The organism is Umezakia ovalisporum Ak1311 (genome assembly GCF_029891685.1).
In the GTDB taxonomy this organism is placed as follows: Bacteria; Cyanobacteriota; Cyanobacteriia; order Cyanobacteriales; family Nostocaceae; genus Umezakia; species Umezakia ovalisporum.
This window is the reverse complement of the sequence record NZ_JANQDJ010000034.1, coordinates 1-57,671: the sequence shown is the minus strand read 5'-3', so window position 1 is coordinate 57,671 and position 57,671 is coordinate 1. Positions and strand designations below refer to the sequence as shown.

General features: G+C 40.6%; 45 protein-coding genes and 1 pseudogene (1 of these 46 running past the window's edge). 21 read left to right on the top strand and 25 right to left on the bottom strand.

Annotated elements, in window-relative coordinates:
* Positions 1–1,624: the 5' portion of a heavy metal translocating P-type ATPase gene (locus NWP25_RS05075; protein ID WP_280651300.1), read on the bottom strand. Its footprint begins 284 nt before the window's first position; only the first 1,624 of its 1,908 coding nucleotides appear in the window; its start codon is at positions 1,622–1,624; its stop codon lies beyond the left edge, outside the window.
* Positions 1,625–1,676: 52 nt separating this feature from the next.
* On the opposite strand from NWP25_RS05075, the gene NWP25_RS05070 reads away from it, so the two are divergent.
* From NWP25_RS05070 to NWP25_RS05060, 3 genes and pseudogenes are all read left to right on the top strand, one after another.
* Positions 1,677–3,305: a hypothetical protein gene (locus NWP25_RS05070; protein WP_280651299.1), complete on the top strand. Its 1,629-nt coding sequence runs from the start codon at positions 1,677–1,679 to the stop codon at positions 3,303–3,305.
* A gap of 66 nt (positions 3,306–3,371) precedes the next feature.
* Positions 3,372–3,735 (top strand): annotated as a pseudogene (locus NWP25_RS05065) (MerR family transcriptional regulator); the annotation flags it as partial.
* 445 nt (positions 3,736–4,180) lie between these two features.
* The gene (locus NWP25_RS05060) at positions 4,181–7,570 is read left to right on the top strand and encodes a DUF4912 domain-containing protein (RefSeq protein ID WP_280698958.1); all 3,390 of its coding nucleotides are present in this window, start codon (positions 4,181–4,183) and stop codon (positions 7,568–7,570) included.
* Between the two features lie 153 nt (positions 7,571–7,723).
* Here NWP25_RS05060 and msrB read toward each other — a convergent pair whose 3' ends face one another.
* Together msrB and NWP25_RS05050 are read right to left on the bottom strand one after the other, a co-directional pair.
* Positions 7,724–8,218 carry a peptide-methionine (R)-S-oxide reductase MsrB gene (msrB, locus tag NWP25_RS05055; RefSeq protein WP_280651297.1) on the bottom strand — a complete coding sequence of 165 codons (495 nt, stop codon included), beginning with the start codon at positions 8,216–8,218 and terminating at the stop codon, positions 7,724–7,726.
* A gap of 104 nt (positions 8,219–8,322) precedes the next feature.
* Positions 8,323–13,473 carry an nSTAND1 domain-containing NTPase gene (locus NWP25_RS05050; RefSeq protein WP_280698957.1) on the bottom strand — a complete coding sequence of 1,717 codons (5,151 nt, stop codon included), beginning with the start codon at positions 13,471–13,473 and terminating at the stop codon, positions 8,323–8,325.
* Between the two features lie 434 nt (positions 13,474–13,907).
* Here NWP25_RS05050 and NWP25_RS05045 point away from each other — a divergent pair, with 434 nt between their 5' ends.
* A complete protein-coding gene (locus tag NWP25_RS05045; protein WP_280651295.1) occupies positions 13,908–14,159 on the top strand; it encodes a HigA family addiction module antitoxin in 252 nt (83 codons plus the stop codon).
* Positions 14,160–14,535: 376 nt separating this feature from the next.
* On the opposite strand, the gene NWP25_RS05040 is transcribed toward NWP25_RS05045, so the two are convergent.
* The 3 genes from NWP25_RS05040 to psaK (NWP25_RS05030) form a co-directional block, all read right to left on the bottom strand.
* The gene (locus tag NWP25_RS05040; RefSeq protein ID WP_280651294.1) at positions 14,536–15,732 is read right to left on the bottom strand and encodes a site-2 protease family protein; all 1,197 of its coding nucleotides are present in this window, start codon (positions 15,730–15,732) and stop codon (positions 14,536–14,538) included.
* Between the two features lie 302 nt (positions 15,733–16,034).
* Positions 16,035–16,313, bottom strand: a complete 279-nt coding sequence (psaK, locus tag NWP25_RS05035) for a photosystem I reaction center subunit PsaK (protein ID WP_280651293.1) — start codon at positions 16,311–16,313, stop codon at positions 16,035–16,037.
* A 285-nt stretch (positions 16,314–16,598) separates the two neighbouring features.
* Entirely contained in the window at positions 16,599–16,847 is a 249-nt protein-coding gene (gene psaK, locus NWP25_RS05030) for a photosystem I reaction center subunit PsaK (protein ID WP_280651292.1), read from the bottom strand.
* Between the two features lie 123 nt (positions 16,848–16,970).
* Between psaK (NWP25_RS05030) and NWP25_RS05025 the strand changes: the two genes are divergently transcribed.
* Positions 16,971–17,654 carry a phosphoribosylanthranilate isomerase gene (locus NWP25_RS05025; protein WP_280651291.1) on the top strand — a complete coding sequence of 228 codons (684 nt, stop codon included), beginning with the start codon at positions 16,971–16,973 and terminating at the stop codon, positions 17,652–17,654.
* On the opposite strand, the gene folE is transcribed toward NWP25_RS05025, so the two are convergent.
* From folE to NWP25_RS05000, 5 genes are all read right to left on the bottom strand, one after another.
* Entirely contained in the window at positions 17,651–18,358 is a 708-nt protein-coding gene (folE, locus tag NWP25_RS05020; RefSeq protein WP_280651290.1) for a GTP cyclohydrolase I FolE, read from the bottom strand. The two genes, NWP25_RS05025 and folE, sit on opposite strands and share 4 nt — an antisense overlap.
* 101 nt (positions 18,359–18,459) lie before the next feature.
* The gene (locus tag NWP25_RS05015; RefSeq protein WP_280651289.1) at positions 18,460–19,182 is read right to left on the bottom strand and encodes an SDR family oxidoreductase; all 723 of its coding nucleotides are present in this window, start codon (positions 19,180–19,182) and stop codon (positions 18,460–18,462) included.
* A gap of 384 nt (positions 19,183–19,566) precedes the next feature.
* Complete coding sequence (locus tag NWP25_RS05010; protein WP_280657094.1) at positions 19,567–20,547, bottom strand: acetyl-CoA carboxylase carboxyltransferase subunit alpha; 981 nt, start codon at positions 20,545–20,547, stop codon at positions 19,567–19,569.
* 86 nt (positions 20,548–20,633) lie between these two features.
* On the bottom strand, positions 20,634–21,671 hold the full coding sequence (locus NWP25_RS05005) for a long-chain acyl-[acyl-carrier-protein] reductase (RefSeq protein ID WP_280651287.1): 1,038 nt from the start codon (positions 21,669–21,671) through the stop codon (positions 20,634–20,636).
* A 287-nt stretch (positions 21,672–21,958) separates the two neighbouring features.
* Positions 21,959–22,654 (bottom strand): aldehyde oxygenase (deformylating), encoded by a 696-nt coding sequence (locus NWP25_RS05000; protein ID WP_280651286.1) that lies wholly within the window; start codon positions 22,652–22,654, stop codon positions 21,959–21,961.
* A 176-nt stretch (positions 22,655–22,830) separates the two neighbouring features.
* Between NWP25_RS05000 and NWP25_RS04995 the strand changes: the two genes are divergently transcribed.
* The gene (locus tag NWP25_RS04995) at positions 22,831–23,658 is read left to right on the top strand and encodes a carbohydrate ABC transporter permease (protein WP_280651285.1); all 828 of its coding nucleotides are present in this window, start codon (positions 22,831–22,833) and stop codon (positions 23,656–23,658) included.
* A 35-nt stretch (positions 23,659–23,693) separates the two neighbouring features.
* Here the strand turns inward: NWP25_RS04995 and NWP25_RS04990 are convergent, their stop codons facing one another.
* The 4 genes from NWP25_RS04990 to NWP25_RS04975 all read right to left on the bottom strand — a co-directional run bounded on the left by NWP25_RS04990 (position 23,694) and on the right by NWP25_RS04975 (position 27,492).
* On the bottom strand, positions 23,694–24,725 hold the full coding sequence (locus NWP25_RS04990) for a hypothetical protein (RefSeq protein WP_280651284.1): 1,032 nt from the start codon (positions 24,723–24,725) through the stop codon (positions 23,694–23,696).
* Between the two features lie 276 nt (positions 24,726–25,001).
* A complete protein-coding gene (locus tag NWP25_RS04985) occupies positions 25,002–25,478 on the bottom strand; it encodes a tetratricopeptide repeat protein (RefSeq protein ID WP_280687686.1) in 477 nt (158 codons plus the stop codon).
* 108 nt (positions 25,479–25,586) lie between these two features.
* Positions 25,587–26,525, bottom strand: a complete 939-nt coding sequence (locus NWP25_RS04980; RefSeq protein WP_280651282.1) for a homogentisate phytyltransferase — start codon at positions 26,523–26,525, stop codon at positions 25,587–25,589.
* 124 nt (positions 26,526–26,649) lie between these two features.
* Positions 26,650–27,492, bottom strand: coding sequence for a methyltransferase domain-containing protein (locus tag NWP25_RS04975; RefSeq protein WP_280651281.1), 843 nt, complete (start codon positions 27,490–27,492; stop codon positions 26,650–26,652).
* Positions 27,493–27,641: 149 nt separating this feature from the next.
* Here NWP25_RS04975 and NWP25_RS04970 point away from each other — a divergent pair, with 149 nt between their 5' ends.
* From NWP25_RS04970 to NWP25_RS04960, 3 genes are all read left to right on the top strand, one after another.
* Positions 27,642–28,976: a TrkH family potassium uptake protein gene (locus NWP25_RS04970; RefSeq protein ID WP_280651280.1), complete on the top strand. Its 1,335-nt coding sequence runs from the start codon at positions 27,642–27,644 to the stop codon at positions 28,974–28,976.
* A gap of 173 nt (positions 28,977–29,149) precedes the next feature.
* Positions 29,150–29,845, top strand: a complete 696-nt coding sequence (locus tag NWP25_RS04965) for a potassium channel family protein (protein WP_280651279.1) — start codon at positions 29,150–29,152, stop codon at positions 29,843–29,845.
* 81 nt (positions 29,846–29,926) lie between these two features.
* Positions 29,927–30,310, top strand: coding sequence for a DUF4346 domain-containing protein (locus tag NWP25_RS04960; RefSeq protein WP_280651278.1), 384 nt, complete (start codon positions 29,927–29,929; stop codon positions 30,308–30,310).
* Between the two features lie 20 nt (positions 30,311–30,330).
* Here the strand turns inward: NWP25_RS04960 and psb32 are convergent, their stop codons facing one another.
* Together psb32 and NWP25_RS04950 are read right to left on the bottom strand one after the other, a co-directional pair.
* Positions 30,331–31,068: a photosystem II repair protein Psb32 gene (psb32, locus tag NWP25_RS04955; RefSeq protein WP_280651277.1), complete on the bottom strand. Its 738-nt coding sequence runs from the start codon at positions 31,066–31,068 to the stop codon at positions 30,331–30,333.
* A gap of 124 nt (positions 31,069–31,192) precedes the next feature.
* The gene (locus NWP25_RS04950) at positions 31,193–32,026 is read right to left on the bottom strand and encodes an SDR family oxidoreductase (RefSeq protein ID WP_280651276.1); all 834 of its coding nucleotides are present in this window, start codon (positions 32,024–32,026) and stop codon (positions 31,193–31,195) included.
* Between the two features lie 440 nt (positions 32,027–32,466).
* Between NWP25_RS04950 and gatA the strand changes: the two genes are divergently transcribed.
* The 3 genes from gatA to NWP25_RS04935 all read left to right on the top strand — a co-directional run bounded on the left by gatA (position 32,467) and on the right by NWP25_RS04935 (position 36,560).
* Complete coding sequence (gatA, locus tag NWP25_RS04945) at positions 32,467–33,924, top strand: Asp-tRNA(Asn)/Glu-tRNA(Gln) amidotransferase subunit GatA (protein WP_280651275.1); 1,458 nt, start codon at positions 32,467–32,469, stop codon at positions 33,922–33,924.
* Positions 33,925–34,398: 474 nt separating this feature from the next.
* On the top strand, positions 34,399–35,277 hold the full coding sequence (locus NWP25_RS04940) for an alpha/beta hydrolase (protein WP_280651274.1): 879 nt from the start codon (positions 34,399–34,401) through the stop codon (positions 35,275–35,277).
* 251 nt (positions 35,278–35,528) lie between these two features.
* A complete protein-coding gene (locus NWP25_RS04935) occupies positions 35,529–36,560 on the top strand; it encodes a helix-turn-helix domain-containing protein (RefSeq protein WP_280698956.1) in 1,032 nt (343 codons plus the stop codon).
* Positions 36,561–36,570: 10 nt separating this feature from the next.
* On the opposite strand, the gene NWP25_RS04930 is transcribed toward NWP25_RS04935, so the two are convergent.
* The 4 genes from NWP25_RS04930 to crtO form a co-directional block, all read right to left on the bottom strand.
* The gene (locus NWP25_RS04930) at positions 36,571–37,248 is read right to left on the bottom strand and encodes an HAD family hydrolase (RefSeq protein WP_280698955.1); all 678 of its coding nucleotides are present in this window, start codon (positions 37,246–37,248) and stop codon (positions 36,571–36,573) included.
* Between the two features lie 261 nt (positions 37,249–37,509).
* On the bottom strand, positions 37,510–38,280 hold the full coding sequence (locus NWP25_RS04925) for a glucosamine-6-phosphate deaminase (RefSeq protein ID WP_280651340.1): 771 nt from the start codon (positions 38,278–38,280) through the stop codon (positions 37,510–37,512).
* A gap of 269 nt (positions 38,281–38,549) precedes the next feature.
* Positions 38,550–38,711 carry a hypothetical protein gene (locus tag NWP25_RS04920; RefSeq protein WP_280651271.1) on the bottom strand — a complete coding sequence of 54 codons (162 nt, stop codon included), beginning with the start codon at positions 38,709–38,711 and terminating at the stop codon, positions 38,550–38,552.
* Positions 38,712–39,021: 310 nt separating this feature from the next.
* The gene (gene crtO / locus NWP25_RS04915; RefSeq protein WP_280651270.1) at positions 39,022–40,716 is read right to left on the bottom strand and encodes a beta-carotene ketolase CrtO; all 1,695 of its coding nucleotides are present in this window, start codon (positions 40,714–40,716) and stop codon (positions 39,022–39,024) included.
* A 1,148-nt stretch (positions 40,717–41,864) separates the two neighbouring features.
* Here crtO and NWP25_RS04910 point away from each other — a divergent pair.
* Together NWP25_RS04910 and NWP25_RS04905 are read left to right on the top strand one after the other, a co-directional pair.
* Positions 41,865–44,069, top strand: coding sequence for a phosphoketolase family protein (locus NWP25_RS04910; protein ID WP_280651269.1), 2,205 nt, complete (start codon positions 41,865–41,867; stop codon positions 44,067–44,069).
* 424 nt (positions 44,070–44,493) lie between these two features.
* Positions 44,494–44,709, top strand: coding sequence for a hypothetical protein (locus NWP25_RS04905; protein ID WP_280651268.1), 216 nt, complete (start codon positions 44,494–44,496; stop codon positions 44,707–44,709).
* Positions 44,710–44,751: 42 nt separating this feature from the next.
* Here NWP25_RS04905 and NWP25_RS04900 read toward each other — a convergent pair whose 3' ends face one another.
* A complete protein-coding gene (locus tag NWP25_RS04900; protein WP_280657086.1) occupies positions 44,752–46,398 on the bottom strand; it encodes a fasciclin domain-containing protein in 1,647 nt (548 codons plus the stop codon).
* 606 nt (positions 46,399–47,004) lie between these two features.
* Here NWP25_RS04900 and NWP25_RS04895 point away from each other — a divergent pair.
* The 4 genes from NWP25_RS04895 (at position 47,005) to NWP25_RS04880 (ending at position 51,051) form a co-directional block, all read left to right on the top strand.
* Entirely contained in the window at positions 47,005–47,802 is a 798-nt protein-coding gene (locus NWP25_RS04895; RefSeq protein WP_374913281.1) for an MlaE family ABC transporter permease, read from the top strand.
* A 414-nt stretch (positions 47,803–48,216) separates the two neighbouring features.
* Positions 48,217–48,948, top strand: coding sequence for a hypothetical protein (locus NWP25_RS04890; RefSeq protein WP_280651266.1), 732 nt, complete (start codon positions 48,217–48,219; stop codon positions 48,946–48,948).
* A 93-nt stretch (positions 48,949–49,041) separates the two neighbouring features.
* Complete coding sequence (locus tag NWP25_RS04885; protein ID WP_280698954.1) at positions 49,042–49,809, top strand: DUF1350 family protein; 768 nt, start codon at positions 49,042–49,044, stop codon at positions 49,807–49,809.
* Positions 49,810–49,914: 105 nt separating this feature from the next.
* Positions 49,915–51,051: a PP2C family protein-serine/threonine phosphatase gene (locus tag NWP25_RS04880; RefSeq protein ID WP_280657085.1), complete on the top strand. Its 1,137-nt coding sequence runs from the start codon at positions 49,915–49,917 to the stop codon at positions 51,049–51,051.
* On the opposite strand, the gene NWP25_RS04875 is transcribed toward NWP25_RS04880, so the two are convergent.
* On the bottom strand, positions 51,052–51,378 hold the full coding sequence (locus tag NWP25_RS04875) for an STAS domain-containing protein (protein ID WP_280651263.1): 327 nt from the start codon (positions 51,376–51,378) through the stop codon (positions 51,052–51,054).
* 549 nt (positions 51,379–51,927) lie between these two features.
* Here NWP25_RS04875 and NWP25_RS04870 point away from each other — a divergent pair.
* On the top strand, positions 51,928–52,200 hold the full coding sequence (locus NWP25_RS04870; RefSeq protein ID WP_280651262.1) for a GlsB/YeaQ/YmgE family stress response membrane protein: 273 nt from the start codon (positions 51,928–51,930) through the stop codon (positions 52,198–52,200).
* A gap of 94 nt (positions 52,201–52,294) precedes the next feature.
* Here the strand turns inward: NWP25_RS04870 and NWP25_RS04865 are convergent, their stop codons facing one another.
* Both NWP25_RS04865 and NWP25_RS04860 read right to left on the bottom strand, forming a co-directional pair.
* On the bottom strand, positions 52,295–53,062 hold the full coding sequence (locus NWP25_RS04865; protein ID WP_280651261.1) for a ChaB family protein: 768 nt from the start codon (positions 53,060–53,062) through the stop codon (positions 52,295–52,297).
* 118 nt (positions 53,063–53,180) lie between these two features.
* Positions 53,181–53,720 carry a Dps family protein gene (locus NWP25_RS04860; RefSeq protein WP_280651260.1) on the bottom strand — a complete coding sequence of 180 codons (540 nt, stop codon included), beginning with the start codon at positions 53,718–53,720 and terminating at the stop codon, positions 53,181–53,183.
* A 335-nt stretch (positions 53,721–54,055) separates the two neighbouring features.
* On the opposite strand from NWP25_RS04860, the gene NWP25_RS18640 reads away from it, so the two are divergent.
* Both NWP25_RS18640 and NWP25_RS04850 read left to right on the top strand, forming a co-directional pair.
* Complete coding sequence (locus NWP25_RS18640; protein ID WP_374913277.1) at positions 54,056–54,148, top strand: hypothetical protein; 93 nt, start codon at positions 54,056–54,058, stop codon at positions 54,146–54,148.
* A 406-nt stretch (positions 54,149–54,554) separates the two neighbouring features.
* Positions 54,555–57,671, top strand: a 3,117-nt coding sequence (locus NWP25_RS04850) for an ExeM/NucH family extracellular endonuclease (RefSeq protein WP_280698953.1), incomplete at its 3' end; no start/stop codon positions are given.

Sequence of the window (57,671 nt, the reverse complement as noted above, 5' to 3'; positions counted from 1 at the left end):
CCTGAGCTAAAGCGGGAGCATCGTTAATACCATCCCCTACCATGGCGACGGTTTTATATTGTTGCTGAAGTTGACGAATCACATCCAATTTATCTTCGGGGAGTAGTTCTGCATAGACTAGATCAATACCTACAGCCTTGGCGATACTCTCAGCTGTGGGTTGATTGTCTCCGGTAATCATGACAATTTGCTCAATTCCTAATTTTCGCAATTGGGTAATCATGGCTGCTGCTTCTGTTCTGACTATATCAGCAATAGCAATCGCGCCCATGACCTGTTTGTTTTGTGCTACCCAAACTATGGTTTTACCTTCATTTGCTGGAATTTGTGCCGATTTCTGTAATTCCTCGGGAAAAAAGTTTACATACTGCTGTATGAAGGCTGCATTTCCTACAAACACTTTTTCATAGTTAACAAAGCCCATAATTCCCTGTCCGGGTATGGCTTGGACATCAACGCCACGCACCCAATCTGCAGCAGCCGCCTCAACAATAGCCTTACCAATGGGATGTTCCGAACAAGATTCTAAAGCAGCCGCGGCTTTTAATACATCAGTTTCGGAATGTTCACTACTGACAATCACCTGAGATACTTGTAGGTTTCCTCTGGTCAAAGTACCAGTTTTATCAAAAGCGATCGCTCTAACTTTACCAATTTTTTCCAACTGCGCTCCATTCTTGAATAAAATACCTTGTCTTGCACCGTTAGCAATTCCCGACAACAAAGTAGGCATAATTGCTGCCATTAGCGCACAGGGAGAAGCCACCACCAAAAAAGTCAAGGCGCGATAAATTGTAATTTCCCAACTCCAATTCCAAAGCAACGGCGGTAAAAATACCAAGAGTGTTCCAACTACCACAATTACCCGCGCATATATCCGTTCAAATCTCTCAATAAACTGTTGAGAAGGAGGTGCTTCCGTCTGTGCTTGTTCAACCAAACGAATCACGCGCTGAATCAAACTGCTAGATGCGGGTTTGTGTACCTGGAGCTTCAAAGCACCATAACCGTTCAATGTTCCTGCAAAAACTTCAGCCCCTACTGACTTCTCAACAGGTAAAGACTCACCTGTAATGGCTGCTTGATTCAAAGTACTATAACCAGAAATAATAATGCCATCAGTAGGAATTAACTCCCCTGGTTTAACAATAATTTCATCACCCACCTTCAGATGAGTAATAGAAAGCATTTTTTCCTGTCCATCAACTAAAACTCTAGCTGTATCCAAAGTTAAACTCATCAAAGCACGGATGCTGCGTTCAGTGCGCCCCATAGCGTAACCTTCCAAAGCACCACTAATCGCAAAGATAAGAATCAAAATAGCCCCATCAATAATCAGATAATATTCCCTGCGCCATAAACCCAGACTAGCAGCACCGAGAGCCGCTACAATCATCAGTAAATCTACATCCAGCTCCTTTTCACGAATTAGAGTAGTTAAACCTTTACATGCACTGTCATAACCACCAATCACATAAGCAGCAGGTAACAACAGCAGCGCCCAACCCAACCAGCCAATATGCAAAGCACACCAGCCTAAAAACAACAGTAAGCCACAAAACAACGCCGCCAAAGTATCCGAATGTTCTTGAGTAAAGCGCCTCAAAGCCTGAGAGTAAAGCATGAGAATTTCATCAGTCAGAACTCTCTTACTCTAAACCTTAACATCACCGTCAATGTCAACCCTCAAATATTTACAAAAAAGCCAGGGTTTGTGCTGGATAATTGACTTATTCCCATACTCTCCCATAAAAATGTTAATAAAAAAAGCAATCAATCAGATTTCCAAGTTCTCTTTTCCATCACCTTGGCTGATTATAATTATTTTTTCCAGTCTCGGTTTAATAGGTATTCTTAATCATGCCATGTGGCGAGACGAAGTAAATCCCTGGCTAATTGTCAGAGATAGTAAGTCTTTTGCAGATTTAATTGTCAACATTAATTATGAAGGACACCCTGTATTGTGGTATTTTTGTCTAGCATTACTCAGAATAATTACTGATAATCCCGTGATTATGCAAATTTTTCATTTAGCTATTACTATTGCTGCTGTTGCTCTTTTTTGCTTATATAGTCCCTTTAATTATAAACAGAAATTTCTATTTTCTTTTGGTTTTTTTCCTTTTTATGAATATCTTATCATATCTCGAAATTATGCTTTTAGTATGCTATTTATTTTTGCTTTTTGTACATTTTTTCCGCATAGAAAAAAAACTTATCTTTACTTAGCAATTTTATTAAGTCTCTTGGCCAACAGTAGTGCTTATGCCTTATTTATTTCATTGGCTTTGCTGTTAACTTTGCTAGTAGAACTTTGTTTTGATATTGAACATCGTCACCATTATTTTAGTCAAAGTAACAAGTATGATTTATTTTTAAGTTTGGTAATTATTATATTTGCTTTGCTTTTATCTGTCTATATTATTACTCCTCCAGCAGATAGTTATCTTCATGGTGGATTAAATGACGGTTGGGTAAAAGAATTTGATTTGCGTCATTTATTGAGAAGTTTAGGTAGGTTATTTGGTGGCTATTTTTTAATAATTCCCACCCACAAAAGATGGTTGGATTTAACTGTCTGTGGTTTAATTATTTTATTTATTGTAGCTTTATCTATAATAAATTTATCTAAAAAGCCATTAGCCTTATTTTTCTACATCACAGCTAACTCAGTTATCCTGGCATTTACATATTTGAGATTTGCAGGTGCACCTCGACATTTTGGACATTTTTATTTAATTATGATAGCAGGATTATGGCTGGGTAATCACTATCAGAAATCTCCGCTTTTAATCAATAAGTTTAAGTATGCTTTGAAATTAAAAACAATGCAATTAATTAAAAAATGGCATAATATAGCCTTTATGCTGATTTTGTACGTGCAGTTCATCGCGGGAATTGGAAGTTTTGCTAAAGACTTAATCATACCATATTCAGCTAGTCGTGAAACTGCTGATTATCTGCAAAAATCTCATTTAAATAATGAATTTATTGTTGCCAGTCGAGATGCCAATATGGCTGCATTATCGGGTTACCTCAACCAAAAGTTTTACTATCCTGAACGGCAAGAAATGGGAAGTTTTACCCTCTTTAAAGCAGGTCGTAAATCTGTGGAAGAAGCTCAAATATTAGAACAAATTAACACTCTTTTAACCAAGGAACCAGACAAAAGTAAAATTTTGCTGATTTTAAATAAAAAACTGAATGTAAATCACCAAGATTTAAACATTATTGGCATCAAAAATTTCGAGAATGCTTGGGTAGATGATGAAAAATATTATCTTTATTGGGTAAGTAAAGCTTAAAGTGAAAAAGCAATGAATACTGATTTGTTCACTATCAAAGAGTTGACATAGGCTGTAGGCGTCGGGATTACTCCACCTATGGTAGGACACCACCATCGATTAGGACTAGTACTACAACCCAAGGGATTGCCTCCGGCACTGCCCTCGGCGCAATCGCCCAGAAATTACCCCTTTGTACACGGAAAAAGATATCGTCCGATTGGAGCGCATCGTCGCTGTAAAAAACCAAGGCTTTCAACTGAACCACATTCGTCACATTCCAGAAATAGAACCACAGGCAGATACCACAGTCAACCTCGTGGCACAACTCGAGCAGCAATATAGGGCTGTGATGCAGCAAATATCCCAACTGCGACAAACAGCATCAGCATTAGAGAACTTACTACGGCGGGATTGCCATTGTCAAATTGTGCAAGCTGAGGTATTGTCCCTATATAACCATAGAAGAACCCTTAGGCGAAGGCTTACTAGAAGCCACAGCCTTTAACGCCCTAGTAGAATCATTAATCAACAAAGGCGACTGCTGCTATTGCCATGTGAGACCTGTTTGTAACGGAGTCTTCAGGATACATCACCCTCGCAAATTCGCTATTTCCATCGCATCATTGTGATCATAAGACGGCAGAGATGGTGTTATTGCGTGGTATAAACGTAGTACCCGTGGACAGTCGGGGAATGGAAATTACCTGTGCAGGGGAACTAACGGTGACTCCAACGTAAGCGTGAAGTGCCTAAAGCCTGTCAGGCTTCCGCCCTGAGCCTTAATCGAACAGGAACAAGCAGGAAAACCAAGAAGTGATTCTTGGAATCCCCATTCTTCCAGGCGGGGAAAATGTCAAGACTGTCCAGCTTTCTGTACCTAGATAAAGAGCATTATGTGGCAACAAGAAAAAAAAGAGAGTGCGATTGTGCGGAGCGCAGTGCCAGAGGCAATCGTCAGCCTTGCCTTATTCCTGTCCCTGGCTACAACCCCTATGGCAGCATTTTTATTCGTGTCGACACCTGTGCTGGCACGGTCTGCCACTGAAAATGAAACCTTGTCAGATGAGCCTAACTATCTCGATTCCCGTTCTTTGGTTCATACTTACAGACAAAACCCTAACCTAAAAGCAAATTTTCTTGGCTTTGCCCTTGCATCACAGCAAGCTATCAAAGTGGCTAGAGGCACGGCCATAGCTCAGGGAGAAGCACCATCAAATACCGAAGCAACATCGGAATCAAATCAACAGCAGCCTTTAGAAACTATCCCAAATACCGAAGCAACATCGGAATCAAATCAACAGCAGCCTTTAGAAACTATCTTTAATCTTGAAGAACTACCTCGGTGGTGGTTTTTGTTACCTACGGCTGCTATATTTGGATTACTAATGTGGGTTTTCCAGTCACGCCTATGGGTCATTGAGGCTAAAAATTCCACCCCAGATCCAAACGCCAATGCTTCTTCTGAGAATGAAGTGGCAATAAATGACACAAATCTTACTTCCAGTGCTGATGAACCTCTAGCAGGAACGGCTGACCACGATGCTGATTTGGCACCAGAAGCCAAAGCCGCTATTAGCTCCGTTGTCAGGGACAATATCAATAATCAGAAATCCCTTGAAACCAATAATTTAAGTAATGTTACAAGCTTAGAATCGTTTGATGATCAATCACCCTGGGATATGGAAGCACCCGCAGATGTGGTCAATATTCCATACCCTCAATTACCAGATTTATCTCAACCAATATCTGAAGAGTCCAAAGCTGCAGAAGTGTTATTGGATTCTGAAGCGGAAAATTACAAGAGCAAAGACTTCAGCGAGGAAACCGCAGAACAACCCCAGATAGAATTAAATCAAAATACGAACTTAGCTGGTGATATTGATAATACAAGCCAGCTAAATAATGATAACGAAACCATATTAACCTTATCGATTGAAGAAGTTATTAGTTCAGATCCCACACTCTCAGATATTACCGAAGACATATTGAATGTAGTAGCGGATGCAGCTGAACCCACGAACTGTGAGACAGATATTTTTGCAGATGGTGCAACTTTTGTAGAAACCGATATGGGATCATCTGTTGGGAATCAAAGTCATCTTGAGTGTGAAGGAGAAATGCTGAGTGATACCATAGAAGGTGCAGTATTTAATTTCGACGGAGAACGAAGTATTGCCCTCAAGCCCCGTAATTCCCAATGGGCTTATGTGAGTTGGTACCTTGATAAAAGGTGTCAGCAAGCATTAGAAACTAACGGCATCTCTCAATTAGCCTTGCGGTTGTATGATGTCACGGATTTGGACTTGAGTTATCAAACACCGGAGTTAGTACATCAATATGAACTAGAGTCAGGAGAAGTAGAGAAATATATTCCCATTCCCCGCAGTAGTAGCGACTATATCAGCGAAATAGGTTATTTAACTCAAGACGATTGCTGGGTAAGAATTGCTCGTTCCGAAAGGGTGCGCGTTTTTTATACACCCCTGCAAGATACCACAGAAGAGCCATTATTTAGTCTTGATGGAGAACGAAGTATTACCCTCAAGCCCCGTAGTTTCCAATGGGCTTATGTGAGTTGGTATATTGATAGAACATGTCAGGAAGCATTAGAAACTAACGGCATCCTTCAATTAGCCTTGCGGTTGTATGATGTCACGGATTTAGACTTGAGTTATCAAAGGCCGGAGTTAGTACAGCAGTATGAACTAGAGTCAAAAGAAGTAGAGAAATATATCCCCATTCCCCAAAGTAATAGCGATTATATCGCCGAAATAGGCTATGTAACTCAAGGCCATTGCTCGGGACGCAGTGCAGGAGGCAATGCCTGGGTAACAATTGCCCGTTCTCCAAGAGTGCGCGTCTTTGATACAGTCCTGCAAGATACCATAGAAGAGCCATTATTTAATCTTGATGGGGAACGAGGTATTACCATCAAGCCCCGTAATTCCCAATGGGCTTATGTGAGTTGGTATATTGACAGAACATGTCAGGAAGCATTAGAAACTAACGGTATCTCTCAATTAGCCTTGCGGTTGTATGATGTCACGGATTTAGACTTGAGTTATCAAAGGCCTGAGTTAGTACAGCAGTATGAACTAGAGTCAAAAGAAGTAGAGAAATATATCCCCATTCCCCAAAGTAATAGCGATTATATCGCCGAAATAGGCTATGTAACTCAAGGCCATTGCCCGGGGCGCAGTGCGGGAGGCAATTCCTGGGTAACAATTGCCCGTTCTGCAAGAGTGCGCGCTTTTTATACACTCCTGCAAGATACCATAGAAGAGCCATTATTTAATCTTGATGGGGAACAAAGTATTACCCTCAAGTCTCGTAATTCCCAATGGGCTTATGCGAGTTGGTACATTGACCAAACTGGTCAGGAAGCATTAGAAACTAACGGTATCTCTCAATTGGCCTTGCGGTTGTATGATGTCACAGATCTAGACTTGAGTTATCAAAGGCCTGAGTTAGTACAGCAGTATGAACTAGAATTAGCCAGAAAAGAAAAATATATTGCTATTCCCCAAAGCGATCGCGATTATATCGCCGAAATAGGTTATGTGATTCGGGGGGATATTTGGGTAAGTATCAGCCGTTCCGAAAGAATTCGCGTCTTTGGTATACCCTTGACAGATACCAGAGATGAAAATATACCCACAACAGAGATAACATCCGTGGATTTGCCCAGTACAAATAATGAAAGTAAAATTCTGCTCAAACCCCGAACTCCCAAGTGGGCTTATGCAATTTGGTACATTTCCACAAATGATCAGCAAACACTGGAAAATAAAAACATCTCCCAATTATATCTGCGGTTGTATGATGTCACGGATTTAGATTTGAGTTATCAGACACCGAAGTTGGTACGGCAATACGAATGCGATGAGATCACAAGTGATCGCTACGTGGGAATTCCTGCAGTTGATCATGACTACATTGCTGAAATAGGTTATGTGACAAAAGGCGATTGCGCCGAGCCCACTTCCGAAGGCAATCACTGGGAGATGATTGTCCGTTCAGAAAGGATTCGCGTGTTCGGTCGTCCCCAACCAGATTTTTGGTTTATTACAGATACTGAATTAATTATCCACGGTTCCACAGAACCAAGTGCAACAGTAAATATTTCTGGTAAACCCATCAAAATTAGATCAGATGGTACTTTCCACCTGCGTCTTCCTTGCTCAAAAAACTTAATTGACTATATGATGACAGCAATTGCAGCTAATGGGGAACAAAGTACAACTATCCGTAAGAAATTTTCTCAGGAAGATTTAGAAAGTTAAAATTTGTAATTCGTAATTCGTAAGATTGACATCGACCGAATTCAAATATGCGGTTTTTGAACTGTTGTAGAGATGTTCCGCCGGAACGTCTCTACCAGTAATAAAAAAAAAGTGTATGAAGAAGGCGGGATTGATTAATTCCCACCCTCATCTTTAAGCAGGTTCAAATCTCAGCGCGACACCGTTCATGCAGTAACGCAAACCAGTAGGTACAGGGCCATCATTAAACACATGGCCTAGATGTCCACCACAATTGCTGCAATGCACTTCTGTTCTAGTCATAAAAAATGACCGATCTACACTGGTAGCGATGGCTCCTTCAATTGGTTGATAAAAGCTTGGCCAGCCAGTGCCACTGTTAAACTTAGTGTCTGATATGAATAATGGTTGTCCACAGCCAGCACACACAAAAGTACCCTTGTCATATTGCTTGTCGAGTGGGCTGCTGAAAGCGGGTTCAGTACCATGTTTTCTTAACACCCGAAACTGTTCTGGCGTTAAAATTGAGCGCCACTCTTGTTCAGATTTGGTAATTGCAAATTGGCTTTTAGAAGTAGTCATGTTCTCCGAACCCCAATTGATATTGCGTGATAAAATTGCTGTGCCAATAAATACGGCACTGGCCTCTAAAAAATAACGTTTGTCCATGATTCCTATTTTACCTTAAGCAATTTGGGCAACAGAACCATTTAAAATTCACTAGCCATCTCTGACAAAGATCCACAAGACATATTTAATTTCTGAGATGACTTTTAATCACCAAAACACAGTTCATACTCTTCTGTAGTAACATCAGGGTGTGTTTTCAGATAATCACCCAAGCGATCACAAGCATAGTTCAACAGCTGGTCTAGCTTTAATGTTTGCAGTTCTATTTCCTCTAGGTTCCACAGTTTAACTGTGGTATCCTCACTCGCAGAAGCTAGCATTTTACCGTCAGGACTGAAATGAACACTTTTTACCCCGTCATTATGCCCGGAGAAGGTTTTCAGCAAAATACCACTGCTAACATTCCAGAGTTTAACAGTTTTATCATCACTACCTGAAGCGATCATTTTGCCATCGGGTGAGAAACTAACATGATTCACCAAATCAGTATGTCCTTGGAAAGTGTGGAGCAGTGAACCGTCTAAGTTCCAGAGTTTAACAGTTTTATCATCACTACCTGAAGCGATACTTTTGCCATCGGGAGCAAAGTTAATGCTCCATATACTAGCGCTATGACCAGGGAAAGTTCTCAGCAAGCGACCGTCTCGGTTCCAGAGTTTGATAGTTTTGTCTGCACTGGCTGAAGCGATAATTTTGCCATCGGGGCTGAATTGGATATTAGTTACCCAACCATGATGACCTGAAAGAGTTCTCAACAGCTTACCGTCTCGGTTCCAAAGTTTGATAGTTTTGTCTGCACTACCAGAAGCCAGAATTTGATCGTCAGGGCTAAAAATCATATTTGTGATCGAGTGTTTGTGTCCCTTCAAGGTATGCAACAAAGTAGCATCTCGTTGGCGAATCTCAATAGTCTGATCTTCAGTTGCTAGCGCCACAGTATTGCCATCACTGGTAAAGGTGATGGTGGTAATATCTTCAATGGGAGAAGCCAGTATTTTTAGTAATCGACCATTCAAACTCCATACTTTCATGGTTTTGTCAGCACTAAAGGAGGTAATAGTACTGCCATCGGCTGTGAAGCTGACATTGTTTACACTGCTCTTGTGCCCGTAAAAAGTTTTTGGCAATGTTTTTTCTAGTTTCCATAATCGAACAGTATTGTCGTCACTAGCCGAGGCGAGTCTATCACTATCTGGGCTAAAACTCAAACTATTAACTTCATGGGTGTGACCTGGTAAAGTATCTAGCAAGTTACCCGCACGAGTCCAAAGCTTTATAGTTTTATCAGCGCTGGCGGAAGCGATCATTTTACCATCAGCAGAAAACCGCACTTTCCAGACACCACCATTGTGGCCTTCTATGATTCTCAGTAAATTACCATCACGACTCCAGAGTTTGATTGAATGGTCAGCACTGGCTGAAGCAATTGTTTGACCGTCCGGGCTAAAACTCACATCTAAAACTTCTCTGGTACTTCCTGGCAAAGTTGATAACAAACGACCGTCTAAACTCCAAAGTTTAACTGTGCCATCATCACTGGCTGAGGCAATAGTATCACCGTCCGGTGAGAAACTAACTTCATTTATACTGCGGTTATGCCCAATGAAATTTGCTAGTAACTTGCCATCGCTATTCCAAAGTTTAGCCGTGTTGTCATGGCTACCACTGACTAAAAATTGACCATCTGGTGAGAAACTGACAGTATTCACACCATGAAGATGTCCTGTGATAGTTTTGAGTAACTTACCGTCACGACTCCAGATTTTGATGGTGTTATCAGCACTGGCAGAAGCTATTGTTTTACCATCCGGCGAAAAACTCACGCTATTGACACTATCTTGATGCTCTGTCAGAGTTGCTAATAAACTGCCATTGCTACCCCAAATTAGGATGCTGTTATCGGCATAACCAGCAGCCAATATTTTACCATCCGGTGCAAAAGTGACGCTGGTTACCCAAGAATTATGAGTCAAACGGTTAAGTTCTTGAGTGCCATACACTGCCTGTTGTAGGATAAACGCAGTTTTAGATTGGATATTTTGGGGAATTAAAGGAGTATTTTTTTGTACTTCCTTTCCTGCCTTGAGTCCAGTGAGTAATGCTTCTAACTGCTTATTGGAGACGAGAAAGTTTTCTGACAAGGAATTTAAAGCCTGTATCTCTCCTAACTGAGCTTTTTGAGTTTGTTGGTAAGCTAAAACAGCTAAACCGAAAGCAGTCAGTCCCAGAATACTAATGATCCCCACAGTTCTTTGAGCTTTTCTGAGTCTATTTTTTTCTTTTTGCTGTTGACGTTTTCTTTCTAGTAAACAGGCTTGAATAAAGCGCTGAACATCAACAGACACTTCATCAATGTAATTCATATAAATTTCTTCAGCTTCCGCCAGGCGAACACCTTGTAAGAGAAAATCTGGTTGTTCATTGTTATTGATCCACAAAGCTGCTGCTTGGGCAATTTGACGTTGCGATCGCAACCTCGCGCGATTTTCCTCCAACCACCAACGCAACGTTGACCAGTAGCGAATCAGAACTTCGTGGGCTACTTCTACAGTTGCGGGTGAAGATGTAGGAAATGGGAGAGAAGTTTTTTCTATTTCTCCCACTCCTCGTACTTCTGTAAACACACCTGTATCTTCTTCTAAATTCACAACTACCAGCTTTGCAGCAATTAACACTTGTAATGTTCTTTCTACCAAAGCCACCGGATATTTTTTAACAATTAACTCAGATTTGAGTACCCGTCGTCTAGTATCTTCTGTACCCTCACCCAACTGTGTCAACGACAGAAAAATCCACCGCGCGCATTCTTGAGCTTCTGGATCTAAAGTTTTGTAAACCTTTTGGGCTTTATTTTCCAGTGCTCCTTTAATTCCGCGCAAATGCTGCTGATAAGCTTGTAAGGTAATTGTCCCATTTTCGCGGTATTCCCACAGTTGTTCTAAAACAAATTCTAAAAGTGGTAAATCGCCAGCAGAGTGCTGTAACTCTTGCATCAACACTTCCACCAATTCCGCCTCTACTGTTAAACCAACTTGTTCAGCTGGGTTAATAATCATGCGGCGATACTCTTGTTCAGTTAAACAGGGAGGTAACAGCACACTCGAGTGCTGCAACAACTTCACCAATGTTGGTACTTCTAAACAAGGAGCGATAAAGTCTGCCCGCAAAGTGATGATTAATTTAAACTTTTCCGGTATTTTTTCTAGCGCTCCCAAAACAATTGCTAAAAAACGCTGTGCATCTTCACTCTGTGCAATGGTAAACAGTTCTTCAAACTGATCTACTACCAAAACTACCATTGCTTCTGGGCGATGACGTATCCAGTGAGTAAAACCTTCCACCCCTTGGTATAACATTCCTTCTATTTGCAGTTGCTGGTAAGTTTTTTCTCTTTCAGTCCCGTTATCTACTAAACGGCGTGATAAAGCTTGCAGAGGATTTGCACCAGGACGTAAGCTTCTCATCCACCAGCCTTCGCTACCTGGTAATAATTTTCCTCGTCGCAGTTGAGCGATTAATCCCGCTTGTACTACAGAAGATTTACCACTACCAGAGGCTCCCACCACCGCAATAAATGACTTTTGTTCTAAGTCATTAATTAGTTGCTGAACAACAATTTCTCTACCGTAAAAATATTGAGCATCTTCTTCCTCAAAAGCTCGCAATCCGCGGTAAGGACAAAGCCCTAAATCAATAGTTGCTGTTGAGTGAATGCTTCTATTACCAGAACTGGTGGGTATAACTTCAATTACGCCTTGTGTTCCTGATAGCCAGATATTTAACGGCAATTGCTGGTTACAGAATAGTTGCAATTCAGTAATCCAAGCCGCAGATGAGAGGCTACGTTGTGGGGGGACTGCTGCTAAAGTAGAATGTAAGGCTTGGGCAAATTGTTCAGGATTATTTTTCGGTGAAGCCGCAGCAATGATACATTGTCCTTGCTCAAATCCCAGTTGTAAATCTTCTACCCAATCTTGTAGATGTGCATAGTCATTTGTTGCTGCCGGACAATCTAAAATGATAATTTGTTGGGCATAATTTGAACGCCTGAGTTGTTGTCTTAACCAGGAACGACTGAGGCGGATATTTTCTCCTAAAATTAGGGCAGGTTCATGAGCTTCAGTTTCTTCAATTCGTCCACGTAGATATAGAAGTACTGTGGCAAAAATTCTTGGGTGGTTTTGCGGTGGGGATTCTGTAATTTGTAAACAAGTTTGAATTATTGAGTGTAAATCTTTAGTGGTAGCCTCTGAGGATCTGTGCCAATACTCTAATTCAAAACCACCTACACCCCGGAGTAATTTACTCACACCCAAGGTAGTCTGATTAGTCCCCAGTCCCTCTAATATTAACGCTTTTCGGAAACAAGAGGATTCTGCCAAGACTGATGTTAATCCCAGAATAACTTCCCCTACTCCTTCTACTATTCGTTTGGGGGTTTGTTGCGGATATTCAGAATATAGATTGGTATCGCCTCTACTTTTATTTTGCTGATTAATCAGTCGTAATTGCTGATTAGTTTGCTCAATGTATTGGCGCGTTTGATGATAAACATATCTGTAGAGTCCATCGGCATCAATCAAACCCTGGGGGTCAGCAGCTTCACCACGCAACCCACGCATGAGGTAATAAGTAAATACGCCATGTCCCAATTCGGGAAATTCCCAAGATTGTTGATTAGTATCACAGGACAGTAAAGCGTAGAATCCTTTACTTTGTTTTGCCCGTTGGCGTAACAATTCCACCATCTGAGATGTAGGGTTAGCAAAAGATGGTTGGGTTATATCACTTCTAGCACCTAGGAATGTCAAGCTACCACTATGACAAGCATCTAGCCACACTAACTGAGTCTGGGCATGACTATTTCCCAAGACCTGCAAAATTTCTTGTAAACTTAAACCTGTGTTGAGTAAATCATCTGTTTGAGTATCTGTTAGACACAAAAATGCTTGTTGGGTATTTGAGTCTAGAATTCCATGTCCAGAGAAATAAAATAAAATCGTGTCTTGTGGTTGAGCAGCTGCAGTAATTTCGTTCAAGCTAGCGTAAACTGTGGAGCGGGTAGGTAGCCCGGAACTCAAATCATGGTGAACCCTTGTTTCGGTTTGAGGAAATTCCTGGGTTGCATCCTCTAAAGCTGCTGCTAAACCCTGACAATCAACAGTTGAGTAGCGTAGTGACGGTAATGCCTTGTCCTGGTATTTATTGACTCCTACCAACAACAGCCAAAGTTTTGCTTCTCCCATTTCTAGGATATGCGTTGAGTGACTGGTAGCGATACCGAGTGGAGACATTTTTAATTTTCTGGGTAATTACTAAGGACTAGGAGATGGTATAAATTGGTGTTTGTGTTACTGCGATTCAAAGGGAGCTAATTACAGTTCCATTGTTCCGCCTAAATGGAGGAGATTACATCAGTAGAGTTTGCTATGGGTATGTTGTACCATGCACTTATACTCATTTTACCAATCAAAAGTTAGTCCTCAAATGTTCACTGAATACTTATTGCCTAATTATACGTCGAAGCCAATGGCTTAATTCACCTCTACCTTCTCACAACTGCCGCAGGTCTAGCCATCACCAACATACCCGGCGAGGTTCAAGAAATCAAAGTGACCCAAGGTTCTAGCCTCTATGTCCAACATGGACAACAATTGCCCTCTCCCCTGCCTAAAGGCGAGGAGATTCTAAGAAGAAAACTAATGATGCACTGAAAATCATTGAAAGAATGATGAAGGAAGATCCAGAATTACAAGAGATGGATCAACTGATTAATAAAATGCGACCCGTGCATTCCGGTGAAATTTTCCGGGAGGATTTTATCACCCCCATGGGGATGGGTGGAGAAGCCCTTGCTGTAGCGTTGCACCTTCCCCCATGGCAAATTCAAGAGATTTTGGATGAACAACGATCAATCACTGCGGATACCGCTTTTTGGCTCGTCCTCATTCTTGTTGATATTACTTGTATCATGTCATGAATAAAAAAACGCCAATTTGGCGAGATTTATGAAATTATCTTTGTTAAAGTATTGATTGTAAAAGACTTGTGGGCTTAATAGTCCAAGGTTTACTACACCTCAAGAGCATTGACTGTAGAACTAATCGAATTAGTACTGCTAATTCTGCTCTATGAATTGAAGATTGCTACTAGATTTATTGTAGTGATCTCCAGAATCCCTTCTTCTCGCAAAAGGGACAAGTAGAATCATAAGTCCTTGTTGATTTACTCCTATCCATACCTCGTTCAACCATGATATGAACGGGGTATTTTTCATGGTTAAAGTGCGCTGATTAATTATATATTTTGCTCTTGTTTTGGCGAGAGGACTTTAGTCCTCACTACCAAGTTGTTAATTAATTTGTAGCTGATTTGGCAATAGCCCCCAATTGCAACCCTGGCGGATAGCTATCTTTTTGTTTAATAAGCTTAATTTCCTCATGGGTAATGCGTAATTTCAACTTGTCTGCTAATTCTCGCACAATATCTCCGCGATCAATGACACCCGCTACTGTACCAGCAGGTGACAGCACGGTGATTCGAGGTAATTGTTGATTTTCTAATTTGTTAATTACCTCAGCCATGGAGGTTGATTCAGCTACGGTGGGAATTTCTGTCAAAGGATGGAGAATGCTTTGCAGAGTTCGGTTTTCCCACTCACTTCTTTCTACTAAGCGTAAGTCATCAATAGCTACCATACCCCGGTAACGCCCATCAGACACGGCAAAGTAGATGTTTGGGGCACTGCTGTCCAATAGATAGGAATCAGCAAAAGCACGCAAAGTTTGATCAGCATCGACTACGCGAAAATCCCTGGTCATAGCATCGCTGGCTATTATCTTTAGTAAGGTTTCTTGTAATGTGGTAAGACGGTGGTAGCTGTTAGCATTACGAACAGCAAACCAACCTAGCAAAGCAATCCACAAACCAGTTACTAATTCCGTGGTCAAGAAATCTACGGCTAATCCTAGAGCGATGGCACTGTAACCTAAAATTTGCCCCGCCCGTGCTGCCCAGTGTACTGCTTCAAAGCGGTTACCTGTGATTTGCCAAAGTGCGGCTTTTAAAACTTGTCCCCCATCTAAAGGTAAGCCGGGAATCAGGTTAAATAGTGCCACGACTAAATTAATTCTCGCCAAATCTGTAACCATTGCCCTGAAGGGGCTAGTTTCAGGTGTGATATTAGTAGCCAGACTCAAAAGCAAAAATAGAGCTATACTTACTAGAGGACCTGCGATCGCTACTTGAAAAGCTTTTCCTGGAGTTTTTGATTCTTCTTCAATAGCAGCAATGCCACCAAACATAAATAGAGTAATTGAGTTAACTCTAATCCCCTGCCATCGCGCTGCCAAACTATGACCTAATTCATGTAACAACACCGAAGCAAACAGTAAAAGTGCCATCACAATCCCAGCACTCCAAGCTGTAGCAGTACCCCATTCCTGGTAGGCTATGCCAAAGTTAAGCGTGGCCAGGGCTAAGATTATAAACCACAGCGGGTCTAACAACAGAGGAATACCAAATAAAGACCCGATTCTCCAACTTGTTTGCATTTTATTGTCCTCAAACTAGATATTTGTTCAGGCTAGATATTTTCAAAACTTCATGCTACAAAATAAAGTATAATTCTATACAATGATTTTAGAAAAATTACATTTATTATATAAAAGTGAGCTATGTGTAAGTGAGAAACCCCCTACCGCAACAAATTACGAATTAGGAATCCCCTAAGATCTACATTGACACATTACCCACCCTCGGAACGAGTAGCTGAGGGTGGGGATTTCCGCCTGTCATCTCAGATTTATAGAGATTTTGGGTATGTTCAGATGATGTGGAAAGAGACAAAACAGGGCTAAATAATGCCGAGATTCGTCAATCCCAAAACCGTACCAATACCAATTAGATGCCCAGCACTCATCGCGGCCAGAAAGGAACCAACGCTGGGATTGTTGAATAGCCCTGGAAAAGGTAAAGGCATTTTATTGCCAACGTGAGGGTAACTAATTGTTCGAGGAATAATCAAAAGACATAATACGCAACTGCCAATAATAATCGGAGTGCCAACCCAATTCCATGTAGTGCCAGTGTTGGGAACAGTCACTTGAACTGCTAATAACATTGATGAGATCATGGTTCTTCCTCCTGCATGGACAGACTGATTTCGTTGTCAGTTCTCAGCTATGTAAATACTCTACTTGATGAAGTTATCGAATCCTCCCTCAAAGGTTAGGTTATGATGTGTCTCTACTTTTGGAGTGATTACAAGAAAAGCTGATCATGCTAAAGTCAATAGTCCCATTGCCAGGGAGTGGGAAATGGGGATGAGGGACAGAAATTATGGTAAAGTCCGAAGGTTTTTTCTCTTGTACCCTGAAACAGCAGCCCTGAGCTCTGCCCACTCCCTAGCTTCTTAAACCTACAGACGACCGATATTAGTCAGACCTAACACAATGCCAATGCCGATAACATGACCAAAAGCCATTGCACCAATAAATGCGGGAATACTGATTGGCAGGATAGGAAACTTCGGGCCTACTTGAGGGTACTGAATTTTCAAAGTTAGCAACAGAACTACCAAGCTGCTGGCACTGATAATAATGGCTACTGTGGGACTCCATTCGGGCGTCACGGGAACAGATGCGGCGGCTAGTAATGATGAAATCAAACTGGTATCTCCTAAATCAGAAAATTAATCTAGTCCTCCAAAATTATAAAGTTCCATAGAACAACCCAAAATAATAATTAGTAAATTTTCGACTTTTTTCAGTTACCAACATCTAAAATTCATATGCGGGTGAAAATTTGCGGCATTACTCAGCCACAACAATCTGTAGCGATCGCCAATCTTGGTGCAACGGCACTAGGATTCATTTGTGTATCCACCTCGCCTCGCTATGTTACTACACAGCAAATTCGGGCAGCAGTGGCACAATTACCGCCAAATATTGACAGAATCGGAGTATTTGCCAATAGGACTATTGCTGAAATTAGGCAGATAGTTATGGATTCTGGATTGACTGGTGTGCAGTTACACGGAGAGGAACCCCCAGAATTTTGCTCACTGTTACGTCAAAATCTAGCAAATGTAGAAATTATTAAGGCTTTTCGAGTTCGTAGTCTTGAGCATCTTGCTCAAGCCTCTAATTACACCGAACATATAGACACATTACTACTGGATGCTTATCATCCCCAACAGTTGGGAGGTACAGGTCACACTCTCGACTGGCAAATGCTACAACAGTTCCAACCCAGTTGTCCTTGGTTATTAGCTGGGGGACTAAGTCCAGATAATGTACTAGCAGCCTTGAATCAAGTTAAACCCGACGGGATAGATTTATCCAGTGGTGTAGAACTGAAGCCAGGAGACAAAGATTTGGATCAGGTAGCTCTGCTGTTTGAGAAATTAGCAACTCGAAACCAGGGAGGAAGATTGTCACTTCCCAATCCTCACTCCCCAATTTCCAGTCCCTAAAAGAATGCCGGTTGATGACGAATCAAGTTAAAGAATTCTTCACGGGTTTTTTGTTCTTCTTCAAATGCACCAACCATTGCACTGGTAACAGTCCAAGAACCTGGTTTTTGAACACCCCGCATGACCATGCACATATGCGTAGCTTCCATCACTACTGCTACACCTTGAGGTTCGAGAATAGTTTGAATGGCTTCAGCTATTTGACGAGTTAATCTTTCTTGGACTTGCAAGCGGCGGGAATACATTTCCACAATGCGGGCAAGTTTACTTAAACCTACAACTTTTTGGTTGGGGATATAAGCAACGTGTGCTCTACCCATAAAAGGCAGCATATGGTGTTCACAGAGGCTGAAGAAGTTAATATCCCGAACTAATACCATCTCGTTATGTCCTTCATCAAAGATGGCATCGTTAATCAGTTCTTCTAAGGATTGGTTGTAGCCACTGGTAAGAAACCGCATGGCTTCTGCTACCCGCTTGGGTGTTTTCAGCAGTCCTTCTCGTTCGGGGTCTTCTCCCACACCCACTATGAGCGCTCTAACGCCATCCATCATTAACTCCACTTCTTCTTCTGACGGTGGGTGTAGATTCGGCTGTCGTCCATTATGGGTGTTGCGGTCTGGTTTAGGGCTGATAGCTTCCACTAAGTCGGGGATGAGAGGAGATTTTGAGCCGTTGGCACCGTTGGAACTAGCAATAGTCATGATTTGATTACTTCGTTATGGTTTGAATTATTTGTCTTGCTGATTTCAACTTGGAATTTTGCTCACCCACAGGTGTACAGAGTCAAATCATACTCAGCAATTTAAAGAGCGCCAGCACTAGGCATGAGGATCAATTCGTCGATGACGGCTTGTTGTGGTAGTAACGCGGTGTGGAGAATTGATTGGGCAACAATTTCTGGCGTTAACATTTTTCCACGTTCAAAATCCCCATGGACTGTTTCTGTGTCCCACAGTTCTGTGTTAACAGCACCAGGACAAATGGCAGTTACACGAATGCCGTGGGGGCGTTCTTCTTGTGCCAAAGTTTGCGAAAGTGCCATGACACCAGCTTTGCTGACACTGTATGCTCCCCAACCAGGAAAAGGTTGCTTGGCGGCAATAGAGGCTACATTGAGAATTGTGCCTGTGCGGCGATCCCGCATTCCCGGCAAAATTCCCATCATGCACTGGAACAAGCTGGTGAGGTTGAGGTTGATGACTTGCTGCCAATCTTCTAAGGGGGTTTCACTTAAGTTGGCTGTGTATCCTATGCCCGCATTGTTTACTAAGATATCTATCCCCCCAAAATCAAGGGCGATGGCTTGGATTTTTGTTTTTACTTGAGATACATTAGCAAGATCTACAGCGTAGGCTTTGGCTGATACTCCTGTATGCCTGGCTGCTTCTGCTATTGTTTCTAACTTATCTAAAGAACGGCTCACTAGGGCGACATCAATTCCCGCCTTGGCGAATGCTAAAGCCGTTGCTTTGCCAATTCCACTGCTAGCCCCGGTAATGAGGGCACGTCGTTTCTCAAGACTCATGCTCTTTCCCAATTTTTTGGCAGTTCTGAAAGCTTTTTTCCACCAGCCAATTATCCAAATCTTGCGGATTGGTTAAATTAGTTAAATTTAACTAACCTGAATTTCCGATGATTCCTCGTTGATAACTAACTGCTAATTTTTTCCGTCAGCATGGGTATTTTTTCCCGTCAGGTATTTTCCCAGTGAGGATAGCAAACGTTTAACTGGGAAATTATGTCATATTTTCCAACGTGATGACTAAATAACACGGAAATTACTGATCAAATCAAGTTGATTTGCTTAAAACAGAAGAACCTACGGCTATTTAAAGATTGTTAACAATCTTTAAATAGCCACAGGCATTATAGCATTGCTGATGAGCAGGGAAGTTATTTTCTCCCAGTATCAGTGTAGAGATTCAGTAAAAACACCAATCTTACGGAATTTTTCATAGCGCAGTTGTCGGCGTTGTTGAGATGTTAAGCGATTGAGTTCGTCCAAGTTGTCTAATAAGCTCTGCTTGAGAGTTGTAGCGGCTTTGAGCGGGTCTGTATGAGCGCCACCAGTGGGTTCAGATAATATCTCATCGATGATGCCTAAGTTTTTCAGGTCGTGGGAAACGATTTTCAGGGCTACGGCTGCTTGTGGAGACTTGCTGGCATCTTTCCATAGAATAGCGGCACAGGCTTCGGGAGTGGCAACAGTATAAACGGCGTGTTCAAACATCATCAGATGATCGCCTACGCCGATACCTAAAGCGCCGCCAGAACCACCTTCGCCAATAACTGTGCAGATAATTGGTACATCAAAGGAAAACATTTCCCGTAAATTGTAGGCGATGGCTTCCCCTTGACCTTGATGTTCGGCTTCGATACCTGCCCAAGCGCCTGGGGTGTCGATAAAAGTTAAAATCGGCATCCCAAACTTGTTAGCGTGTTCCATTAAGCGTAGGGCTTTTCGGTAACCCCCAGGAGAAGCCATCCCAAAATTACGGGCTACATTATCTTTGGTGTCGCGGCCTTTTTGATGACCCAACATTACCACTGGCTGCCCGCCCAAACGACCTACACCACCAACTAAAGCTGGATCGTCACCACCGCAGCGATCGCCATGCAACTCCATCCATTCATCACTAATGGATTGAATGTAATCAAGAGTACTCGGTCGACGGGGATGACGAGCTACTTGTAGGCGCTGAGACGGTGATAAATTACTAAAAATTTCCTCCCGTAGCTGCATAGCCCGTGTTTCTAATTTGCGAATTTCACCGGAAACATCAACGCCATTTTCTTCTGCAAGTTGCCGAATCTGATCAATTCGGTTTGCCAGTTCTGCTAGTGGCTTTTCAAAATCTAACAGTAGTGGTTTGCGCTCGGTAGTTGCCATCGTACAAGTTAAGAGTGTTGAGTGTGGAGTTATGAAAGGTGGGGATGTAGGGTATGGACAAGGGGCTGTGATTGACTTAGCAGTAATTAGTTCATGACTAACGACTCAACTAACAGTGGTCTAAATCCGTGTTTGATTGATGCTTGACCAATCTGCTCCATTTTGTCTACGGTAATCTGATTACGTCCCCAAGAAAAGTTCGTGTATAACTTCTCAAATTCCAGCAGCATTGATTCGGCAAAACAAGCAAACAACTGGCGTGCCGGCACATCCATATTGACTATTTTCATAATTTTCCAGTCAATATCCAGAGAATGTTCAACAATCCCACCACTGAGAACATACACGCCAGGATGCTGAATTTTAGTAGCTAAGTTTTTAGGATAGCCACCATCAATTAGCAAACAAGGCCGCTTTAAAACTGTAAAATCAATTTCTACGCCTTTAGGCATGCTAGCAACCCAAACTATAATATCGGCTTGGGGTAGCGCTTCATCCAATGCCATAATTTTTCCACGCCCCAGTTCGCTTTGTAAATCTGTGAGACGTTCATAGTTCCGGGCGATGAGCAAAAGTTCTTTAACATCTGTTTTCAGATTGAGCCAGCGTGTAACCGCACTGCCAATATCTCCAGTTGCGCCACATATAGCAACAGTGGCTTTCGACAAATCAATTCCTATTTGTTTCGACGCTTTTTCCACCTGTTGACAAATAATGTAGGCAGTGTGAGTATTCCCCGTGGTGAAGCGTTCAAACTCGAGTTTGATGTTGCGGACTTGCCTAAACTGCTCTAATTGAAAATTTTCAAAAATAATTGAGGAAAATCCACCCAGAGCAGTGATATTGATGCCATGCTTTTGAGCATGAGCCATAGCGTTGAGAATTTTGCGTGTTGCGGCCTTGATGCGGCGATTAGCTAGCATTTCCGGCAAAAAACAAGATTCTACATACCGTCCTTCTATTGTCTGTCCCGTGACACTGGTCACTGAGATTTCGTCAACAATTTGCGGCGGGGCGCTGCACCAAAAATCTAGCCCTTGGTCGGCATATTCTGGGTAACCAAGTTCTTTGGCTACCGCTTGTGCGTGTTCTAAACTAGTCAAATGTCCAATTAGACCAAACATGTATTGATTTATTAGGCGTGTGCTTTGTCGAAAGCGTTGAATAAGTGGGCAAGAACTAAATGCTAATTCGTAACTCGCAATTACGAAGTTTTGACTTTATCCTAGTTTTCCTTTTGCTACCTCTCGGATTTTTATTGTAAATTGATACAATTTTGATCCAGAAGCAACAAAGGGTAAAATGTATTGAAGAAAACACAGTCAATTGCAGTCTCATCTTTTGAGTACTGAGAATTTTCTTGCCAGTGGTTTTAACTCAGCTACTCAGCACTCAGTAACGAGGCCTTCAATTAAGCGGCTGTGAGTCCATAGGCTGACATGCGCATAATATCTTTGGTAGTAAAACCAATGTTACTTAAAGCTTCACCATACTGAATCATGAAGTCTTCTACTAAAGCTTCTTTTTCCATTGCTAAGATGTGGGCATCGTCTTCTACTTGATTTAGCATTCTCCAAACAATGGGTAGGTTTTGGCGATTGGCTGCTTCTAATTCAGCTTTGGATTCAGCAAAGTGTTCTTTCAACCAAGCTTCTCCGAAGTTGAGGTGACTATACTCATCTTTTACTACTCCTTCAGTTATTTTACGGGCAAAATCATCTGCAACGGGAATGTAGATGTTATATGCTGCGATGGCAAAGCATTCAATAATCAAAGACTGAATCAGCAAGCAAGTAACTACTTTACCTTCAGCTGCCGCTGTTTGGAAATTTCCGTGTAGTCCAGCAAAAAACTGTCGAGCAAACTGCATATCTGGTGTTACTGCTAGATTACGCCCACAAGCTTCAAAACCCTTTTTGTGGCGATTTTCCATTTTAGACAAACGAATTAGTTCATCTTTACAATCTGGGAGCATTTCTCCTAGTGAGATGTAATTTTCAGAAGCTTCTTGTTCTCCTTCAATGACAATGGCATTAATCCGACTGTAAGCATCTTTGTATTTTTCGCTGTGGAAATCAATTTCTAACTCGGTTGCAAGTTGTTGCATGGTGTGTTTACTCCTGTAAACTTGAATCATTTGCTACAAAAATTTGATTTTCCCTGTTTATTGAGGGTAATGATCACTATGGTTTAATTTAACTTAACAAGTCACTATGTTATAGATTAGCCTTTACTGGGGGCGATGCTCTAGTAAGAGAACACAAATGCTTTAACGCTCAACTCATGCCCAAAAACAACTGCAATCTAAAATCTACCAATTTTTTCAGGTTAGGAGTATTGCTATTAGGGGCATTTATTGTCCTATTACCCTTGCTCGTAGTCTTTCTTACCTCTTTTGTACCTCCAGGCGATACCTTAGAAGTTTTAACCAAAAGTAACTGGTCTTTAGTTAATTACCACGATGCATGGCAACGGGGAAGGTTTTTACTAGCGTTTGCTAATTCTACCTTAGTCGCGATCGCTGTGACGGGTTTTCAGATGGTCACTTCTGCATTGGCGGGTTATGCTCTGGCCAGATTGAAGTTTCGCGGTCAACAAGTTCTTTTACTGGTTGTCTTGGCTACTTTAGTAATTCCCTTTCAATTATTGGTGATTCCCATCTTCTTAGTTTTAAAGTGGGGACACCTGATAAATACTTATGGGGCGCTGATTTTACCGACTGCGGTCAATGGCTTTGGAATTTTCTTGTTACGTCAGTATTTCCAAACAATTCCCGTAGAGTTGGAAGAAGCAGCAACCATAGATGGAGCGAACCGATTGGAAATTTTGTGGCGAGTCATGTTGCCTTTAGCCCGTCCAGCTCTGGTGACACTGTTTCTGTTTACCTTCATTGCTGAATGGAACGATTTGTTTAAGCCGTTGGTATTTACCACCAGACCAGAATTGAGAACGGTACAGATGGCTTTAGCAGAGTTTCAAGAGCAATTTACCAATAATTGGCCCCTGATGATGGCTGCAGTGACCATAGCAACTGTTCCTATCATGGTGCTATTCCTTATCGGTCAGCGTCAATTTATTCGCGGTATAGCTGCCACAGGAATTAAGAATTAAGGTGAAAAAAGTATTCTTTTACCAATGACCGATGACTAACTCGTTTCCTGGATTTGTAAACGGATTGCGTGTTCAGTACTGCCACTCAGTCGTAGTTCCATGACTTCACCACCGAGAGGTTCGATGCTACTGAGGAGCTCTCGCAGGTGGGGTGTACTAGCACCAGTATCTACATATAGGCGATCTGCTAAATTCCCAATGCGTTTCCAAGTCATGTACAACTTGGCAATTGTTTGTTCTATCTGTGATGCTTGATTGACCAAATCGGCGGCTATACTCAAACAGCCAATTCTTTGCGCTTCTTCTAGTGCTGTTTCAATGTCGATATCTGCCTGTGTCAGTGCTTGGACTTGGGCGGCAGATTTGAGATATTTAGCTAGGTGACGGGCTTCTGAAGTTATCTGTTTGATGGTATCAATATCAGGACTAATAGTAATTTCTTTTTGAATAAACTTTTGGTGTGGTTCTGGCAGTTTTTCCATTTCCTTTACCAAAGGAGCAATGTAGCGCGAGGGAAGGGAGTTTTCTGCTGCTTTTACCTTCACTGATTCAGGTAATAACTCCGAGGACATGGCTGTCCATTCGTCGGTGAGTTGGCGGACTTCTCGCCTCGTGATTTGGTCGCCTTTTTGTGCCGCTTCACTGACCATCTGTTGAACTTCAGGGACTGCTTTTGAGGTTTCGACAAATGCCCTTTTGCTAAAGTTATTAACCGAGCTTGGGTCAAGTTTTCCTTCTTCTAGGAGAGTATCAGCGCTATTAGCTAATTGAATCCAAGCGTAGGCTTGACTTTTACTAATTTCCCGTTCTTTCAGCCATCTGAGAAATCCTGTGCCACGTCCGTCACCACCTTTTTTCTCTCGATCGCGGATGGCCCGTAAAATTCGTCCCCGCCAGATTTCGGTTTGCAGGTCGAAGCGGTCGCATACCTGCCAAGCTACATTCAACTGTTGTTGAAAGTCTGAGTCTAAAATCTCTTCATCTTCTGGATCGGGCAGTTCAAAGCTGAGGTCGGCTGGTTGTTGCAAAGCCGCAGCAAGGTCGTTAATAGATTCGGTATCTTGCACAATTGATAGCTAACTAGTGTATGCAATCGGCTTATTATTACATACTTTTGTGACTCATTCCCACTACTGGATATCTACGAAAAAAAATGTAGGAAAAATTCATGAATTATTTCTATGATGGTTATGGAAAACGCAGATTTGATTTATTGATATCTCTATTAGACTGGGTACGGATAAAGAGCGTTTCTTTTTTCATACCGCTGATCAAGTCTTACTCTAAACCTCTCGTTAATCAGGAGAGGGAGCAATAAAGGATTTTTTTGCTGCTAGATAAATCTAGACTTGATTCTCAGATTTAGTGTTAATTTTCTCTAACAAATGACTGATTTTTTCTGCCCGTTGGGGCTGGCGCTGTTTTTGCAATAAATCTTGAGCTTGTTGTAGATTAGCTTTTGCTTTTACTGGCTGATTTTCCTGTATTAAAACATTAGCTAGACGCAAGTAGGCATCAGGATTTTTAGGACTGCTGCGAATCACTTCTTGGTATAATTCTGTTGCCTCTTTGACCTTGCCTTGCTCTTTTAAAATATCTCCCAATAGCAACCTTACCACGTCATTAGTAGAGTTGATAGCAATCACCTGCCGAAAAGCTACTTCTGCGCCTTCATAGTCTTTTTGTTGATAAAGATTTACCCCTTTTTGGAAAAAGTTAGAGGTAATCAAAGTTTTCCAAGAAAAATAAGCGAGAATCGCCAAAGCAATAATAACTGAGGTTATGGCAAAAATATCAGTGGGTTTAAAATTTTCTAACATATAGAACTCCTATTTGATTTTTCAACACAACTGGGTATATTTTTACTCATTTTACCTGCTCCCTCTCTGTACAAGTAATTTCAGCAATCAAAGGGGATTACTATAGTTTTAAGCTAAAAGACAAGCGATAGGGAACATAATATATTCCAGGTAAAAGAGTTTCCAAATAAATTGGTAGAATTGGGCAATCGCAGTTTTATCTTCCAAGTCCACTGCTAAACTTCGCATCCACATCCCAGCCATCACTACCAGATGACTCATCACCACAAATTCTGGGTTCATGGCGGGAAAACGCAGCACACCCACTATAATTATTGCCAAATAGGAAAGAGTTAGCACCCAAAGCGCCAAATTAAATACTGCTTGTGGGCCCAGCTGGATAGTTAAAGTAGTGATATTGTAAAGGCGATCGCCTTCTATATCAGGTATATCTTTGAAGATGGCGATGGCAAAGGTAAACACCAAGATAAATATTGTCAGTACCCAAACTGCGGGCGGAATTGTGGGAGCTTGTCCCAATAGCCAATTGAAATGCAAAAATAGCCCCAAATTCACAATAGTTCCCCGCACTGAAAAAATACATAGTGCTGCCCAAAAGGGAAATTGCTTCAAGCGAATGGGTGGTAAAGAATAAGCAGTACCAATTGCCAAACTCACAATCACCATACCTAACAAAAAAGGCCCAGTTAGCCAGGCCACAACTAGGGAGAGAATTCCCATAGTAATGACAATTAATTGCCCTTGCTTCTCAGAAAATTCCCCTGACGCCAGGGGTAAGTGAGGTTTATTAATTTTGTCAATCTCAACATCTTCTAGTTGATTCAACCCGACAATATAAATATTCCCACACAAACAGGCCACCCAAGCGCCCAGAAGTGAAATTAATTGCCCAAGAGAAAAAGCAGTTGCAGTGATAGCAATGGCAATTAAATACAAGCCCCACACACTTAAACTCGTGCCAATAATTGTGTGTGGACGGGAGAATTTCCAGAAAGCATAAAGCCAAGTATTTTTGAAATTAGAAGAACCACCAGAAATTTGACTCATAAAAACTTTCAATCAATGACTGTGGACTGGGGAATGGTCATTCACAAGCAGGTCAGCAGGAATAAACCCAACTATGTTTGTTGTGAAAAGTGAACGCCCCTTAAACCCTGATTAATCACGACCCTTATTTATTTCCACACAACAACCCAAAGCGAATTAACCCACGTTGATAACCGTCACGCATTAATCCCAGTGATAATGCGCCTTGAATAGTTGTCCAACCGGAAGTAAGTAACCCGAAAATCCCTTGGGGGGTTAAAGCGGAATCAATGACAATATTCCAAAATGGCGCAACAGCGGTTGACCAATCAGCAGTGCGGAGATGGTTTAATGGAAGTTGACGAGCAATGGCTTCATATTCTGCTAAGGAAATGACGTAGGGTAGACAATACACCCGATAAATATTTTGCAAATGCTTTTGTTCATCTGTTGTCAATGGTGAGTCATTAGTCGTACGATGACACCAAGTTACCAAAATCAGCCTTCCACCAGGTTTCAACACTCGATAGCACTCTTGCAAAAATTTAGTTTTATCTGGCATATGTTCACCACTTTCTAGTGACCACACCAAGTCAAAGGAATCGTCAGCAAAAGGCATTGCTTGGGCGTTTGCGACTTGAAACTGAGTCCTACCACTCAAACCAGCATCCATAGCGCGTTCTTTCGCCCTACGGGCTTGTACTGGACTTAAAGTAATCCCTGTTGCTTTAGCATTAAACTTACCTGCTAAATAGAGAGAACTGCCGCCAATACCACAACCCACATCCAGAATGTTTTCTGCTGTTTCCACCCCTGCCCACTTGAGTAATTCTTCGATTAAATCAATTTGAGCCTGTCGGCGGTCTTTTTTTTGGTTACCATCCGCCCCGTAGTAGCCGTGGTGCATGTGCTCACCCCAAATCTGTTCCCACAGACCGGAGGAAGCATCGTAAAATTGCTGTATTTGCTGGTAAAGTGATCTGCTCATAGACAAGGCCATGTTTAAACAATGGCAAATTTAAATAAACATACTGGTAGGCTACCATGTGTGTTTTTAATTGAATAATAATGTTTTTGCTTCCAGGGCTGTTAACTGATGTATATTCCCTAGAAGGATTTGTAAGTGTCTATTTTGTTATGACTGTTTCTCGCACAGTTTGCTTGGGATTTTTAGCTGTCATCACAGTGGGAACCATCTTGCTAATGATGCCTTTCTCTACTACCACTGGTACTTGGAATGACCCAATTGTGGCACTATTTACAGCAACTTCCGCTGTTTGTGTCACTGGGTTAGCTGTGGTTGATACTGGGACTGATTTTTCTTTTTGGGGTCAGTTGTGCATTCTGCTTTTAGCTCAAATTGGCGGATTAGGGTATATGACAACCACTACTTTTCTAATTCTGCTGGTTGGACGTAAGTTTAACCTTCGACAAAAAATCGCTATTCAACAAGCTTTAGACCGACCGGGAATGCATGGTAGCACCCAAGTTATCCAGTCAATTATTGCCACAACTATGGTTTTTGAACTTACAGGTATCTTTTTACTTATACCTGCATTTGTTCCTGATTATGGCTGGAATCAAGGAATTTGGCTGGCTATTTTTCATAGTATTTCCGCTTGGAATAATGCTGGCTTTAGCTTATTCTCAGATAGCTTAGTGGCATATCAGTCATCTTTGTTAGTAGTATTCACTATTACAATGTTGATAATTTTTGGTGGCATTGGCTATCAGGTAATATTAGAAATGTATCTTTGGTTGCGCGATCGCCTGCTGAAAAAAAACACTAACTTATTATTTTCTTTGGATTTTAAGGTGGCATGTAGCACCACCTTAATACTTTTATTCATGGGAGCAATCGCATTTTTTGTCATCGATATCAAAAACCAGGAAACATTTGGTTCAATGAACTTAAATACCCAGTTACTTGCAGCTTGGTTTCAATCAGTTACTACTAGAACTGCTGGTTTTAATAGCATTGATATTAGTAAAATGACACCTGCTGGGCTATTTATTACTATTGCATTAATGTTTGTTGGTGCCAGTCCGGGTGGCACAGGAGGAGGTATAAAAACCACAACACTAAGAGTTCTTACCAGTTGCACGAAAGCAATTCTCCAAGGTAAAGAAGAAGTTTTATTATATGAACGGAAAATAGCAATATCTTTAATTTTAAAAGCTGTTGCTGTTTTAGTTGGTTCCGTAGCTATGGTGCTGTTGTCTACAATTTTAATTTCTCTCACAGATCCAACACTAAATTTTATTCAACTTCTGTTTGAAGTTGTATCAGCATTTGCTACAGTAGGACTTTCTACAGGTATCACTAGTAGCATCTCAGTGGCAGCAAAGCTGATTTTAATTGTCACCATGTATGCGGGAAGAGTGGGTGTTTTACTGCTGATGGCTGCTGTGCTGGGAGACCCCCGCCCCAGTAGAATCCACTATCCTGAGGAAAATTTACTTGTGGGATAGATGATCATGTAAATAGGGTTATCTAATGTTCATTAATGACTAATTCATCAATCAACGTTAGTAACATCAACTGATAAAATATGAATGAGTAGGCAAAAAACTAAAACTTTTAACCAATTTTAGTGTAATTCTCTTTACCCTGGCTCCAAGTAGCGAAAATAAGGATAACAAATGTGAATCTGTCATCAATAGGCTTTTTTCGCAGTTTGCGTAGAGATAACCATCAGTTTGCTGTAATTGGGTTAGGTCGTTTTGGTAGGTCAGTGTGTTTAACATTACACAAACTGGGTTACCAAGTACTGGCAACAGATGTTGATGAAAGGCTAGTATCGGAAGTATTAAATGAAGAGATAGTTGGTCATGCTTTGCAGCTAGACTCAACTGAACCAGCTGCCCTTAAAGAAGCAGGAATATTTGAGTTTGATACGGTAATCATAGCTATTGGTAACTACATTCAAGAAAGTATTATCACTACTTTGAATGTTAAAGAGGGTGGTGTACCTCATGTAGTGGCCAAAGCTTCCAGTGAAGTTCACCGTAAGCTATTAAAACGAGTGGGTGCAGACCATGTAGTGTTCCCTGAATATGAAGCAGGTTGTGCCCTGGCACGCTCACTGACTAAACCATCTATATTAGACCGATTTGATCTCGATCCAGAAAATAGTATTGTAGAAATGATTGTGCCTGAAGAATTCCACGGTAGAACCATCTCCGAGCTGCAACTGCGTAACCGCTATGGCTTGAATTTACTGGCTGTGAGTCAGGATGGCAAATTTAAAATCAATCCAGAACCCACCAAGCGCTTGGAACGCGGTACAGCAATGGTAGTAATTGGCCACAACAAAGATATTAATCGCTTGCCGATTTAAATCAGATAAATGGAAGATAGGAATTACACTTGATATGGGTGTAAAGAACCTATAGAAAAAATTTTGCTTTTTTGAATGTTTATGGATTTAATACTTGAAGATTTGGCGGCAATTGATGCTAAACTTTCTCAACGTCATATTGATCTTGACCCTGGTGGATATTTCATTGTCTATTTAGATCGAGCAGCTGGGTTAATTTATGCCAAGCATTTCACAAATGTGATTAATGATCAAGGTTTGGCAGTGGATCCAAAAACTGGGAGGGTAATTCCTGCTAGAGGCAAAGTGGAACGAACTCACACAAATGTTTTTGCTGGGAGGACGGCGAAGGAACTTTGTGTCAAGATTTTTGAAGAAACTCAGCCCTGTCCAGTCACTCAGTTAGACCACGCGTCTTATTTAGGTCGCGAATTTGTTCGTGCTGAGGTGGCTTTAGTCACAGGGCAAGAGTATGTTCAAGATTGAACTGAGGAATAACTTTCCTATTAGCCATCAGATGATGGTTGTCTCACCTGGTACACAAAGTAAGTGGCCATCGGGATGATGGTGGCGGCAATTAAAAGTCCTACTACCCAAGCAGTAGCGTTACCTTTATCAGTATCTTCCGCTTTTGTAAAAGTACCCTCCACCTGTACAGTTTCAGTAACTTCCGGTGGGCCCGGATCTGGTTCCCCAGAGAGGACGGCAACTAAGCGATCACTTGCATCGACAAATGCCTGGTTGTATTTATTACCTTCTCGTAACGGTACACCCAAAGTTTCTGAAACTACACTCTCGGCAATAGCATCAGTCAATAATGACTTAACTTGTTCACCAGTGATAATAGCAGTACCGTTAGTCACGGTATCTAACACCAACAATGTTTGATTAGCTTGTTCTGCTGGTGTCGGAAACCACTTTTTAAACAGTGCTTGACTAAAACTTTCAGGGGTTTCTCCGTAATCCAGGCGACGAATAGTCACAAATCTAACTTCATTACCTGTTTTCTTAGCCAAATTATCAAAGGCGCTGCTCATTTTACCTTCACTAGCGCGACTAATAATTTCACCTTGATCTACAATCCAGTTGCTTCCGTTAGCGGTGAGATTTGGTATTTGATATACACCCGTAGCTAATGCTGGTGTAGTCAACACTGAATTACCGAAAATCACCATCACTAAAGGTACAATTAGCCGAAGTAGGTATCTTTTAACACTAAATATTCTGTTAAGTATCTGTTTCATCGGATGAGCTCTGTAAGACAGCCTTGCACCAAAAATACTACATTTTTGCCTGTAATCAGCAGATAAATCTTTCCCGGTATAAACAGTCAAATAGACAATAGAATCCACAAAATCTAACTGTTGTTCAGAAAATTTTTTTACTGAGTGGAGAAAAGATTGTTTCCCAATCAATTATCGGTGGTCTTGTTCCTTTGTTGACTAAATTAAAAGCTTGATTTTCTGTCGATGGGTGAAAAATAGATTCTACACAAGCACCAGCTACGTCAATGCGGCTCGCATCACCTAAAAGTTGGTCGCCATTCTCCACTATTACACCTAGCTTTCCTCTTGTCTTTGCCTGTAGCAAGGTGTTGAGGTCGTATGAAGTGTAAGGGCCGTCAATCAAGCGTCCGGGACGGATAATGGTGTAGGGCAATCCAGAGTTGACAATGGCTTGTTCTCCCTTTTGTTTTGCATCAAGGACACCAAAGGTATTGAGAATATTAAAAGGTGGTTGATTTTTGCGCTCAACTCCGACAGAAGAAATGAAAACGAATCGCTTCAAATCAGATGGTGCTGCTGAGACTAAGTTGCTGACACCTTCAGCATCTACTTTTTGTGGGTTATTTTTGGCTTTGCTGTTGCGATATTCCGAGTCAATCAAAATTCTTCCCCATTCCAGCAAGTTAGGTTGTGAGTCAAATTCCCATTTCTCCGAGGGAAATGCGGTAGTCCCAGTACAACAGATAATGTAATTGACATCTCGCATGGCTGGGGCGAGGGTAGTAATATCACGGATGTCACCCACAGCAATTTCGACTTTTTCGTTAAACATTTTTGTCGCTTTTGCACCGTTGCGTGCCAGGGCACGAACTTTCATAGCCTTGGACAGCAGGTTGGCGGTGACAAGTTGACCTACGCCAGCAGTGGCACCAGCAACTAACACTAAATCTTCAATTGAGGGTGTTACAGAAGTCATAAACTGACCTTGAGATAGTTTATGTTAATTTAGCTAATACTTTGAGTGTAATGTTTCTCCCTAGAGAAAGCGATCGCATAGAAAAACCCGGTCATGATAACCGGGTTTTTCTATCAAGAAGTGGGGATATGTTCCCCTAAAAGTTATAGAATTTCTGTATAAATCGTCCTACTAACAAGTAATACCACAACAGCAAAGACAATTCCGGAGAATTCAAAAAGTTTTTTACCATAAGTGTAATTGCTCACTTGCCAGGTAAAACATCTTCTAGCGGTGGGACTGTCAAAATGTAGGGTGTTTACCTATATAGTCGGGGCAATGGTCAGGATCCGAGGCAAGGTAGACTGTGGCACTCAATTACTTTCAACACCTCATACCAAATATTAAGTACCCTGAAAAATGTACTAAGATGAGAGACTTGAGTCAAAAAGAGAGCAATCATGGCATCCATCCGCGATCTGCATGAACAGCTGATTAAAAAAGAATGTTCTGCTGTTGAAATTACCCAAAACGCTTTAGAGCGTATTCAAGCATTAGAACCGAAATTACACAGTTTCTTACACGTAACGACAGAAAAGGCGTTAGAACAGGCTCGTGCTGTGGATGCCAAAATAGCTGCTGGCGAAGAAATTGGGCTGCTGGCGGGGATTCCTATTGGCATTAAAGATAATTTGTGTACTAGGGGAATTCCTACTACTTGCGCTTCTCGAATTTTAGAAAATTTTGTGCCGCCGTATGAATCAACAGTGACACAAAAATTGATTGATGCCGGAGCAGTGATCATCGGCAAAACGAATTTAGATGAATTTGGTATGGGTAGTTCTACGGAAAATTCCGCCTATCAAACTACGGCTAATCCTTGGGATGTATCAAGGGTTCCAGGTGGTTCTTCCGGGGGTTCGGCGGCGGCGGTGGCGGCTGAAGAATGTGTCGTTTCCCTTGGTACTGATACTGGGGGTTCTATTCGTCAACCTGCGGCTTTTTGTGGTGTTGTGGGTATAAAACCAACTTACGGTTTGGTTTCTCGCTATGGTTTGATAGCTTACGCTTCATCTTTGGATCAAGTGGGGCCTCTTGGACGCACAGTAGAAGATACTGCAATACTATTGAATGCGATCGCAGGTTACGATGCCAAGGATTCTACCAGCCTGAAAGTTGAAATCCCCAACTACGTTGCCAGCTTAAGACCCGAGTTCAGGGACAGAGGAAAGCTGCGAATTGGGGTGATTAAAGAAACTTTTGGTAATGGGTTAGATTCTGTTGTCAAAGAAGTTGTGACTAAAGCCATAGCACAATTGCAAAGCTTGGGAGCCGAGGTTCACGAGGTTTCCTGTCGCAATTTTCCCTATGGCGTACCCAGTTACTACATCATTGCACCATCAGAAGCATCAGCCAATCTGGCTCGTTACGATGGTGTGAAATACGGTTTCCGTGCTGATGATGCAGATAATCTGCTGTCTATGTACACTCGTACCCGTTCCACTGGTTTTGGTACAGAAGTTAAACGCCGGATTATGATTGGGACTTACGCTCTTTCGGCTGGTTATTATGACGCATATTATCTGAAAGCGCAAAAAGTTCGGACTTTGATTAAACAAGACTTTGAAACTGCTTTTAAGAAGGTTGATATATTAGTTTGTCCTACTACTCCCAGCACAGCATTTAAAACAGGAGAAAAAGTTAGTGATCCCCTGAGTATGTATTTAAACGATTTGATGACTATTCCCGTAAATCTTGCAGGTTTACCGGGATTAAGTATACCTTGTGGTTTTGATGACAAGGGATTACCCATTGGATTGCAGCTGATTGGTCAGGTGCTTCGAGAAGACCAACTATTTGAGGTGGCTTATGCTTATGAGCAATCAACTAGTTGGCTTGTGAATCAGCCAGAATTGTAATTACCGTTGGCGGATGGAGCGTTAGCTAGTGCGTAATTGTAACTAGTGGATTCCCTCATCCCCAGTCCCAAGTTCTTTATTGTGAACTACCCCTCGGATTTATCCGAGGGGTTGCAACTGACTAGGTAAGTTTCCTTTACCCCCACAGGTTGCGACTTCTGACGAGCTATTGGATCACTGCACATCCACTCTATCCTATTGGTGGTAACAATAGGGGACTTTGAACTAGTTGCACTGCTTGCAGATTGTGGCGACCGATGGTGACAACTGTCTGGCAAGGACTGTTCCATACCTAGCTAGCTATGTCTAGCCAACTTGATTAACAGAATTTCTGTTTTTGGATCGACTTATGGTTTAGTTTGATTTTAATGGAAACTAACCAACTTGGTTTTGTTAATAAATATTTATGCCATTTATAAATATCTGATAAAGTATAAATCCTAGTAGTTAAATTTAAACAAAGCGCAATTTTCAATGCAATTGAGTTTCCATTTGCTACTGATGGTAGAAATAATTATTCTCATTGCCTACCTTGGCATCTGTATACTTTTGTTTGTCAAGCAGCCTCGGTTCATTTTCTTTCCCTCTAGTGTGGTTGAAAGAACACCAGAATTTTTTCATCTTCCATACGAGGATGTATGGCTACCTGTAAGTGTTAGCAATGGTCAGCCAAAACTTATTCACGGTTGGTGGATTCAATCCGTCCAAGCAGATGCGGATGTGTTGCTGTATCTGCATGGTAACGGCTTCAATATCAGTGCTAACGTTGGCCATGCTTATCGGTTTCATGAACTAGGATTTTCCGTGCTTTTGATTGATTATCGCGGGTATGGTCGCAGTGAAGGTTACTTTCCTAACGAAAAGCGGGTCTATCAAGATGCAACCGTAGCTTGGAATTACCTCCTACAAGAGAAACAAATTCCGCCGGAGCAAATTTTTATTTATGGGCATTCTATGGGGGGGGCGATCGCCATTGACTTAGCAGTTAAACACCCACAAGCAGCCGGATTGATTGTAGAAAGTTCCTTTACTTCTATCCGGGATATGGTGGTTTATAGAAACGTCTTTCGGACTTTTCCGGTGAATTTAATTTTGACCCAGCGGTTTGAATCGATTAAAAAAGTACCGCAGTTAAAAGTACCAGTACTATTCATTCATGGTACTGCTGATACAACTGTACCATCTTTCATGAGCCAAGAACTTTATCATGCCGCTCCCGAACCAAAAAAACTACTCTTAGTGCCAACAGCAGAGCATAATAATACAGCTATTGTTGCTGGTGACGAATATGTGCAATCAGTCAGCTCTTTTGTACAAGAAGTGAAAAGCTACGGAGTTATAAGTAACAATTAAGATATTAATTTTTGAAGATATTCTTTATAGGTGTTAAGCATATATTTCAAAATTGCATCAAGGGGATGGCTCAACTACTGGCAAAAGCAGGGTTTGAGAGAACTAATCAATTCAACTCTAATACAGTATTTTTACTGATTTTTCGTTAAAGATTGATATTTGATACAAAAGATTCCGGATGGTCAAGGAAAAAAAACGATAAATATACAGACATAACCACTTTTGCCTCAATATCAGGAGCAACTCTGATCATGACCATGACACCTGTATATTTGTTCACAATTCCTGGAAATCCTAGTGTCAAAATCTCTCAAGATGAATTACGTTCGCTCTTGGGTGAAATTGAAGCTGAACTTCACAGCAGTAAAGTTTATCTTCGTGCTGTGGCTAAATTAAAAAAATTGCTGGGACCTACAGGAGAACAAGTCAAGATTTTGTTAAAAGCTGTGGGTAGAGAGGCTATTAGTTTGGCATTCCAGCAATTCGCACAACCAGAAAAATTGAGAGAGTCTATTCAAGTTTCACCAACTGTTAAACCAGAAACAGTCAGTGATTCTTCAACTAGTAAACCAGAACTCCAAACCACTAATACAGATAGTAGGAAAAGTAATCTATTAGCGGAATCGACCATTAAGTTAAAAAAATGTTCGGAAACAAACTCTTCAGGTTCAACACTAAACAACGGGTTAAATTTGTATAAAAAATCAAACCCGACTCAACTAACCAAGCAAGCAGCAGCAGAGCAACGTCAAGAAATCATGTGCAGAATCGGTCAACAACTCAAACAAGCTCGTGAGTTTCAAGGGCTTTCTCTGCAACAAATGAATATTTACACTCATGTGCCAATTCACTATATGGAAGCAATAGAAAATAGCAAGTTCGATGTGTTACCAGAAGATACTTTGGTACGCGGATTTATTGGAGCTATGGGGAATGCTTTAGGACTAAATGGCAAAAACTTAGCTGCTTCCTTGCCACCAGGGGATGTCATGCAGTCAATTTTACCTTCTTGGTATAATTCCATAAAATCCCCTGGGGGATTGGTAATGGATATTCGTCCTATACACCTGTATGTAGGCTATACAGCCCTTGTTTCTGGGGCTGTGGGAGGATTATCTTTGATTTCTCAGCAAGCAAAGACTGACAGGGATGTGAATCCAAATATACTAACTTCTCCATCTTTGTCTGTTTTCAAATCCTCTCAGATGTCGGAAGTAAATGTTAAACCAGGGCTAAACTCTGGTAGTGTTGGTTCAGACATTGCCCCGCCAGAAATTTTTTAAGAGTTAGCGATCATTTGACGAGGCTTAAATCTTGCTCTATCAAAGAGTTAAGAAATTTCCACAACTGCAAATCAGTAAAGTCTACAATTGCCATTAATGTGCCAACCTGTTGCAAGACTTGCGGAGCATGGGTGGAAGCTATGCCAACGGTACGAATACCAGCACCGACGGCGGCACGAATACCAGAGGGAGAGTCTTCTAATGCGACCGCTTGTTCTGAGGGAATTCCCAACTTGTGCAATGCAACTTTATAGGGCTCAGGATCAGGTTTACCTGCTCTGCAATCATCAGCTAAAACAATTGTGTGGAAAGCATCTTTGATGCCCAAAACTTCCAGCATAAATTGTGCATTTAATCTAGGGGCATTGGTTACCAAAGCACGTTTTAGCTGATGTCTTTCTGTCCATCCTATTAATTCAGCAAATCCACTCAATGGTTTGAGATGCGGGGCGAGTTGCCGGAAAAGCGCCTCTTTTTCCTCTGCCAATTTTTGACCCTCCGCTGCTGATAATTGTGGCAGAATATCTCTGAGTATTTCTGGGTTTAACCGCCCACTAATGCGAGATTTATAGAGTTTTTCGTCAATTTTAACACCATAACTCAGCAGCATTTTTTGCCAAGCTTGGTAGTGTATGGGATCAGTATTGACGATGGTGCCGTCTAAGTCAAAGAGAATTGCAGCCAGCATGATTTTGGGGTAAGTGTCAATAATTGTTAATTTAATTTACATAGTGTACATGGTTTTTGTCCTCCAATGTATCAGGAATGGTTAAAAACTGTAGATTATCTGGGGTGATTGGTTTGCAGGGATGGGGCGGGGGAGATGGCCACCCCACAATGGTTTTATCGACAACCAACAAGCCAAGTATTTTCATGCTGTGGTTTTGGGGGTATGTCAAAAACAAAGTTTTTAGTTCCCTCTATTAAAAATCAAAACTTGTCTGTGTGTTTACAGTAAACTGGCGGAATTCGCATCCAAAAATAATGTCGCCTGGGATTGTTGACGCAAAATTGAAGCAGGGGAATTGATGTTAATTGACCCTGTGAGTATCTGTTTAACTATCTGTGCTTTACGTTTTTCTGGCGCTAAACAAAGAATTTTTTTGGCTGAACAAATCAAAGGTAGAGTCACAGTAAAAGCGTACTGAGGAACACTATCAATATTGGGAAAATAACCTGTGTTAACTTGTTGCTGACGATTGACTGTATCTAGTTTGACCAGTTTAACACTGTAAGGATCTTGAAAATTCGCTACAGATGGATCGTTAAAAGCTAAGTGTCCGTTTTCACCAATACCAAGACAACATAAATCAATTGGCTGTGCTTGTAATAGTTTTGTATAGCGATCGCACTCTGCTAGAGGTTGCAAGGCATCACCTTCTATATAATGAAATTGCTGGGGACAAACCCGCTTCTCTACATGTTCTTGCATATAGCGGCGGAAACTTGCGGAGTGATCAGCTGTAATTCCCAAATATTCATCTAAATGAAATAAGGTAATGCGAGACCAATCTACATCCCCGAAAGTGATCAAAGCGTCGAGAAATTTGAGTTGGGAGTTTCCCGTTGCTAAGAGGACAGCTGCTGTTTCCTGTTGGCATAGAACTTGCTTTAAATAGTTTTGGGCTATTTCTGCAACTTTTTCTGCCATTTCTACTTCAGAGTTGTAAATCTGCACCAATAAATCATCAACGCGAAAAAAGTTTGTGGTGGCTGGCATTTGCTTAGATGGTTTATAACGCGGTTTGAAGTTAGATAAACAACCTTCTAAATAGCTACAGTCTTCACACTTTAGTTCCTTGCCAGGATTTTCGCACCCACAAGGAGGATTGACAAAACAATCAGCAGGGCTTTTGGGTATGGAATACTTTTTTAATATATAGTAAAGAGTGGCTTCTTGTAAACAAAAAAGAATATCTTGCACCATAAAGACGAGAAGCTGAAATCTATTTCCTTGATAATTCACAGTGTATATAAATGTGCAGCATATCAGCGATTCCATGCCGGCATTTTATCTTCCACCACCAACTCATGGTTTTGAGAGTTACCAGTCTCAGGTACTATAACTTTTAAAGTTATAATTTGTATATTATTAATTAATTGGTATACGTGACCAATAACTTGCCCTAGATGTCCTGTTTGTTTATTCATAACATAATCACCTACCTACATTAAACATAAACATAATAAGATGGAACTATGAAAATTTATAAATCATCCTTAGTATATTCTTATTATCTATACGCTAGTCCAGAAAAACCTCATGCTTTGATAGTGTTTTATCTGAATCTTAAGTAATAGTTTGTATCACCAAATTTACTTCTTTGGATATAGGAATAACAGATAAATTACCTGTATCCCAGAAATTAGTTGTACAGATTGGAGTGCTGAGGAATGCTAAGTAATTTAGCCGAGATGATATAACTATGATTTCTCAAAAGCGGGATAATTTAAATTATCCTTAACTGATTCCAAATATTGAACCTACAGTTGATTTCAATGACTCCGTAGCATCTCTCAAAGTTTTAGCCAAAGGATGTTTTGCTTGCAAAAATACCCGCGCACAATTACGCCCTGGCATTCCGGAAATTGACCCTCCTGGATGAGTCCCCGCACCAGTCAAAAATAAATTATCAATGGGTGTTTTGTAGTTAGCTATTTCTGGCAAAGGACGGAAAAACACCATCTGATCTAATGTCATATCAATATGGTAATAATTACCTTTGTAAGCACCTAACCTTTCACCTAATTCGGCTGGACTTTCCACCCGGCGGGCAATAGTTGCTTTTTTGACATTTGGTGCATAGTTAGCCAACTTATCAATTACTTTGTCTGCAACTTGGTTTTTCAGTTCATCTGTCCAACCAGTACCTTTTAAACCAGTACCTTCTGCACCTGCTATCTGATAAGGAGCAAAAAACTCAATCCACAAAGTATGCTTACCTGGTGGTGCTAATGTCGGGTCAAGGGCGCTAGGCATTACCGCATACATTGAAGGGTTGCTATCAGGAATTTCTCCTAAAGTACATTTACTATGAGCCTGTTCTACATGAGCCATTGAATCGGCAATTAAGATAGATCCAATCAGATAACTATCTTTGTGATCGTGGTAAGGAAAATACAAAGGTTCGTCTAGAGCCAAGTCTATTTTCAGGATTGTTTCATTGTTATTAATGATGCGCCGTTTTAGTCTTTCTCGTAAATTAGGATCAGCATGATCAACTTCACTGGCATCTATTAGTTGTAAAAATAGACGTTTGGCATCAATGTTAGAAACAATGCCATATTTAGTGCGATATTCTTGGCCACCTGCAACCCTGACACCAACAGCCTTACCATTATCAATTAATACTTTCTCAACCTGTTGGTCAGTCAAAATTACGCCTCCTTTACTGGTCACTAATTTAACTAATGCTTGAACTAGTGCCCCTGTTCCGCCACGAGGTCTTGTCATGCCGGGGTTATGACGCATAGCCATCATCATGACACCAATGGCCAAGTTTTTTTGTGAAGGCGGGGCACCAAGTTCCGAAGCCAGTCTAGAAAGTGGTGCTTTTAAGAATTCCTCATCAAACCATTCCTCTAAAATATCCTCAGCACTGTTCAACATAGTGCGAACAAAGTCCAAACTTTTAGATGGTGAACCGACTACTGAAAATAAATCTTTAAATTTTTTAATATTGTAGTTACTAAAAATATCTATAAATGATTTTGGAGGCGCGTTAAACATGGGAACCATCGCACTGATTGCCCTTTGCCAGTAGTCTGTAAACTCTGCGTATTTCTTAGCATCGCGTTCACTATAACGAGCAATTTCTGCACAAGTTTTTTCTACTGATTTGTGAGCTAAAAAATACTTGCCATCAGGATGCGGACAAAAAACTGCTGGATCGCAATCTAAATATTCTAAACCATATTTTTCTAATTCTAATTCTTCAACAACTGGTCCCAAGTGAATAAATTCGTGATCAATTGCACACAAGTTAAATTTAAATCCAGGAGCATGTTTCGGTAAGGATTCTTCTGTTGTGGCTGCACCACCTGGAACTGGGCGTTTTTCTAGTATCAGGACGCTATAACCAGCTTTGAGCAAATAAGCAGCACACACTAGCCCATTATGTCCTGCGCCAATAATAACAACATCATACTCTTGCATATTTTTAGTTGAGGAACACACTAATAGATTATTATTATAAATTCTCAGGAAAAAACATTTTTGATAATTATCAGAACTTAATTATTGATTGTAACTACGATGGCAAAAAAATCAAAGTTTGTTGTGATGAGTTCATTAATTATTGAAGGTATAGTTGCCAGCAGATGTGCTCAAACTAACCGTGGATCACATTCTAACGTAATTCCTTGATAAAAAGCAAGTGGATCAGCCATTGCTTTGACTAGAGTTTATCGATTAGTGGAACTATTTAACACGGTGTTACAACAAACGAAGGACAAATGCAAACTAACAAACAAAATTAGCAACTAAATTGTTTTTTTCAGAGGATTGCTACTGATAATACATCTATTTCTGCTGGACTAAATCTCGACTTTACTAGGATTTTCCCAGATTTCATCTAAGTAAGTACAAGGGCGGGCATGATGCCGAGCCCACAATGGTTTTACAATTCATCTCCGTATTTTATCTAGGTATAAACTGCTGTGCAAGCATACCCTCTTTTATGGCATAAAATTAAGACAATTTAATCAAACCATTTGGGTTTATCCCTAATTTTTCTTGCTTTTTCTTTACCTAATAAAACTCCCGCTATGCGGAAAAAATAACTAGCGGTTGCTTGATGATCGCCTAAAGAACCTACAGGAATGATGAATACCTCAAAGCCCCGGCTGGGTAATTATTCTCGAATTATGCGATTGCGTTGTTGCCTGTGTGCATCAACGTGTAATTCCTCAGTGTTTATGTCTAAATAAATACAAATAACTTTGCAATTTTCTGTTGGGTCTATATAGAAAAAGTCAGGAGTATTTATTCCCAAGAGCCTGTTTAAATGAATGGGATGTTAGGCAATGGGTTGGGTAAATCCTGCACTTAACAGCGGTATTTGTTAACTGTTAACTGTTAAGTGTTATCTTAACCTGGAAGATTGTGAGTATAAAGTATTTCAGGAGCATCGCAGTAAGATTATTTAGAGAAATTAAATAAATTCAGGTGGGTAAAATAACTATTTAAATTACTTATCCTTATCCTGTGAAAAAGAAATAAACTCTGACAACCTCAAAGATGTAAAATTCTTGTTAAATTCTTCAGGCATTTACAGTTTGCCATTTTTTTATAAGGTACTCAGTATGACATTAAAAGCATTTTCAGCGCTGCCTAATTTTTGTGAAGGAATTCAATATTTTGGTGAGGCGCTACCAAATTTTGAAACTTATGGTACAAAACCTGCGATAGATTCAGGCAAAAAAGCGATCGCAGATCCCACAGATACCACAGCAGTGTATCAAACTTTGCTGGCTGCTGATGCCCTCCGCTATCTAACCCTGCAAATCACAGCCAGTAAAGCTTCTGGGCATCCAGGTGGTTTTGCGAGTCAGGCAGAAGCTTATGCAGCGCTGGTAATGCTAGGTCATAAGAATATTATCACCGAAGTGGGACACCATGCCCCCGGATTTTATAGTGCCATGTTTTTGGATCGCTCCTTAGAAGACATGGGAATTGCCACAGTACAGCAATTGCGCGATCGCTTCCGCGAAAAACACGGACTGTTAGGACACCTTTCCGGTTATATCCCCGGTATTCTTGCACCGGCTGGCCCTTTGGGACAAGGACAACACTTTGCCATGGCCGCTGCACTGCTGCATAAAGATAAATTATTCCCCTTCACCCTTGGGGATGGTGGCTTAGGTGAACCATATATTATGAGTTCAATGGCACACTTCAACACTGCTTATCCCAGTGTTACCAATTTCTTACCTGTGCTGGTGTGGAACGGTTACAGCCAAGAACATCATAGTATGGTTTCCCTCAAAACCAATGCAGAAATGAAAGCATACTGGCAGGGTAACGGTTTTGAGGAAGTGATATTAATCGATGCTAAAGAATTCGATGACCAAAATCAACTAGGAGATTATGTTGATAGCACCGCATTTTCCTTCGAACAGCGCCTAGCCTTTACCAAAGCTGTACTTTTGGGTATGGATAAAGCCTCCCATTCTGCCCTCAGTGGTAAACTGACCGTGTTTATCATTAAGCAACTCAAAGGAGCAGGAGTTCACGCCCGGGGTTCCAAATCTCATAACCTCTATCCCAAAGATACTTTAGATGCTCCTCACATTGTTAGTGCATTACAAGCTCGTGCTTTACCTGTAGAAGCTTGGGAAGTCGTCAGAACCAACGCAGAACGAGCAGGTGGAGGCCCAGCAGCTAAAACAGTAGTCACAGAATTTGAATTACCATTAGCAGATTTAGGTACATTACCTTTAGAAGAATATACAGTAGGTGGGGATCCCAAAGTTTCTACAACTGCGATGGGGCGCTTAGTGGGAATTATCGGTAAACAAGATAGTAACTTTCTGGTCACCAACGCCGACGGTAACGAAGCATCGGGAATTGGTAACATCAACCAAGCCCTGAAGGTTATTCACCCCACGGTGGATGATTTATATAACCAAGCACCAAACGGACAAGTTTATGAACCCTTAAGTGAAGATGCTTGTGCAGGTTTAGCAGCTGGTTTAGCTTTAATGGGTGCAAGAAGTTTGTGGTGTTCTTATGAATCTTTTGCCATCAACGGTTTACCAATTTGGCAAACAGTCACCCAAGCAATGGCAGAATTACGCCGTCCCAGTCCTTCAACTATTACATTATTTACCGCCGGTGCATTAGAGCAAGGGCGCAACGGTTGGACGCACCAACGCCCAGAAATTGAAGCTTACTTTGCCTCATTGATGCGAAATGGTAATGTCTTCCCATTATTTCCCCCTGATGCTAACAGTATTCAAGTTTGTTATGACTGGGCATTAACCACCAAAAATAAGGGAATTGTCATTACAGCGAGTAAATCACCCTTACCAATTCGCACCACTTTAGAACAAACTCGTCAAGGTTTAGCCGATGGTGCAATCTTATTACGAGAAGTTGCAGGTGATAAACAAGTTGTATTTGCAGTCGTTGGCGATATGACACTAATTCCCGTATTTGAAGCGGCTGCTTTCTTAGAAACAGAAGGTATTGGTGTGAAGATAATTTCTATTATCAATCCCCGCCGTTTATATCGTCCTCATGATACAGCTTGGGAAAGTTGTTCAGAAGCCGATGGCGGTTTTATGGATGATACTAAGTTTGCTGAATTGTTTGATGGTGATGCCTTAATTGGTGTAACTGGTGGTGCTGCGGCGATGCTAGAACCAATTATGTTACGTAGTAATTGTAAACGTGACACTTTCGCCTGGAAGCGCGGGGAAACCACCGCCAGTGCAGGTGAGTTAATGGCGTTCAACGGGTTGACTGCTGAGACGTTGACTAAAAGAGGGATGGAGCTAGTACATTAAAATGTACTTTATTCAGTAGAATAAAGTACATTTTTTAACCCCATATGCACGTAAATAAATCCAGGTAAGTAGGCGTTTTTATACGTGTATATGAGGTGTTTTTGAGACATTAAGATTTAAATTGTTAAAATACGTAGTTTAAAAAATCAGGAATTTGTACAAAAAATTGCACGTCTTATTACTCACAATAACACTAATATAATTGCTCATAGTTCCTCAAAAATGAAACGGTTGATATTATAACTTTCGATTAGTTTTATGGATTTAACACTAGTGGTATCAGAAAGCAATGAGCCATCCCTATGTAATAAAAATTGTTATTAGCGAGTGGAACGCGGCAATTACAAAGGTCTAGGATGTTTTACATTTTGTGGGTTGTTTTCAAGTGCAAAATATAACAGGAAGCCTTATTTAAAGAACAAATATGGAAGTAGATAAACCAGCAGTTATATTACCAGTAAACTTGCAATCACAAGCAGAGGCCGAACTGGAACTGAAGCTACGGGAACTTAAGTTTAGACAAGAACTGAGAAAAGATTGGATTTTATTTATTGTGCGGGATGTTGTTATTTTTTCTGCAGCGATCGCCTTCATTTTTTTGATCTGCGGCTATTCCCTCTTTATCCTGATTAATCGCTAACTGAAAATACCCTGCTCAAAAGCCTGAAAAGAGAAGTTAGCATTAGAAGTTATAGCCAATCCCCAATAACAAACCAAAATCTGTACTATTCAAAAATGCTGCATTGACAGTACCTGCGGCGGTAAAGCGACCACCTAGAGGCAGATCCACGCCGCCAGTTAACAAGAAACCAACATCAGAATCGCCCCCAGTTTCAATAGCTACACCAACACCCAAGAAAGGAGATATTGATATCTGTTGTCCAGTCAAAGGATCACTTGCTAAACGCGGAGAAAAATCTAAACTTACAGGAAGCAAGAACAGTGTATCATCCCCAAATATCACGGATGGTCTTACTGAGATAGTATTTGCCAGCCCAATTTTGCTGATGACTCCATAGTTACTTTCACTGAGGGCAGAATTGCCACCTATGCCAATATTACCAGCAACTCCAATATAACTAGCCCGACGACGAGTAGTCGTAACCGGCTCTATCTCAGGAGCAGGTACTGTTGGTGGCTGCTGACTTACTCCCAGGTTAGGTGGTATGAGGACTTCGTTAATTACATGGATGACACCATTGCTGGCTTGTATGTTGGGCTGAATTACATTGGCATCATTGACCGCAATTTCATTGGTGGCTCTGTCCACCTTAATATCCACAGGTACATCGTCAAAAGTTCTCAATTTTCCAGATGAGAGTTGATTAGCAGTTAATTTCCCAGGGACTACATGATATCTCAAAATCTGAATCAATAATTGTCTGTTCTCCGGTTGCTGCAACTCCTGTAAAGTCCCAGGTGGTAAAGCTGCAAACGCCTCATCGGTGGGAGCAAATACTGTATAAGGGCCAGGTTGTTGTAAGATACCTGCTAAACTTGCTGTTTGCAATAAAGAGGTGAAGTTGGTAAAAAATTCACTCGATGCAGCAATAGAAACAATATCTTGAGCAGTTTGAGCTTTTTCACTAGCCCCAATTATGTAGTTAGTCGCTGCAACATTGCTGGACAAAGCTTGCATTTGTCCTTGTTTTACTAAAGCTTGATATAAAATAGCCGATGCTTCCGCACGAGTTAAAGGATCTAGGGGGTTGATACGGTTGACATTGGGATAATTGACAACAATATTGGCTTCTGTTGCTGCTGCGATATCATCCAATGCATACTTCGGGATTGCTGACGCATCTCTATAGTAAGTGTTTACTATAGCTGATGCATTATCGGTAGGTTGTAAACGCAAACCATTTGTTAAAGCAACCACCGCCTCAACTTTGCGAATTTGTTGATTTGGCAGAAATAAGTTTCCTGGATAACCTGACATAAATCCAGTTTCGTAGGCTTCCTCAATTGCAGAACTAGCCCAAAAGCCAGCAGGAACATCTGCAAACCCCTCTGGATTTATTCGCCGAACGGTGTCTTGATTAAAAGCCCTTTGAATCATTGCTGCAAATTCAGCCCGACTCACGGGTTGATTTGGCCTAAATGTGCCATCAGGAAAACCAGATATGATGTTTCTTTCAGCTAAAGCCTGAATAAATGGACTTGCCCAATAATCTGAACTAATGTCAGACAAGTTAACAGCTAAAGTAGAGGAGGGAGTAGTAGAAACCCTTGTTTGAGCAGAAACTATCATAGGATTGATTGTGGCAAATGTCACTCCCCAGGTAAGCAAAGTTGTACTTGCTAATGAAAAACTCCAGAAATTAATCATGAAAAATATCTTTCAAAAAAACTTATACAGTATGGCATTTAAATAGGATTTAAAAAAAATATTTTTCATAAAGATACAGTAAATAGTTTCAAATTTAACTCAATTACATAACTAGGTGAATATCGAAATGTTATTTTTTCTCTTCCTCTAGATAGTTGACTATCATTCAACAAAAATATTATTTTCAAGGGTTTAGCAATTAATTAAGGTATTTTTATTTATTTCTATTTTGTGATAGTGGATGTCTTGGGTATTTGGCTTGTTGGTTAGTATTAAGTTTTAATATAATTTTCTTAATTTTTTATCCTTCAAGGATAGCCATAGCTATGGGATTTGATTTGGATAAATTGCCAAATTGCAAAAATCCCTGGTTCTGCCATCAACTAAAGCCTGAGTGTTCACAAATTATTTAAGATTGCTATATAGTAAATTGACCAATTTTGTGATGTCATAAATTACACAAATTTGTTATTTTCGTAGTGCCACAATATTTATTTTCAGATAACACAGAATTTCCTGTAATCTAATGAAGAGGCTTAGTTTATACTAACTAAACTCTGAATTCCAGCAGCAAATACTGCCAAGTTTATATCAAAACATGATCATATGGAGACAAAAAATTCAGTTTTAAAATCGGTAGAATTGCCAAGAAAAAAAAAATTGGAGCAATTATGGATTGTACGCTATTTTGCTGTGGTCTTACTCCTTGGTCAAACTCTGCTGCATTTTCTCCAAGGAAAAACTTACTACCGGAAAATTTTGCAACATATGGTGACAGCCGGGCCTGCTTCCGTATCTCCAGTTCTGCTTGTTAGTGGGTTTGCGGGTATGATTTTTACCATTCAAACTGCTAGAGAATTAATAAAATTTGGTGCGGTAAGTGCTGTAGGTGGTGCTTTTGGGTTGGCTTTTTGCAGAGAATTAGCCCCTCTTTTGACAGCTAGTATTATTGCAGGACAGGTAGGTTCTGCTTTCGCAGCAGAAATAGGTGCTATGGGAGTTACAGAACAAATTGATGCACTTTATATGCTGAAAACAAATCCCATTGACTACTTAGTGCTTCCTCGAGTAATTGCTTGCATTTTAATGATGCCAATTATGATGGTTTTTGCTTTAGTTTTGGGCATCATGGGCGGAGTTTTTGCGGCGGCACAATTTTACCATATTCAGCCTGAAGCATTTTTAGAGTCTGTGAGAAGTTTATTGAAGTTATCGGATTTATTTATGGTTTTAGTAAAAGGAATAATTTTTGGAGCTATAGTTGCTATCAATGGCTGTAGTTGGGGATTAACTACCAAAGGAGGAGCAAAAGAAGTTGGAGAATCAGCAACAACCGCAGTTGTCACTACTTGGGTATTAATTTTTATAATGGACTTTTTTCTCTCGTTGTTGATGTTTGAGTAACCTCTACTTTAACTAGAGTATCAAATCACAAATAATTTTCCTAAAATAAAAAATTAATAAATAATAAATATTAAATAATAAAATGCTTTATGTAGTCATTTGCAAACAACCTTCATCTGAGAATATGACTAATTAAGAAGTAACAAAAGTATCAAGTTGTACACAAAACCTCCTTTGTAGCCATTAGTTTAATTAAAAAAAATGACGAAAATTTACAATTTAACGAGCCATCAATAAATTTGATTGCTATATTGTACTAAATAAGGAGTGTGGATTTAATCAAGTACAGAACCTCACTTCCAAAGCCTCTTATGGCCAAGGAAAGGAGAACTTTGACCCTGGTTAAAGCTGGGGTGATGACAAAAACTAGATTTGCACGTTATTTAATTCATATTCCTAAGTAATCTGGTGAGGATGGGGAAGGCTGTGCGTAATGACTTACATGGCTTAGATATTAGTCAGAAAGAATTGCGGCAATTGACTAATTTACCTGTTAAAGCTGAGTTAATTATTATTAGCAATCCTTTAGGAAAAATTGCTAGAAGGATAATCAATAAGGTAAAAGGCTCTGAGGGAGCCACTGTAGTTTTTATTAGTTGTTCTATATTTGTTTTTAGTTACTTGGTTTTTGATATTATTATTAGAATTTTTGCTACTTGGGTTACAGTTCCATCCTGGTCTTTATTAATAATATTATGTTTATGGGGTGGAGGTATCACACAGATTGTTTTGTATTTATTGTGGTGGAAAAAACTGAAAATCCTTAATCATAATATGACAAATGCTTTAGAAATACTTTTAAAGGATGTTGATAGATATAATGCCGTTATTAAAGCGATAGATATCAATGATCAAATAGAAGCTGCTGGTAACCCAGGAGTAGTTATTAAGGAAAGGGAGAAAGTTATTGCTGCTCTAAAACTCACCAGGACTGATTTAATTCGAGCTTTGAAAACAGAAAGAATTTTAAGAGAAAACAAAAATTTTATTCTCAAGAACACAGAGCTATTTGCAAATAACTTAGGGACTTTAACGGCAATGCAAGTTACAGAAGAAGCAACAGAACATGGTAGGTTACTCAATGAAGCATTGCAAATTGCCTTAGATGTGCAAATCGAAATGAAAAGGCTACAAACCCAAACCTAGAACTAACATCTTAGCTTTTTTCCTCAAGTCCCCCCACGATTGCAATCAACCGTCTAACATAAAGAGGTGTGAATTAAGCGATCGCCTATAGGTATGGAGTGGAAAGAAGTTAGAGGTAACTGGGTACTGATTCCTCAAAAGCCCATTGGAATCATCCATTTTTTGGGGGGTGCATTTGTGGCCACCGCACCTCATCTCACTTATCGGTGGTTACTGGAGCAACTAGCAAACAAAGGATACGTTATTATTGCTACACCATTTGTTAATACTTTGGATCATATTGCCATCGCTAAAACTGCACTGCTGAACTTTGAGCGCACCATAGAGAGATTACACGACTCTCGGGCATTACGCCTGGTGTATCTTCCAACTTACGGACTAGGGCATAGTATGGGTTGTAAACTTCATTTGCTCATAGGTAGCCTTCTACCTGTAGAACGTGCAGGGAATATTTTAATTTCCTTCAACAACTACGCAGCTAAGGAGGCTATTCCTTTAGTAGAACAGTTAAATTCGACTTTCTTGGTTGAGTTTACACCGTCTCCGCTAGAAACGGAAGACATCATACAGGAAAGTTACAATATCCGTCGCAATTTATTAATAAAATTTAATAGCGATACCATTGACCAATCAGCATCTTTAAGTCAAGTCTTACAAGCACGATTTCCGGAAATGGTGACGATACAAACTTTACCAGGAAGTCACACTACACCTTTAGGTCAAGATATTAAATGGCAACCAGGCACATCATTTACTCCTTTGGATGCTTTAGGACAATGGTTTAGACAAGAAGTGTACCGGGATTTAAACCAACTAAAACGCGCGATTCTTTTATGGATAAATCCGTTGTCACCTCCATAATATTTGCTAATGCTGAAAAAGCAATGAACAATTGCTAACTCAGGACAAGGATGGACTATAAAATCTAAGATATTTTTATTTATTATTTTTAAATTAGTATTTTCTATGTTTCAAATCTTGGTAATTGATGATGATATTTCTATACAAATACTCCTGAAAAGGATGTTAGAAAAACAAGGCTATAAGGTAGTTGCTGCTAATAATGGAGAAGAAGGAATTGCTAGGGCGATGGCTTACCAACCAGCACTGGTGATTTGTGATTGGATTATGCCAGGATTGAATGGGTTAGAAGTCTGTAAACGCATGAAGACAGACCCTAATTTATCTACTACCTTCTTTATTTTTTTAACATCTTTGGATTCCATCGCTGATCGTGTCAAGGGACTAGATGCTGGTGCTGATGATTTTATTTCCAAACCTATTGAGCAAAATGAATTAAAAGCACGAGTTAGAGCCGGATTGCGCTTGCATCAATTAAGTCAGGATTTACACAGCCAAAAGCTACTCTTAGAAACCGAACTAGCAGAAGCCGCAGAGTACATGCGATCGCTCCTACCTTTACCAACAACGGAACCCTTAAAGATTAATTCTCGATTTATTCCTTCCCGACAACTAGGCGGCGACTGTTTCGATTACTACTGGCTAGATTCCGAGTATCTAGCTATATACTTGCTAGATGCGGCTGGACATGGACTTAAAGCTGCTCTTCCTTCAATTTCCGTTCTCAATCTATTACGTTCCCGTGCTTTAAAAGGTTTGAATTACTATCAACCAAGTGAAGTCCTAAAGGCTTTAAATCAAACTTTTCAAATGAACTACCAAAACGACAAATATTTTACTATTTGGTATGGAGTGTATAATCGAATTAAGCGGGAGTTAATTTATGCAAGTGCGGGTCATCCACCAGCAGTATTAGTATCAGGCACATCTCCCAAAAACACTGATATTCAACTACTCAGAACGCCTGGAATGCCAGTTGGTATGTTTCCAGAAGCCAAATATGTTGACACCTGTTGTAATATTGCCGAATCTAGTAGTCTCTATATTTTTAGTGATGGTGCTTACGAAATCACGAAATTGGATGGTACACTTTGGAGTTTAAATGATTTCATTGAAATACTTGTTAGTCTACAACACACAATTGATCGTCAACTTGATCAAGTATTGAATTATCTCATCGCTTTAAACTCCAAAGAAACTTTTGACGATGATTTATCAATCCTACAAATTAATTTTGAGTAATCAGTTTTTAGAGAGTAAAACCTGATTAAACTCATCTTGATTTAAAAATATCTCAAACACTTTATCCATACTGGTTAATTCAAATAATATTCTCACTTGTTCATTAATAGAACAAAGAACTAGCCTGGTATGTGCTTCCCGTAACGTTTTGAACGCTAAAACCAAAGACCCCAAGCCAGAACTATCCATAAAAGACACATCTTGACAATCAACTAGAATTATTTTTGCACCACTTTCTAGAAGTTGAGTAATATATTGTTGTAGTTCTTGTGAGTTGGGAATATTGATAATTCCACTGAGTTTAACAACTTTAACTTCTGGATTCATAATATTTATCCCCACATTCTTTTAAGAAATTTAATCATTGTTTTAGTATTATATACCAATGGGCATATTTTGCCAAAAAATTAGCAGCACATAACACAAATTATTCAAGAGCTAGTGGTACATCATAAATCCTGGTATACAAATAAAAAAGTATCAAGGATTTCATTTAAATAAATTAATACAAACTAACTCAACAGTTATGTGAATTTAAAAGATATAAGAGTATGTGAACCTAAATTAGTATGCAAATACTCTTTTCACAATCATAGAAATTGGCGTTAATTTTTACATAATATACTGAAATTAATTGTATTGAAAGCACTCAAGATAAATTATCACCAAAGAAAGATTTTACTACCCCGTTGTTTACACCTAACTGGTGTTCCCGTGGTACTTTAAACTCCTTGATGTAAAATTATTAATTTTAAAATTGGAATCTACATTGATAAAAACTAAATTTTATTAATGCTTAATAGCTATTTCTTGTGGTAGAAGGAAAACCAAAATAAAATTCATAAATTATTTATAAACCTGTTGATAATTTAAATTATGAACCTAATCGCTTGGATAATTCTAGGTTTAATTGCCGGAGCTATTGCTAAAGCTATTTACCCTGGTCGTCAGGGAGGCGGAATCATTGCAACCATGCTCTTGGGTATTCTCGGTGCATTAATTGGGGGAACTATTGTTACTCTCTTGGAAACAGGAAGATTACAACTCACTGCTGCTACTCTCAGTATTCCTGGTTTAATTGTGGCTATCATTGGTGCAACAATTGCCATCTTTTTATGGGGTTTGCTAACTGGTCGTACCAGTTATTAGGTGTAAAAGGATTATTCATGGTGAAAACCCAGTTATTAGAAATCCCCATCCTGATATAGGGTGGGGATTTCCGTGGAATCAATTAACTAATTATCTAAACATTCACTTTAGCCTTTGACCAAACACCCCCTTCATCTTCATCAAACTGCTGATGAACAGCCTCCCAAGCCGCTTGTTCTGCGGTGAACTCATCATTGGTGTCATCTAGTACCGCATTATAGCGATCCATAAATGTGCGTTGAGCTTCTTGAGAGAGATGAGCGCGAACTTCAGGAGACAAATCTTCTGGACTATTACATGGACCAGAACAAGGACGACTCAATGTTTGGTCACTGGTGTGAATTTCTTCACCACCAGCACTTTCCAACAGCAATTGAAATTCTCCTAAGCGATGGCTAGGGACTTCTGCCATTAATATAAACTGTCCAGCTTGCAAACGTGTTTGATAAACTGTAGCTTTATCCTCAGGCATTCCCCAAGCCGTCAACACCGATACTAGTCCCGCCCCAGCGCTACCAGCAATGGCCCCACTAGCAGCACCTAGTAACAATGCACCAATAGGCCCAGCTGCAACAATAGGGCCAACAAAAGGAACGAACAGTATACCCACCCCAGTGAGCAAGCTGAGAAAAGAACCAAACAAGGAACCAAAAATAGCTCCCGTTCTCAAGCCTCCCAAAATTACATCTTTTTTAGTAATAAAACCAGAAATTCGCGTTTCTGACTGGAAGTCTTTGCCCATGACAGAAATATAATCCCTAGGGATACCCCGATCAAGTAAACGTCGAATAACCTGGTCAATTTGCCTTTGTTCTTTAAATACGGCTGTGATGGTACGTTCTGCTCGATAAACTTCCGGCACTTGAATACTCCTTTAAATTGATTTTAGTCATACATAAGTTGACAATTAAATAAAGGAAGATTGATTCTCATAGGCCTTGTCTCGAAGAGTCAACCCTCCCCAGTGGCTTTGCCTGGTGCTACACACCTACAGGAGTTTTAGTTTCTATTGGCGGTTGTACACCGTCTGGTTGTAGGGCTTGTCCTTCAATGAATGAGCGCAACATCCAGGCCATCTCTTCATGTTCTTCCATCAATCCAGTTAAAAAGTCAGCAGTTCCTTCATCATGAAACTGCTCACTACACTGATCCACGTGATCGCGCAAATTACGAATAAACTGCTCGTGATTTTCTCCCAGTTGAGCTACCATTTCTGTTGCTAGGGGGACTTGACCGCTATGTTCTTTGAGGGTAGCAATCTTGAGGAATCCTTCCATCGTACCCACGGGGAAACCCCCCAAAGCACGAATACGTTCTGCTAAATCATCAATGTTTTCAGTGAGTTTTTCATAGTGTTCTTCCCAAAGTTCATGTAAACTACGGAACTGAGGGCCGACAACATCCCAATGGTACTTTTTGGTTTTGATGATCAAAACGTAGGAATCTGCTAAGTCTTGATTCAACAGATTAATCACACCTTGACGTTGCTCTTCTGTCAAACCAATGTTAATTGTACGCATTGTTTTCCATCCTTGTGGGAACCTATGTATAAATTCTCCAAGATATAGAGATAATTAACATCAACCACAGGAAAGATAATTTCAGCATTATTAATTACAACCTCAGGTGAGTTTTATCTGTATCTTTTAACTGATATAGCCCATGAAATATTCCCTTACTCCAACAATATTTTTGCAATATTTTTGTTTGGAGTCATCACCTTTGTCAGCAGCCAACACTAGAATACAGAATAGGTAATCCTTAAAAAGGTAATGCGGTGGTGCATTTGGTATGAATTGTCAAAGCCAGGAAAAAGGTCTTAACTAGGGAGATAGCTAAAGGCCTTGGACAAATAATGTATGAACTAGCCAAAGAAAAAGACTGGGACATAGTTTCTTTTGAGGCTACTACGGATGATGTACATTTATTTTTTGTAGCAATCAGGTAGTTAAAGCTGTTAAGGGTAGGTCATCTTGTTTGCTTAGGTGAGAATTTCCTGAGTTACTTAAACTTCTTAGTTTGTGGATTAATAGTTATTTTTACTCTACTGCTGGTCAACTTTGAGCAGATGTTATCAAAAGATATATAGAAGATCCGCATCATGGTTAGTTATTGGGAGGGAATAAATTCCCTCCCTGGAAATTCCTCCACTACCTGAGGCCAAGTGGTTTCCGTCACCTGCAAATATTATTTTTAATTTTAATCCTGTGTTAATTATTCCTTAAATTTTTTAGTATAAATTATGGCCTGTAGTCAAATTATCAAAAGTACAAATTATACATTATTTCAACTTAAATATAGGTTGCTCCTAGCCCATGACTGATACTCTCTAAAATCCGCATGGAAAGAAATTTATGACTTTGACACAAGGTGATATTGCAATTACTGCTTATAACGCTGATGGTAACGATGATTTTGCTTGGGTAACTTTGGTTGATATTCCTGCCAACACATTGATCAACTTTACGGATTCATCTTGGCAAGATAATGGATTTCGCACCACTGAACATCTGGATAGTGGTGGTCCGTTAACCTGGACTCACACTGAAACTGTTACGGCTGGAACAGTGATTCGTTGGAACGGTTCAACCGCAAATACCTGGAGTCTGGGAACTGGTAGCGGATCTGCTTTGGCTTTAGCAGTGGGTGGGGATCAGATATTTATTCTTACTGGTACGGTGGCGAGTCCCATATTTATTTACGGCGCACATTTTGCTTCTGCAACCAACTGGCTAACAAGCGGTAGCAATAGCACCAATACCAGTAATATACCTCCTGGTATTTCTGTAGAAGCAGGAACAGCATTTTATGCAGGGAATTTCGATAATGGCTACTACAGTGGTTCAACAACAGGGATAAAGGCAGAATTACTAGCAGCACTGGCCAATACTGCTAATTGGACAAGGACTGATACTGGACCCATAAATCAATCGAATTGGGTAAGTAATTTTACTGTAGAAGACACAGCATCCCCAGGCTTGGATCTCAAGACTTCCAATGGTAGTACCGAAATTACAGAAGGAAGTCAAACAGATACCTATACTTTGGTACTGAATACCCAACCCACAGCCAACGTCACGGTTACTATTGACACTGATTCCCAGTCCACCACCACCCCAGCAAGCCTGGTATTTACCCCTCTTAACTGGAACATACCGCAAGAAGTCACAGTAATTGCCGTAGATGATGGTGTACTAGAAGGAACTCACTCTACTACCATTAGCCACACGGTAACTAGTAATGATGTGACTTACAACGGGCTGAATATTGCTAACATTGTTGCCACAATTACAGACAACGATGAGGTCGTGGTAATCACCAAAATTCATGAAATTCAGGGTACTGGAGAGTCAGGGAATTTCCTCGGTAGCTTTAGAACCATCGAAGGCATCGTAATTGGCGATTTCCAAGTGGCAAGCGGTGTGCAAAATCTGCGTGGCTTCTACATTCAAGAAGAAGACACAGATATTGATGGCAATGCTTTAACCTCAGAAGGCATCTTTATATTTGATGACAACTTTGGAGTAGATGTCAAAGTCGGCGACCAAGTAAGAATTACTGGTGAAGTTAGAGAATTCACCAGCAGTGGTAGCAGCCTGACTCAACTGGGAAACCTGACCAATGTAACCGTACTCAGTGAAAATAATCTCCTACCCTCAGCTTCAACCTTGAGTTTTCCCTTAATGAGTGTTGATGACCTCGAAGCCTTTGAGGGAATGCGTGTTAATATTCCACAAACCCTCACAGTAACAGAGCATTTCCAATTAGGGCGATTTGGACAAATTGTTTTATCTGCCGATGGTAACAGTAATCAGCCAGGAACCGATGGCAGATTAGAACAATACACTCAATTTAATGCGCCTAGTGTTACTGGTTACTCCAGTTATTTAGAGGAAATTGCCAAGGTTCGGATTATTTTGGACGATGGGCAAACAATTCAAAATCCCGATCCAATTATTCACGGTGGCGGGGGTGTACCTTTAAGTGCTAACAATACGTTGCGTGGTGGTGACACAGTGAGCGGATTATCGGGTATCCTGGATGAACGCTTTGGCGAATATCGGATTCAACCTGTTAATCCCGTCAACTTTATCTCCTCAAATCTGCGTCCAGAGACGGCGCCAGATGTCGCTGGTAGGCTTAAAGTTGCCAGCTTTAATGTTCTTAACTACTTTAACGGCGATGGTTTGGGTGGAGGTTTCCCTACCGCTAGAGGAGCTGAGAGCTTGGTTGAGTTTAATCGCCAACGGGATAAAATTGTCGCGGCTGTATTGGGTATAGATGCAGATGTTTTGGGATTGATAGAGTTAGAAAACGATGGCTATGGTTCCAATAGTGCCGTTCAAGATTTAGTTAATAACTTGAATGCTGTGGCTGGGGCTGGTACTTATGCCGTGAATGACCCTGGCTTTGCCCAAATAGGTACTGACGAAATTGCCGTAGGCTCCATCTACAAACCTGGTAAGGTAACTCCTGTTGGTGTAGCTGCTACGATCCCCGATGGCTTTGGTCAAGGGGCATTTGACAATAATAACCGTAAACCTCTGGCGCAGACATTCCAAGAAAACTCTACTGGGGAAGAATTTACTGTTGTTATTAATCACTTTAAATCTAAGGGTTCTAGTGCTGGGGGACCAGGTGACGCAGATATTGGCGATGGTCAAGGTTTATCCAACGGCACTCGAACTCGTGCCGCCCAAGATTTAGCCACATGGTTAGCAACCAATCCCACAGGCACCACTGACCCTGATTATTTAATTATGGGTGACATTAACGCCTACCCCCAAGAAGACCCAATCACAGCTTTAAAAACAGCTGGATATCAGAACTTAATATCAAACAGCAATTACTCCTATGTTTTTAATGGTCAGTGGGGTTCCCTAGATTACGCCTTAGCTAATGCTAGTTTAGCAAAGCAAGTTACTGGTGCGAGCAAATGGCACATCAACGCCGATGAACCTAACGTCTTTGACTACAACACCAACTTTAAATCAGCAAACCACATAACCAGTTTATATAGTCCCAACGCTTTCCGTTCTTCAGACCATGACCCAGTAATTGTCGGTTTAAATTTGACTAATCAAAAGCCCACCGATATCCTGATTTTAGACATCTCTCCCTACGACCCTCAACAAGATTTGAATGGGCAATTCACCATTTCCGACGACCAAACTCAACTAGACCTACTGGGTAACACCTGGAAAAAACTAGACATAAACAATTACACCATTACCAAAGACACCATCCTAGAATTTGAATTCCAAAGCACTAGGGGTGGAGAAATTCATGCCATTGGCTTTGACACAGATAATGTTGTAAATAGCCCACTCACAACATTCAAACTCAGTGGTACTCAAAATTGGGGATTAGGAGACTTTAACAATTACACCATTGGTCAAGGTTGGAAGAGTTACACAATTAAGGTGGGAGATTACTTCACGGGAGATTTTAACTATCTCACCTTTGCCAAT

Excerpts from the sequence above, each read along its gene's own strand:
- NWP25_RS05070 (WP_280651299.1), top strand. The coding sequence starts at position 1,677 with ATGTCAACCCTCAAATATTTACAAAAAAGCCAGGGTTTGTGCTGGATA.
- NWP25_RS05060 (WP_280698958.1), top strand. The coding sequence starts at position 4,181 with ATGTGGCAACAAGAAAAAAAAGAGAGTGCGATTGTGCGGAGCGCAGTG.
- msrB (WP_280651297.1), bottom strand. The coding sequence starts at position 8,218 with ATGGACAAACGTTATTTTTTAGAGGCCAGTGCCGTATTTATTGGCACA.
- NWP25_RS05050 (WP_280698957.1), bottom strand. The coding sequence starts at position 13,473 with ATGTCTCCACTCGGTATCGCTACCAGTCACTCAACGCATATCCTAGAA.
- NWP25_RS05045 (WP_280651295.1), top strand. The coding sequence starts at position 13,908 with ATGATGAAGGAAGATCCAGAATTACAAGAGATGGATCAACTGATTAAT.
- NWP25_RS05040 (WP_280651294.1), bottom strand. The coding sequence starts at position 15,732 with ATGCAAACAAGTTGGAGAATCGGGTCTTTATTTGGTATTCCTCTGTTG.
- psaK (WP_280651293.1), bottom strand. The coding sequence starts at position 16,313 with ATGATCTCATCAATGTTATTAGCAGTTCAAGTGACTGTTCCCAACACT.
- NWP25_RS05025 (WP_280651291.1), top strand. The coding sequence starts at position 16,971 with ATGCGGGTGAAAATTTGCGGCATTACTCAGCCACAACAATCTGTAGCG.
- folE (WP_280651290.1), bottom strand. The coding sequence starts at position 18,358 with ATGACTATTGCTAGTTCCAACGGTGCCAACGGCTCAAAATCTCCTCTC.
- NWP25_RS05015 (WP_280651289.1), bottom strand. The coding sequence starts at position 19,182 with ATGAGTCTTGAGAAACGACGTGCCCTCATTACCGGGGCTAGCAGTGGA.
- NWP25_RS05010 (WP_280657094.1), bottom strand. The coding sequence starts at position 20,547 with ATGGCAACTACCGAGCGCAAACCACTACTGTTAGATTTTGAAAAGCCA.
- NWP25_RS05005 (WP_280651287.1), bottom strand. The coding sequence starts at position 21,671 with ATGTTTGGTCTAATTGGACATTTGACTAGTTTAGAACACGCACAAGCG.
- NWP25_RS05000 (WP_280651286.1), bottom strand. The coding sequence starts at position 22,654 with ATGCAACAACTTGCAACCGAGTTAGAAATTGATTTCCACAGCGAAAAA.
- NWP25_RS04995 (WP_280651285.1), top strand. The coding sequence starts at position 22,831 with ATGCCCAAAAACAACTGCAATCTAAAATCTACCAATTTTTTCAGGTTA.
- NWP25_RS04985 (WP_280687686.1), bottom strand. The coding sequence starts at position 25,478 with ATGTTAGAAAATTTTAAACCCACTGATATTTTTGCCATAACCTCAGTT.
- NWP25_RS04980 (WP_280651282.1), bottom strand. The coding sequence starts at position 26,525 with ATGAGTCAAATTTCTGGTGGTTCTTCTAATTTCAAAAATACTTGGCTT.
- NWP25_RS04975 (WP_280651281.1), bottom strand. The coding sequence starts at position 27,492 with ATGAGCAGATCACTTTACCAGCAAATACAGCAATTTTACGATGCTTCC.
- NWP25_RS04970 (WP_280651280.1), top strand. The coding sequence starts at position 27,642 with ATGACTGTTTCTCGCACAGTTTGCTTGGGATTTTTAGCTGTCATCACA.
- NWP25_RS04960 (WP_280651278.1), top strand. The coding sequence starts at position 29,927 with ATGGATTTAATACTTGAAGATTTGGCGGCAATTGATGCTAAACTTTCT.
- psb32 (WP_280651277.1), bottom strand. The coding sequence starts at position 31,068 with ATGAAACAGATACTTAACAGAATATTTAGTGTTAAAAGATACCTACTT.
- NWP25_RS04950 (WP_280651276.1), bottom strand. The coding sequence starts at position 32,026 with ATGACTTCTGTAACACCCTCAATTGAAGATTTAGTGTTAGTTGCTGGT.
- gatA (WP_280651275.1), top strand. The coding sequence starts at position 32,467 with ATGGCATCCATCCGCGATCTGCATGAACAGCTGATTAAAAAAGAATGT.
- NWP25_RS04940 (WP_280651274.1), top strand. The coding sequence starts at position 34,399 with ATGCAATTGAGTTTCCATTTGCTACTGATGGTAGAAATAATTATTCTC.
- NWP25_RS04935 (WP_280698956.1), top strand. The coding sequence starts at position 35,529 with ATGACCATGACACCTGTATATTTGTTCACAATTCCTGGAAATCCTAGT.
- NWP25_RS04930 (WP_280698955.1), bottom strand. The coding sequence starts at position 37,248 with ATGCTGGCTGCAATTCTCTTTGACTTAGACGGCACCATCGTCAATACT.
- NWP25_RS04925 (WP_280651340.1), bottom strand. The coding sequence starts at position 38,280 with ATGCCAGCCACCACAAACTTTTTTCGCGTTGATGATTTATTGGTGCAG.
- NWP25_RS04920 (WP_280651271.1), bottom strand. The coding sequence starts at position 38,711 with ATGAATAAACAAACAGGACATCTAGGGCAAGTTATTGGTCACGTATAC.
- crtO (WP_280651270.1), bottom strand. The coding sequence starts at position 40,716 with ATGCAAGAGTATGATGTTGTTATTATTGGCGCAGGACATAATGGGCTA.
- NWP25_RS04910 (WP_280651269.1), top strand. The coding sequence starts at position 41,865 with ATGACATTAAAAGCATTTTCAGCGCTGCCTAATTTTTGTGAAGGAATT.
- NWP25_RS04905 (WP_280651268.1), top strand. The coding sequence starts at position 44,494 with ATGGAAGTAGATAAACCAGCAGTTATATTACCAGTAAACTTGCAATCA.
- NWP25_RS04900 (WP_280657086.1), bottom strand. The coding sequence starts at position 46,398 with ATGATTAATTTCTGGAGTTTTTCATTAGCAAGTACAACTTTGCTTACC.
- NWP25_RS04895 (WP_374913281.1), top strand. The coding sequence starts at position 47,005 with ATGGAGACAAAAAATTCAGTTTTAAAATCGGTAGAATTGCCAAGAAAA.
- NWP25_RS04890 (WP_280651266.1), top strand. The coding sequence starts at position 48,217 with ATGGGGAAGGCTGTGCGTAATGACTTACATGGCTTAGATATTAGTCAG.
- NWP25_RS04885 (WP_280698954.1), top strand. The coding sequence starts at position 49,042 with ATGGAGTGGAAAGAAGTTAGAGGTAACTGGGTACTGATTCCTCAAAAG.
- NWP25_RS04880 (WP_280657085.1), top strand. The coding sequence starts at position 49,915 with ATGTTTCAAATCTTGGTAATTGATGATGATATTTCTATACAAATACTC.
- NWP25_RS04875 (WP_280651263.1), bottom strand. The coding sequence starts at position 51,378 with ATGAATCCAGAAGTTAAAGTTGTTAAACTCAGTGGAATTATCAATATT.
- NWP25_RS04870 (WP_280651262.1), top strand. The coding sequence starts at position 51,928 with ATGAACCTAATCGCTTGGATAATTCTAGGTTTAATTGCCGGAGCTATT.
- NWP25_RS04860 (WP_280651260.1), bottom strand. The coding sequence starts at position 53,720 with ATGCGTACAATTAACATTGGTTTGACAGAAGAGCAACGTCAAGGTGTG.
- NWP25_RS18640 (WP_374913277.1), top strand. The coding sequence starts at position 54,056 with ATGTATGAACTAGCCAAAGAAAAAGACTGGGACATAGTTTCTTTTGAG.